Below are 56,196 nucleotides of genomic sequence, written 5' to 3'. Positions count from 1 at the left end.
GATCGCGCCGGTGGCGTTTTCAATGCTGCGGCTGGCGCGGACAGAGCTGTTCGCGCCAGCGCGTCTGCAACCCTCTCAGCCCTCTCGGCCCCAACCGCCCTTGCCGGCCGGCCCGGCTTCGATTCCCTCTTCTTCCGAAACCGCGCTGGCTGACGCGGTTCAGGCGCCGGCAGCGGACGATGCCGAGTTGGCGCTTGTGGACGCCTTGCTGAAGCTGATGTCCGACGAACGCGCATACCGGCGGGAGAACCTTTCCGTCGCAAGCCTGGCTAGCCAGCTTGCCGTGCCGGAGTACCGGCTGCGGCGCGTGATCAACCAGCGGCTCGGCCATCGCAATTTCAACGCGTTCGTTAACGGATTCCGGGTGGAAGAGGCGCGCGCGGTGCTCGGCGATCCAGCAAGCCGCACGCTCCCGGTATTGACGATTGCACTGGAGACCGGCTTCCAGTCGATCGGCCCGTTCAACCGTGCGTTCAAGGCCGCCACGGGCTTCACACCAACCGAATATCGCCGCTTCAAGCTGGCCGATTCCTGAAATCGGCTAGCCGGCAGCCATCGCCTTCCAATTTCGGCGAGACAAGCACCCCACCGCCACCGATGCTTCCGACATTGGGAGATCGTCTCCCGTCACGAAGGAGGGTTCGATGGCAACGTTTCGTTGGGTTGGTTTGGCGCTGGCTGCGGCGCTGATGCTGCTGTGCGGTGTCGCGCGCGCGTCTATGGGCTTGAGCGAGTTGCCAGCCACGGCCGAGGATGGGCCGGTTACCGTCTACTACCCCTCAAGCGACGCGAGCCAGCCTGTGCCGCGCGGACGATTCGTGCTGGACGTTGCACCGGATGGCCGTGTGGTGCCTGGCAACGGCAGGCTGGTCGTCATCTCGCACGGATCGGGCGGCTCGCCATGGGTCCATGCCGACCTGGCGCGTGACCTCGTGGAAGCCGGCTTTATCGTTGCCATGCCGCAGCACCGGGCCGACAATTATCGCGACGGCAGTGACCCCGGCCCCGACAGCTGGACCATCCGGCCCGCCGAGGTATCGCGCGCCATCGATGCCATGGGGCGCGACCCGCGATTTGCGCCGTTGCTTCACCTGGACAAGGTAGGCGTGTTCGGCATGTCCGCAGGCGGCCACACGGTGCTGAGTCTGGCAGGCGGCCGCTGGTCGCCGGCGCGCTTCATGCGGCATTGCGAGCAGCATATTACCGAGGATTTCCAGTCTTGCGTCGGCACGATCACGAGCCTGACGGGAGGCCCGCTGGACGGGCTCAAGAAATGGCTGGCGCTGCAGGTAATCCGTCACCGGTTCGATGACGACACGCAGCGCGTGGCAGCGGATCCACGCATCGCTGCCGCAGTGGCCGGTGTGCCCGCTGCCGCTGACTTCGACATGAGTTCGCTGGCCACGCCGACCGTGCCGCTTGGTCTTGTCACAGCCGAACAGGACCGCTGGCTGACCCCGCGCTTCCACGCAGACCTTGTGCTTGCGGCCTGCAAGACCTGCGTGCGCATTGCGGACTTGCCCACTGGCGGACATGGCGCGCTGCTGTCACCACACCCGCCAGGACTGAATGGGTTGCTGGGCGACCTGCTGAACGACCCTCCCGGCTTCGATCGTGCAGAGGTTCCCGAAGTCAACCGGAAGATCGCCGCATTCTTCGAGCGATACCTGGAGCCATGAGCGCGTGGTGGCCTACTATTTCCTGACCTTGGACAGGTTCAGGGCAACGGCGGCGCGAATCAGCGATTTCAATGCGGCTTCGTTGATCGCTTCGCCTTCGTGAAAATCGATTGCCCGTCTTGTATTCCCATCAAGACTGGAATTGAACAGGCGCGAAGGGTCATCCAGTGACGCACCTTTTGCGAATGTCATTTTCACGACGTTCTTATAGGTCTCGCCGGTGCAGATTATTCCGCCATGCGACCACACCGGAACGCCTCTCCATTTCCATTCCTCCACGACTTCCGGGTCCGCTTGCTTTACCAGGTCCCGGAGCCGGCCCAGCATTTCGCCACGCCAGTCGGCCAGTTCCCGGATTCTCCCGTCGATCAGCGCAGAGGGTGATTCGCCTTTCGGCAACTCATTCGTCTTCATGCCAGATTCTCCTCAGGAATACCCACGGATTTCACTGCAGATTTGGACGCATCAGATTGCCGAATGGAATAACCGGATACGAAAGATATTCGGCAGCGGACAGTGTCGGCGAGTATAGCTTTCCCATCGCCGGTTGCGCTTTCATTTCGCATCACTTTTTTGTGTGCATATTGGCCCAAAGCACAATAAACCGTAGAGGGACTCCCTCCTATACTCGTTGGAAGCCGCGCGGCCCGAGGTGCATCGACCCGAGCCACGGCCCTGCAGCCAGCGCCTGCCCGTCCCTCCCGCGCTTTCAGCATCGGATCGATCTCCCTCCTATCGGTGCCACCGCGCCACGGTTGGATGTCTTGCCGCTGGTTCTCGCCATGTCAACATTACAAGGGGTATCCATGAGCGACATGCAAGAGCAAAAGGTCACACCGTACGACCAGTTCAATTACGAGGTGCCTGAAGATGTCTTCCCGCGCGAAGGCATATCGGCCAACGCAGCAGCAGCGATCGTAATCAGTGATGAATGGACCGACACCAACCCAATGCTCAATATGTCGTCCTTCGTCACCACCTTTGCAGAACCTGAGGCAAAGGAAGTGGCCGCGCGCAATATCTTCAAGAACTATATCGACCATGACATGTATCCACGGCTGTTTGCCATGGAAGGCCGCATGGTGCGCTGGCTCCACGAACTGTGGAACGGCCCGAAGGATGTCGAGCCGTATGGCACGTGCACGGTAGGTTCGTCCGAGGCATGCATGCTGGGGGGGCTGGCGCACAAGTGGAACTGGCGCCAGCGTCGGCAGGCCGAAGGCAAGGACGCCACGCGGCCCAATATGGTGACGGGCGGCAACGTGCAGATCGTGTGGAAGAAGTTCCTGCGGTACTTCGACGTGGAGCCGCGCATCGTGCCGCTCAAGCCGGGCAACTACTGCCTGACCGCCGAGGACCTGGACAAGTATGTCGACGAGAACACGATCTGCGTCGTGGCCATTGCAGGCCAGACCTTCACCGGCGAGGATGACGACATCCAGGGCATCCATGACTGGCTGGACGCGTACGAGAAGCGCACCGGTATCTCGATCCCCATGCATATCGATGGCGCCTCCGGCGGCTTCGTCAATCCGTTCCTCTACCCCGACTACAAGTGGGACTTCCGCCTGCCGCGCGTGCAGTCGATCAACGCCTCGGGCCACAAGTACGGTCTGACGCCCCCGGGGCTCGGCTGGGTGGTGTTCCGCGAGCGGAAGATCTTCAACGAGGAACTGGTGTTCTATGTGAACTACCTCGGCGGTGAAATGCCCACGGCCACGTTGAACTTCAGCCGCAATGCGTTCCAGGTGGCGGTGCAGTACTACCAGTTCCTGCGGCTAGGGTTCGATGGGTACAAGCGCATCATGCAACACACGCTGGATAACGCGATCTTCCTGCGCCAGAAACTGGTGGACAGCGGGTACTTCGAAATCATGAACACCACGCAGCGCATCCCGGTGGTGGCCGTGACGCTCAACAAGAAATTCAAGAATTTCAACGAGTTCGACGTCTCCAACAAGGTTCGCGAAAAAGGCTGGGTGCTCTCCGCATATACGATGCCTCCCAATGCCGAGTCGGTCACCAGCCTGCGCGTGGTGGTACGGCCGCACGTCAATCACAACGTGGCAAACCTGCTGGCCAACGACATCATCAGTGCGTGCAAATTCCTGGAGGAAAACGGCGGCAATGCCAAGCCGCCGGCACTGCACAAGCACGCCGAGGCGCAGTCCACACCGGTGAAGTGCTGACGGCGCAAGCCGGGGCCTGAACCGCAGCCCAGGCCGGCCGGGTGGCGCATGTCGCCTCCGGCCGGCTTTTTCGTTCATGCACGGTAAAGCATCGTTCTGAGCGCTTTACCACGCTTCTACCGCCACCGCACCTTGCGTTTCCTTGTGCCCCACAATCGACACGCCTAAGCTTGTGTAGCCGAAGGCTTATCCGCCTGTGCCGGCACCGGACGGGCATGTCCCGCATCCGGCACACCCGGCACCTTGGGCGGTTCCACCTGCAGATCGGAGGGGGCACCGTGACAACCTCGCATCGCATTCAACCGGGCCGGCGTACGCTGCTCAAGGGCGCCGCCGCCGTCACCGCATTGCAGCTCGCGCCGCCGTTCATCATCAGCGCACGGGGCGAATCGCCGCTGCGGATCGGCATGGTCGATCCGCTGACGGGCGCCTATGCCGCCGTCGCACAGAATGAAGTCACCGGGGCCCGGCTCGCAGTCCAGCAGATCAATGCCAAGGGGGGCATACTCGGCCGGCCAATCGAGCTGCTGGTGGAGGATTCCGCGAACGATGTCGGGACCGGCGTGCAGAAGGCGCGCAAGCTGATTGAGCGGGACCAGGTCACCTTCCTGATCGGCGATGTGAATTCGGGCATCGCGCAGGCCATCTCCCAGGTCAGCAACGAGAAGAAGGTGCTCCATATCGTCTCGGGCGGCCACACCGATACGATCACCGGCAGCGACTGCAAGTGGAACGTCTTCCGCGTCTGCAACACCACCACGATGGAGGCCAACGCGGTAGCCGGCCTGCTGTTCAGCAAGTACGGCAAGAAATGGCACTTCATTACACCGGACTATGCGTTTGGCCACACGCTGCAGAAGGCCGCGCTCGCGGATCTGCAGAAACTGGGCGGCACGATGACCGGCAATGAGCTGGCCCCGCTGGGCACCACCGATTTCTCCGCCTACCTGATCAAGGCGCGCGCGGCGAAGCCGGACGTGCTGCTGGTGTTGTCGCAGGGCTCGGACATGGTCAACTGCCTCAAGCAGATCGCGCAGTTCGGCATCAACAAGCAGATTCACGTTGCCGGGCTTCAGCAGGAACTCGAATCAGTTGAGGCGATGCCGCCAGAGGCGCGCGTCGGTGCCTGGATGTTCGAGTGGTACTGGAAGCAGCCTGGCGTTGCCGGTGTCGACAAGTTCGTCGCCGACATCCGCAAGGTGAACGGCGGCAAGGTGCCCACCGCACGCCACTGGTTCGGCTATACGTCGGTGCATACGCTGGCTGCCATCGCCAACCGTGAAAAGAGTCTGGACGCGAAGAAGCTGGCCGAGGCGCTCGGCGGCTTCGAACTGCCCGACGATATCCGGCTGCAGCCTTACAAGTCCTACTATCGCAAGGGAGACCACCAGTTGATGACGACGGCCTTCGTGGGCGAGGTGATCTCCACCCCGAAGGGCGACCCCGAGGACCTGTTCCGCGTGGACAGCCTGGTGCCCGGCGACAAGACCGCGCCGCCGGAGAACGCCACGGGCTGCACGCTGAAATGGCCGGCCTGAAGTCCGGGACATTGCCCCGGACAACGCCCCGTGACCTGCGGCGATGACGCAGCTTCTCCTGTTCAACATTACCAACGGCCTGATCATCGGCGCGTTCTACGTGCTGATGGCGCTCGGCCTCTCGCTGATTCTCAACCTTAGCAACGTCATCAACTTCGCGCATGGCGGATTCCTGGTCATTGGCGGGTATATCGCCTACACGATCACGCCCTATGTCGGATTCTGGGGCGCATTGCTGATTGCCCCGCCGCTGACCGCGCTGATTGGCCTGATTCTGGAACGCACGCTGATCCGCCGCGTCTACGGACGCGACCCGCTGTACAGCCTGCTGCTGACGTTCGGCCTGGCGTTTGTCTTCGAGGACGGCACGCGCTACATCTGGGGCGCGCAGGGCAAGCCGGTCACGATTCCGGAGGTACTTGCGCAGCCGCTGAGCAACGATCTTTTCTTCATCACGGGCTATCGGCTGTTCATGGTCGGCACCGTGGCGGTAACAGTCACCCTGCTCTTCGTGCTGCTGCGCTATACGCGCCTTGGCATTCGCATACGGGCTGGCACGCTTGACCTTGAAACGGTGTCGGCGCTTGGCATCAACGTGGGCAGGCTGCGCACGCTGAACTTCGCCGTGGGGATATTCCTGGCCGGCCTGAGCGGCGTGCTTGCCGCGGGCCAGCTTGGCCTGGAGCCGACCATGGGCACCGGCCTGCTGATGCCGAGTTTCATCGCCATCATCGTAGGAGGTGTCGGCAGCCTGACGGGCACACTGCTGGGCGGATTGCTGATCGGTGTCGCGTCCGGCATCACCGCCGTATTCCTGCCGGCTGCCAGCGAGGCCGTCATGTACGTGCTGATGGCCGTGGTACTGCTCTTGCGCCCACGTGGCCTGCTGGGCGAGGAAGGCATGCTGACATGAGCAACCATGCGCTGCCACGCGGATGGGCCGGCGCCCTTGCAATCTGGGTGGCGCTGCTGCTTGCGCCCTACTGGATGCCGCCGCTGGGCGGCTATACCGCGCTGGGCACGCGCGTGCTCGTACTCGGACTGGCTGCCATGTCGGTCAACTTCCTGCTGGGTTTCACCGGCGTGCTTTCGTTCGGCCACGCGGCCTACTTCGGGCTGGGCGCCTATGGCGCGGGCTTCGCGTTGAAGTTCCTGGCCGCGAGCACACCGCTTGCGCTGCTGTGCGGCACGTTGCTCGGCGGCATTGCCGGTGCCTTGCTCGGTGCGCTGATTGCGCGGCGCCGTGGTGTCTACTTCGCCATGGTCACGATTGCCTTCGGGCAGGTGTTCTACTACATCGCATTCCAGTGGAGTTCCGTGACCGGCGGCGACGATGGCCTGCGCGGATTTTCGCGCCAGCCGCTGCATCTGGGCGTGGCCACAATCGATATCCTGTCCGACGCGAACGCGTTCTATTACTTCGTCCTGCTGTGCCTTGCGCTGGCGGCCGGGCTGATGGCCTTTATCCTGCGCTCGCCATTCGGCCGCACGATGATCGCCATCCGCGAGAACGAGCGCCGCGCGCGCTTTCTTGGCATTCCGGTGGACCGGCATATCTGGATCGCATTTACGCTGTCCTGCTTCTTCATGGGTTTCGCCGGGGCACTCTACGCGTTGCTGAACAACTTTGCCGATCCGCGCGGCCTGCACTACAGCCAGTCCGGCGATTTCGTGATGATGGCGGTCATGGGCGGCATGCGCAATTTCTGGGGGCCGCTGCTCGGGGCCGCAGTGTTCGTCGTGCTGCAGGACTACCTGTCGAGCATCACCATCAACTGGATGTCGTTCGTCGGCATGCTGTTCGTGGCGATCGTGCTGTTCTTCCCGCGCGGGCTGCTCGGCTTTATCCGCAACCGGGGCGAGTCATGAGCCTGCTGGAAGTCAGGAACGTGAGCAAGCGTTTCGGCAGCCTGGCCGCGGTGCGCGAGGTTTCGCTGGCCGTGGAGCCGGGCGAGCTGCGCGCGATCATCGGGCCGAACGGCGCCGGCAAGACCACGTTCTTCAATCTCATCAGCGGCATGTTCGCGCCAACGGCGGGATCGATCCTGTTCGAAGGCCGCGACATCACGGGGCTGCCCGCATACCGGCGCGTCGCAGCGGGCATTGCACGCACGTTCCAGATCACGGAGATCTTTCCGGAACTCACGGTGTTTGAAAACGTGCGCATCAGCACGGAAGTCATGGAGGGCTATCGCCTGCGCCCGTGGCTCAGCCGCGCGGAAAGGGCCACCATTCGCAAGCTTGCCGAGCAGACGCTGGAACTGACCGCGCTGGACGCGCGCGCGGGCCGGCTGGTCGGCGAACTTTCGCACGGCGAGCAGCGCTCGGTCGAAATTGCGATGGCGCTGGCGCTGCGGCCGCGCCTGCTGTTGCTCGATGAACCCACTGCCGGAATGGGCGACCAGGAGACCGATGAGGTCATGCAGTTGATCGCCCGTCTGCATCGCGAAGGCAGTTTTGCGATCGTACTGATCGAGCACGACATGCGCGTGGTGTTCCACCTTGCCGATCGCATCACCGTGCTTGACCAGGGCAGGCTGCTGGCCGAAGGCAACGCCGAAGCGATTGCCGCCAACGAGGCCGTGCAGGCCGCCTATCTCGGCAGCGCCGCATGACTAACGCCCTCAGCGCCAATGGCCTGCAAACCTACTATGGCAAGAGCCATATCCTGCACGGTGTCAGCCTTGACGTGGCCGAAGGCCGCATTACGGCATTGCTGGGGCGCAATGGCGCCGGCAAGACCACCACGCTGCGCACGCTGATGGGCCTGACACAGGCGCGGCAGGGACAGGTGACGATCTTTGGCGCAGAGACCACGCGATGGCCGGCCTATCGCATTGCATCGCTCGGCGTTGGCTATGTGCCCGAGGGGCGCCGCATCTTCGCCAACCTGAGCGTCGAGGAAAACCTGAAGGTGCCGCTGGAGCGCGGCGGACCCTGGACGATTGCCCGCATCTACGAACTGTTTCCGCGTCTGGCCGAACGCAAGGCCAGCCGCGGGCGCCAGCTTTCCGGCGGCGAGCAGGAGATGCTGTCGATCGGTCGCGCGCTGCTGCTCAACCCCCGCCTGCTGATTCTCGATGAGCCGTCGCAGGGGCTGGCGCCGCTGATCGTCCGGGAGGTATTCCGCGTGGTGTCGAAGATGCGCGACGAAGGCATCTCGGTACTGCTGGTGGAGCAGAACGCGCGCATGAGCCTTGAAATTGCCGATGACGCGTACGTGCTGGACGACGGCGCCATCGTCTACTCAGGCAGCTCCCACGAACTTGCCGCCGACGAGGACCGCGTCCGACAGCTCACTGGCGCCAGCGCGGGAGCGTGATGGGAGCCTGAGCGGTTCCTGCGCGCCGCTCAGTCCTCCGCCACGAAGCCGGTGGACTCGACAATCGGCTTCCATGCCGCGCGTTCCGTCTGGATGCGCTTGCGGGCTGCGTCGCCGGGCTGTGCGTTCACCTCCAGGCCCAGCGCTTCAAGCTTGGCCGCACTGGACGTATTGGCCGAGGCGTGGAGGAATGCCTTTTCAAGCTTCGCCTGTTCGGCGGTGGGCGTGCCAGCCGGCACGAAGGCGCCGTACCAGCTTGTGGCGAACTCATACTGGTTGATGCCCTGTTCCTTCATCGTCGGCACTTCCGGCAACGCCTTGGCGCGGCGCGTGCCGCTGACACCCAGCAGTTGCAGCTTGCCGCCCTTGTAGAGCGACATCATGCTGGCCACGGCGTCCCAGCCAATCGACACATTGCCGCTAATCACGTCCACCAGCATCGGCGATGCGCCACGGTAAGGCGTCGGGGTGATGGAGACCCCCGAGGCCTTGCCCAGCGCTACCGTGCCCAGGTGCCCGGCGCTGCCGATCGTGGCCAGCCCCACGCTGGCCTTGCCGGGATGCTGTTTGGCCCAGGCCAGGTACTCCTTCATGTTCTTGTAGGGCTGCTGCACGCCTGCGGCCACCGCTGTCGGCACGTCGGTCAGCACGGCCACGGGCGTAAGGTCCTTGTCCGCGTCATAGCTGAGCGACTTGTACGTGAGCGGGAAGATCGTGAATAGCGGGGACGGGCCGATGAAGATCGTCTTGCCGTCTGGCTTCGACCGCTTCACGTAGTCCAACGCCAGCCGGGCCGACGCACCGGGGCGGTTCTCCACGATCACCGTGCCCTGCCCGTCCTGGCGTAGTTGCTCGGCATAGATGCGCGCCAGGCTGTCCGCTGCGCCACCCGGCGCGTAGCCGACGATGATGTGCATCGGCGAGTCGTCAGCGGCCAGTGCCGGCGCAACGGCGGTCATCAGGCCGCTGAATGCAGCACCAAGCAGCCACGCAAGGCGAACGGTGCGGCCGGGGTGGCCGGGGCGAAACTTGACGGTCATGAAGAAGATCCTCTGATTGAAGCCGAATAAGCGGAAGCAGAAGCGGCGGAAGCGGACAGGCTCAGAAAGACGGCCAGCGGTCCAGGAAGCCGTGGGCCTGCTCGAACAGCGCGGCGCCGCGCAGCAGGTCTGCGTCGCGGCGGAACCGGCCAACCAGCTGCAGCCCGATCGGCAGGCCGTCGCCGCCGAAGCCGCAAGGCAGGCTGATGGCGGGATGGCCGGTCATGTTGAATGGCATGGTCCACGGGAACCAGTTCGCGCGCACGTTTTCGTAGGCTTGGCCATCGATCTCGATCGTGCCGAAAAGATCCTGTTCGATTGGCAACGCCGTGCGCATGATCGTGGGCGTTGCGAGCATGTCGGCGCGGTCCAGCAGCGATTGCACGCGCTGGAACAGGCGCGAGCGGTCGAACATTGCCTGCTGGTACTCCACGCCGCTGACCTGCGCGGCCGATTCCACCTGACGCACGAACGTCGGGCTCAGCGCGTCGCGGTGGCGTTCGACGATCTCAACGAAGCGCGAGCGCCAGACCGTATGGTTGATGGCCCGCCACATCGGCTCGATATTGTCGAACCCTTCGCCATCGAACAATTCAAGCTCCGCGCCGAGCGTGGCGAGCGCGGCGAGGCCCTGCTCAAACGCACGCGCCACGTCCGCCGCAATGGGGCGGCCCGGGGGCGCCAGGCAGTAGAGAATGCGCTTGCCGCGAAGATCGCCATGCGCGCGTGCGGCATCGACATAGTCGGCCTTCGGCACGCCGATGGACCACGGATCGCACGCGTGCTCGCCTGCCATCGCTGCCATCATCAGTCCGGTATCGGCCACGGTGCGCGTGGTGGGCGTGACGTAGGTCTGGTTGCCGAACAGGTCCTGCGCCTGGCTGTGCGGAATCACGCCATTACTTTGCTTGATGCCGACCACGCCGTTGCAAGCCGCCGGGATGCGCGTGGACCCGCCGCCGTCTGTGGCCACCGCAAGCGGCGCGATACCGCTTGCCACTGCCACCGCCGCGCCGCCGCTGGAACCGCCACTGGTCCGCTGCGCGCTCCAGGCATTGCGCGTGCGCCCGAACAATGGCGAATCGGTCAGGCACTTGGAGCCAAACTCTGGCGTGGTGGTCTTGCCAATCAGGATGGCGCCCTGCTCTCGCAACCGGGCGACGGAGACCGCATCGTGTTGCGGCACGTTGTCACGCATCGGCACCGCGCCGAATGTTGTGCGCAGGCCCTGCGTATTGACGATGTCCTTCACCGTGTACGGAATGCCATGCAGCAGGCCAAGCGGCCCGCCTGCCATGACTTCGCGTTCTGCCTGTCGGGCCGCATCCATCGCGCGGTCGCCGTCAAGCGTGATGAAGCAGTTCAGTTCCGTTTGCAGCCGCTCCGCTCGCGCCAGGACTGCAGTGGTGATGTCTACGGGGGACAGGCGCTTGCGCCTGATTTCGTCGGCCAGCTCCGTGGCGGACAGGAAGCAGAGGGACTCGCTCATGGATTCGCGTCAGACAATGTTCGCGTCAGGCAGCGCCGGAAACAGGCGCAACCGTCGCAGTCTGCCACGGCGACTCGATTGCGAGAAGGTCGGGAAACCCCGCTGGCGCCGCTCAGCGATGCATGCCTCCGCCCTGCGATCCACCATGGACCCCGCCGCCGTGGAAACCGCCATGCACGAAGCCGCCATGAACAATCACGCCACGGTGGGGAAAGAACACGTGGTGCATGACATGGGGGCGATGAAAGCGATCGTAGATGATCACGCCGTAGCCGTAATACGGCGTCCAGTACCACTGATCGTTGTAGTAGGAGGGGTCGACATAGCCGCCGTTGCTGTCAACCAGTGCCCAGGTGCCATCGGGCTGCAGGCAGGCCACGCCGGTGATGGTCTGCATCACGCCGCCAATCTCGGCCTGCCCGATCACTTGCTGGCAAGGCACGTCCTGGGCCCATGCCCCACGGCCAGGGCCAAGGCAGGCAAGGCCGGCAATTGCCGCTGCCACGGCCGCCAATCTCTTGCCCATGATTGTCACCTCGCCATCAACGTCCCGACGTCACGACGCGCTCAGTCCATCGTCCATCTGCGCATCTCACGGCACATCGGTTTGCCAGCCGGGCCGCATCTGGCTGTTGCAGCCAAGGCTGCGGTCCCGCATCGAGTAAACCGCTCGTAGCTTCAATTTATTCCATGCGGGAGTTGTTTGCATGGCTTCCCGCGTGCGGCGGGCTTATCAGTAGCTGCTGCTGCCGCGATACGACTTGGGGTTCTGGGTGTTGTCGCCCTGTGAGCCTTGGGAAGTCATGCCGCCGCTGGTGCTGCACGCTGCCGTTGCCAGTATCGCGAGCAGCAGGCCGGGAATCAGATAGCGCACTTTCATGAGTGTCTCCAGAAAGCAGGCCAGCCGCCTGCCAATGATTGTGTTAACCGCCGATGGAGCCCGTTTATTCCACTGCAGCACAAGTTGCGGCAATCAAGTCAGATGCTGTTTTCGCCAGATTTGGCTTCCCGGCAGCGCTTGCCTACCATGATTGAGTCCAACGGGAGCCGAATTGATCGCCATGCAAGCCACCGCACCAACGCTACCCACCTGCGTGACCCTGCGTAACGGAAAACATGCATTGATCCGCGAGATCCGGCCGCAGGACAAGTCGGGCGTAGTGGCGGCATTCCATCGCCTCTCGGAAGATTCGCGCTATACGCGGTTCATGGCATCGATGAACGAACTGCCCGATGCGCTGCTCGAATCAGCCGTGCATCCGATTCCCGCACGCGAATGTGCGCTGGTTGCCGTGGCCGGGACGGAAGACGGGGGCGATCTGATTGGGGGCGCGCGCTACAACGTGGACCCCGAGACCGGCTGCTGCGAATTTGCGGTGACGGTGATCGATGGCTGGCATGGACTTGGGCTGGCACGCGTGCTGATGCAGACTTTGATTCCTTTGGCGCGGGCCGATGGATACCGGTCGATGATCGGCTACGTGCTTGCCTCCAACACCGCGATGCGCGGACTGGCGCATCGGCTCGGCTTCAAGGACAAGATGTGCCCGGACGACGCCACGTTGCGCGTGGTGGACCTTGATCTGGCCGAATCCATCGAACATGAAACCTCGCATCACGATCCTCACGCTGGGTGTCACTGACCTGCAGCGCTCGCTGGCGTTCTATCGCGACGGGCTGGGCTGGCCCACCAAGGGCATTGTCGGCACGGAGTTCGAGCACGGCGCCGTGGTGTTCTTCGATCTCGAATCGGGATTGCGGCTGGCGCTCTATCCGCGCGAGTACCTGGCCAAGGACGCCACAGTCAGTGCGCCGCTGGGCATACCGTCGATCTCGCTGGGCCATAACGTCCGGTCGAGATCGGAAGTGGATGACGTCATCGGGCAGGCCCGCAGCGCCGGTGCCGCTATCGTCAAGGCACCGACCGACACGTTCTGGGGCGGCTATGCGGGCTATTTTCAGGACCCCGACGGCTATATGTGGGAAGTAGCCTGGAACCCGGACCTGATGCCGGCCAGCTAGTTGCCTGCCGCGTCCCGCGCGGCAGTCAGCAACCAGGCCGCGAATGTCTCGACCGCCGCCGATGCCCCGTGAGCGGCGTCGTGCGCCACGTAGAAGCTGAAGCCAGGCAGCCCTGTCTCGTGCGCCCTGCACAGGGCGCCGCTGCGCAGCAGGCCATCCACAACGACGTCACTGCATAGCGCCACCCCCTGCCCCGCAACGACGGCGTCAATCGCGTGCAGTTCCTCGCGAAAGCCGAGATCACGATGGCCGCGCCGTGTGGACGCATCGCGCTTGCCCGGCGCCGCCACGGCAAACCACTGTGTCCAGCTTGGCGCCGATGGGTCGCCGCTGGTCCATTCATAGTGAATCAGCGGAAGCCGCAACAGGTCGTCAATCTCGAGCATCGCCTGGCCTTCCCGCGTCAGCAGCGCCGGACTTGCCACAGGGATAAACGTATCCCGGGCGATCTCCGTGCATACCAGCCCCAACGGCGCCGATCGCGCATAGCGGATGGCAATGTCGGCCTCTCCGGCAGCCAGGTCCAGCACCCGGTCCGTGCCGATGATGTCCAGCGGCCACTCGGGGTGAGTCGCCTGCCACGCCGGGAGCCTTGGAACCAGCCAGCGGCTTGCGAACGCATTCGGGCTGGTCACGCGCAGTGGGCGTGGCGCACCGGACTGGGCAACGCTCTCGACCGCTTCCGCGAACAGCGCAAAGCCGCTACGCAGCGCCGGATAGAGCCGCTCTCCCGCGGCTGTCAGGCGCAGCGGGCGCGGCCGGCGCCGGAACAGCGGCTGGCCGCAGATCTGTTCAAGCATCTGGATCTGGTGGCTGATGGCGGTAGGCGTCACGTTCAACTCGGCCGCGGCGGCCTTGAAGCTGCGGTGACGCGCAACTGCCTCGAATGCCTGCAACGCGCGCAGTGGCGGCAGTTTTTGCGGCGGCTTTTGCATGCGTCCAGTCTAGGTGAGGTTTTCTCATCCACAAGCTGAGTTCTTTGCCTTTGCCCCTGCCCGCCGCAGGCACCACCATGGTTTCGGAGCGATCGGCGCGATACCAGGTAAGAGGGGGGACGGGATGAGCGCAGAACAACCGGGGGTCAACGCGTTGCGGGGAGCACTGCACGGCCAGGTCGTGCTGCGCGGCGACCCCGGCTACGACACGGCGCGCAAGGTCTGGAACGGGGCGATCGACAGTCATCCGGCAATGATTGTCTACTGCGCCGATGCGGAAGACGTGGCGGCCGCAGTCCGGTACGCCCGATCGACCACGCTGGCGCTTGCGGTCCGCAGCGGGGGGCACAACCTGGCCGGGCTGTCCACATGCGATGACGGTATCGTCATCGACCTGTCACGCATGAAGCGGATCGACGTGGATGCCGACCGGCGCATCGCCCGCGCGGAGGCCGGGCTCAATCTCGGGGAATTCGATCAGGCGACGCTGCGCCACGGCCTGGCCACGACGATGGGGATCAATGGCGATACCGGTATCGCAGGCCTGACGCTCGGGGGCGGCTTCGGGAAACTTGGCCGCAAGTTTGGCCTGAGCTGCGACAACGTGGAGGCGGTGGAAATCGTCACCGCCGACGGGCTGCGGCTGGTGGCCAGCGAGCACGAGCATCCGGATCTGTTCTGGGGCGTGCGCGGCGGTGGCGGCAATTTCGGGATCGTTACCGCGTTCCGTTTCCGCCTGCACCCGGTGCCAGCCCGGCTGCCGGTCTGCTCCGTGCTGTACGCGTGGGACCAGGCCGATGAGGCGATGCGGCACTACGATACATTCGCCCGCAGCGCCCCGGACGAGATCGCGGCCGATGCCGCGCTGGTCACCCAGCCGTCGGGGGAACGCTTCTTCAGTGTTTCGGCGTGCTATGTCGGGGCGGCCGATGCCGGACAGGCCAGCCTGCGGCCCCTGCTGGAATTAGGCCATCCGGTCGACGCCCAGCTCGATTTCATCCCGTACCTGCAGATGCAATCGGCCAGTGACGCGCTGTTCCCGCGCGGGCGGCGCTACTACTGGAAAGCCCAGTTCATGAAGGAGATCGAGCCGCGCGCCGTTGAGGCCATTCTCGACGCGTACGCGCATGCGCCCTCGGCAGGCTGCCTGCTCGTGTTCCAGCATGTAGGCGGCGCCATCGCCCGCGTGCCCGAGGATGCCACGCCGTACGTGAACCGCTCCGCCAACTTCGACTGCTTCCCGCTGGCCATCTGGGATGACCCCGCCGACGACGTGAAACATCGCGAATGGGCCCGCGCGGCATGGGAATCGATCCACCCCTACTCGACGGGCGGCGTGTACGCCAACAATCTCGGCATCGAAGGAAACAGCCGCGTACGGGCCGCCTATGGCGCCAACTATCAGCGTCTGGTCGCGGTGAAACGCCAGTACGACCCCGACAACGTCTTCAGGCTGAACCAGAACATCGACCCGCGGTAGTACGGCGCACCTGTCTAGCGTGCCCCCTGCGCCCCTTGTGCCGCTTGTGTCCCTTGTGCCTCCAGCGCGGTCAGGATCCGGTACGCGGCCCGCACGCGGTCCGGGATCGGCAGGTTCCGGTTGGCCAGCATCACCACGCCGATCTGCCGCGCGGGCACGAACACCACGTATGCGCCGAAGCCGTTGGTCGACCCCGTCTTGTTGATCAGGACATCCGCGCGGGGCGGCTGCGGTGGCGCAAGCCGGGTAGCTTCCTTCGGCTCCAGCATCCCATCAGCATTGCCCGCCAGCAGGTCGTCAAGGCGGGTTGGCCATGCGTAGATCTCCCAGCCCAGACCCTGCGTCATCGGGCCCACCCGGAAGTAGCCGGTATGCGTACCGGCAATCGCCCGCTGCAACGACGGGTCAAGCCGCGAGCCGTCGATGTTGGCTTCGACAAAGCGAATCATGTCGGCGGCCGTCGTCTTCACACCGTAGGCCTCCGAATCCAGGATGCCGGGATTCACCCGGATCGCGCGGTCGTCTCTGGTGTAGCCGTAGGCATAGTCGGCCATGCGTGCCTGGGGCACCCGGACATAGGTGTGCTTCAGCCCCAGCCCCGGAAAGATCTGGCGTTCCATCAGGGTATCGAACGGCTCCTTCATGCTTTGCGCCGCCAGGTAGCCGAACAGGCCGATGCTTGGGTTGGAGTAGCGCCGGTGGGTGCCGGGCGCATATTCGGGCTTCCAGCCCCTGAAGTACTCGACCATCTGGGCCGGGCTGGAGACCGCATCGGGAAACTGCAGCGGCAGGCCGCCGGCCGTATAGGTGCCAAGCTCCAGCAGGCTGATGGCGTCGAAGCTGCTGCCCGCCAGACCCGGCAGATACTGGCTGGCCTTGTCCGCCAGCGACAGCGTCCCGCGCTCTGCGGCGTACGAAGCCAGCGTCGCCGTAAATGTCTTGCTGACGGACCCGATCTCGAACAGCGTCTGTCCTGTGACGGGCTTCGCGTCTGCCTTCGAAGCCAGGCCGTAGTTGAAGACATAGGACCTGCCTTGCACGGTGACGGCCACGGCCATGCCCGGCACCTGGTGCTGGGCCATGATGGGGCGGATGGTCTCGTCCACCACGCGCGCCAGCCGGTCGTGCTCGGTTGTCTGGGAAGTGTCTGCAGCGGAGGCGCCAGTCGCGCAAAGAAACAGGGCGGCGATGATGCCGAATCGGTTGGCCAAGGTGCTGGTCATGGTTAAAACAAGGGCTTGGAGTGCGTGAGGAAAGCCGTACAATGACACGCCCACAGGCTTGAGTCGACCCATTGCCCATGCAGACCGGCGCCAACCTGAACCTGATCGAAATCTCCGGCCTGCTAGTCGGCGGCCTGGCCCTGTTCCTGTTCGGGCTGGACCTGATGACTGGCGGACTCAAGGCCATTGCCGGCGCCCGGCTCCAGTCACTGCTGGGCACGCTGACCGCCAATCGCTTCCGCGGCGTGCTGGCCGGCGCAGGCATCACGGCACTGCTGAACTCGTCGACGATTACCACTGTGCTGCTGGTCGGCTTCGTCTCGGCGGGGCTGATGACGCTGCAGCAGTCGATCCCGGTGATCATGGGCGCCAATATCGGCTCCACGCTGACCGCGCAGATCATCGCGTTCAATATCTCGGCCATCACGCCGTTCATGCTGGCCGGCGGCTTCCTGCTCAAGGGTTTTGCCAAGCGCGAGCTGCTGCGGCAGCTCGGCGGCGTACTGCTCGGCCTGGGCCTGCTGTTCCTCGGCATCGAATTCATGGGCGATGCGACGCGCCCGCTGCGCAACTACGAGCCGTTCATCGTCGCGATGCAGGACATGCGCAACCCCTGGGTCGGCATCCTGATCGGCGCGGTGTTCACGGCCATCGTCCAGAGTTCGGCGGCTACGCTGGCCATCGTCATTGCACTGGGCAGCCAGGGGCTGATTCCGCTCGAATCTGGCATCGCGCTGATCCTTGGCGCCAACGTGGGCACCTGCGGCACCGCACTGCTCGCGTCGATCGGCAAGTCGGCACAGGCCGCGCAGGTGGGCATCGTCCACTTGCTGTTCAATGTGCTCGGCGTGCTGTTTATCGCCTTCGTGATCCCGCAATTCGCCGATTTCATCCGCCAGATCTCGCCGTCCGCGCCCGAGCTGACAGGCGCCGCCCGGCTGGCCGCCGAGACCCCACGGCAGGCCGCAAATGCCCATACGGTGTTCAGCGTGTTCAGCACGGCCGTGCTGATCTGGTTCACAGGCCCGATCGGCAAGCTGGCCGAACGCCTTGCCCCGCCTTCCCGCAAGGGGTGGCAGGACCCGGGCGAACCACGTTATCTCGATGACACGCTGGCCGGGATGCCGGCGCTGGCCATCCCCCGGGTGCAACTGGAGCTGGTTGCACTGGGCAAACAGGTCCGGGGTCTCGTGGAGCACAGCGCGGCGCTGGTCGTGGAAGGCAGCCCGGAGGAACTCGTCACGCTGACCGATCAGGACAAGGCAGCCGATTCCCTGAGCACGGCCATCCTGACCTATGTCGGGCATCTTTCGGATGCCGTCCACACGGACGACGAAGGCCACCAGCTTGTGGAGCTGGCAAGGATCGCCACCTGCCTTGATGCGATCCGCGAGGTTGCCACCACCAGCATGCTGGCATTGAGCCAGCGTCGGATTTCGCATGGCGCGGATGCGGCTTCGCTGCGTAACCCCGAGGCGGCGACATTCGCATTGGGCGTGATCGAGCATCTGGCGCTCGCAGTGGATACGATCGCGCATCCGGCAGCCGAGGTCGCCACGCGCATCGTCAACGCCAAGCCCGGGATCGAGGCCCAGGCCAGCGTTGCGCGGCAGAGCATCATGGCTGGCCTGCCGCTGCGCAGCGCGGTGGACGCCGTCAATTTCCGCCTGGCCAACGACATGATCGAGCAGTTCAACGAGGTGGCACGGCTGTCCCGGGCCATTGCCAAGGCCTCCGGCTCCTTGCACGACGTGAAGGTGCCCGATGCTTCCGCGGACCCTGCCCCGGCCGGTGCCAGGGCGTCCGAGTCGTAGGCCTAGCCGTGCTTCCTGGGGAGTTCGCAGAACCGAACGCAGGTTGCCGAACGGATCGCCCGTGCATTTCCCGTCCAATGGATGGCAACGCTAAAAGTGCCGTAACGGACTCTTATACCCCTGCCAGCAAGCCGGAATGATCCCTTTTACGTCGTTTTATGGATTTCGTATAATTATTCCGTTTCAATAATTCGTACTAAGCGGCCAATGAGCAACATCTACCAGCGTCCGGAACTTGCCCGCCAGATGGCCAGGCAACTGCTGCAACCTGGAGTCCTCGACGAGGGCCTGCGGTCCGGTCTGTTCCTTTCCGGTCTGCGCCGCACCGGCAAGACCACGTTTTTACTCAACGATCTGATTCCCGCGCTGGAGGATCTTGGTGCGATCGTGATCTATGTGGACCTGTGGAGCGACACGCAGCGGAGCCCGGCCAGACTGATCCTGGAGGCCGTCAGGGAAACGCTGGGCGAACTCGAATCGCCATCGTCTGCGGCGATCCGCAAGCTCAAGCGGCTGGCCGGGGCCGACATTGGCGCGTTCGGCTTCAAATTCAGCTTCAAACTGGAAGATCTAGGTGAGGCGGGCGGCGCGACGCTCGCGCAGGCGTTGCGAGAAGTCGTCGATCAGGCTGGCGCCGATGTCGTGCTGATCGTCGATGAAGTACAGCAAGCGATCACCTCCGACGAAGGCAACCAAATGCTGCTGGCGCTGAAGGCCGCGCGCGATGCCATCAATCCTCGCCCCGATACGCCGGGCCACTTTCTGTTTGTCGGAACCGGATCGCACCGCGCACTGGTTGGCGAACTGACCGCGCGGCGTAACCAGGCCTTTGCGGGCGCCACTTCGGTTGCCTACCCGGTTCTCGACAAGGAGTACATCGACAACCTGCTGGCGCGCCTGTCCGCCGAGGGCTTTACCTCCCTGCCCTCGCCTGCTGTCGCGATGCAAGCATTCCAGGCACTCGGCAATCGCCCCGAGGAAATGATCAGGGCGCTGCGGCAGTTGCACTTCCACCTGCCCGCGGGCAGCAATCCCGACGAACACCTGCCGGTCATCGCCAACACCTTGCGCTCGGCCGCGGCCGACGTTGAACTGATGAAGGTCGAACAACTCGGCGGCCTGGCAACGGCGATCTTCGACCGCATCGCCTCCACGCAAGGCGATGCACGGGGTTTGTTCTCGGCGGAGGCCGCGACGGCCTACTCCAGGGCGATCGGCCGGGAGGTCAAGGTCGAGGAGGCGCAGCCGGTGGTCAACGAGTTGATGGCCACCAACCTGATCATGCGCAAGGGGCACGGCCTGTACGGCATCACCGATCCGTTCGTGCAGGAGATGTGGCGCGAGCGGAAAGCGATTGAAGGGAAGCTGTGATCATGGGGACGACAAGTACGGCCGGCTATGGCGAACAGGCAGAAGCACTCGTCATCCAGTACGAAAGCATCACGTTCGAAGATGTCCACCACGACGTACTACACCTGCTGCCGGCCGAGCCAGCGCGCATTGCCGATATCGGCGCCGGCACCGGGCGCGATGCTGCGGCACTGGCACGGCGTGGACATCATGTGGTCGCCATCGAACCAACCGCCGAATTGCGCGAGGCCGGTCGTCAGCTTCACGCGGACGTGCCGATCGAGTGGCTCGACGACAGCCTGCCCGCGCTGGCAAAGCTGCGCGAACAATCGGTGCGCTTCGACGCGATCATGCTGACCGCCGTCTGGATGCACCTGGATGCCGAAGAGCGTGCACAGGCGATGGCGGCTGTGGATGCCCTGCTGGCCGACCACGGCCTGGTATTCCTGTCGCTGCGACACGGCCCGGTGCCAGCCGGCCGGCGCATGTTCGATGTCTCGGCCGAGGAAACCATCGCGCTGGCCGCGCCCTTCGGCATGCGCGCTGCGCACTGCAGCCAGCGCAGCGGCCTGATGGATCGCACCGACGTCCACTGGACCAATCTGGTCCTGCAGCGCTGATTGCGGCCGGCGCCCCTCGCAACCTGTGCGAGCCCTGGCCCGCGGGCGTGAAGATGCATCCAGCCCGAAGACCTCCCGAATTTAGGCGTTTACCCCAAGTTTTCATATAACCAGAAAAGCGTAAGGTGTCGGCCATGCAGACCCGACCCATTACCCTGACCGAGCGCGTGATCCAGCAGCTTCGTGGCGAGATCGCCGACGGCACATTTCCCGTCGGCACACGGCTGCCCACCGGCAAGCAGCTTTCCGAGCGCTATGGCGTCAGCGCGGCCGTGATTCGCGAGGTGACCGAGCATCTGCGCTCGCTGGGGATGATCGAAAGCCGTCAGGGGCTGGGCAGCACGGTGCGTTCGCGCGTCAGCGACAGTGGCTTCCGCCTGGCGGGCAACGCCGACATGGCCGATCTGGCCGACATCTTCGAGTTGCGTCTTGACCTGGAAAGTGCCGCCGCGGCGATGGCTGCGCAGCATCGCACCGAGCAGGACATATCGCGCATGGGCGCCCTGCTCGACGCGCTGGCTTCGCAGCTTGATGATGCCGATCACGGCGTGGAGCCCGATATCCAGTTTCATATCGCCATCGCCATGGCCACGCACAACAAGTACTACCTGCAGTTGCTGCAATACATGACGCTGCAGTTGCATCAGGCCGTGCGCACCGCACGCGTGAACTCCAGCAAACAGCCGGGCCTGCCCACGCAGGTCCATGGCGAGCACGTGGCGATCTTCGACGCGATTCGCGCCCGGGACGCCGATCGGGCCCGCCTGAGTGCCGCCGTACACCTGCGCAACGCTGCCGCCCGGCTTGGCCTGCCGATGCGCGAGCCACGCTGAGCCTCTCGAAAAAACCGCACTCCCCCAACCGCAGATCATGTCCGATACGAACTTCGCGCAACGCCTGACCGAAACCCTGGGCCCCGACGTGGTGGCCACCGCGCCGGACGATGTGGCGCCCTGGCTTGCCGACTGGCGCGGCCTGTACAAGGGCCAGGCGCAGGCCGTAATCCGTCCGCGTACCAGCGAACAGGTGGCCCAGGCGCTGGCGCTATGCCAGCAGGCCGGCGTGCCCGTGGTGCCGCGCGGCGGCAACACCGGGCTGTGCGGCGGCGCGGCACCGGACGGCAATCGCGCCAACGTCGTGCTCAGCCTCGACCGCATGGACAAGATCCGCTCGATCGACACGATCGCCAACACGATGGTTGCCGAGGCCGGTTGCATCCTCGGCAACCTGCGCCGCGCCGCCGAGGAGGCAGACCGTTTGTTCCCGCTGTCGCTGGCGGCCGAGGATTCCTGCCAGATCGGCGGCAATCTGGCGACCAACGCCGGCGGCGTCAACGTGGTGCGATACGGCATGACGCGCGAACTGGTGCTCGGCGTGGAAGCGGTGCTGCCAAATGGCGAGATCTTTCACGGGCTGCGCACGCTGCGCAAGGACAACACCGGCTACGACCTCAAGCAGTTGCTGATCGGATCGGAAGGCACGCTCGGCATCATCACAGCCGCCGCGCTGCGCCTGCTGCCGCGTGCGGATTCCCGGGCCGTCGTGCTGGCGGCCGTCGAATCGCCCCAGCAGGCGTTGCAACTGTTTTCGCTGTTGTTCGCGCGTTGCGGCGCGCGGCTGCAGGCCTACGAGTTCTTTACCGGCGCGTGCCTGGACCTTGTGCTGACCCACGTCGAAGGCGTGCACGCGCCATTCGCCGACCGCCACCCGGCTTATGTGTTGGTGGAGATCGCCGACACGGCGCCCGAAGACGTCCTCAATGCGCTACTCGAATCGGTGATTGGCGACGCGCTCGATCAGGGGCTGTGCCTGGACGCGGCCGTTTCGGCATCGCTGGCCCAGCTGCAGGGCCTGTGGCGCCTGCGCGAGGAAATTTCGGAAGCCCAGCGCGCGGACGGCCTGCACCTGAAGCACGATGTGTCGCTGCCAATCGAGGCCATTCCGGCCTTCATGGCGTCGATGGAAGCTCGCCTGGCGGCGCGCCATCCGGGTGTTCGCCCGTTCATCTTCGGCCACTTCGGCGACGGCAACCTGCACTACAACCTGTCGCGTCCGCTCGGCGCCGAGCCGAAATGGGCGCTGGGCGAAGGCAAGGCCGTCAGCGATGACGTGCTTGAAGAAGTGGCGCGCTACAACGGCAGCATCAGCGCCGAGCACGGCATCGGCCAGCTCAAGCGCGACGCCTTCCTGGCGCTCAAGGACCCGCTCGAACTGCGCCTGATGCGCGCCATCAAGCAGGTGTTTGACCCGAGCGGCATCATGAATCCCGGCAAACTGCTCTAGCCCCTGCCGCACCGCCTGCACGCCATCTGCCTCGCACCTGCCTCGCACCTGCCTCGCATCTGCCAGGCGGTACGGCCAGTGGCTATACTGGGGGCCTTTCTCGGCATTCGTCCACAACGGGACGCCTCCCAAATTGGCTGATCAAGACCTGAGCAAGCTGAAGATCGAACGCAGTGCCATGGCGCCCGCGACGCGTCGGCGCCGTCACTGGCTGCGTTACGCGATCGTTGCCGTCGTTGTTCTCGTGCTGGCCGGTATCGGCGTGAAGCTGGCCGGCCCGCAGCCGGTGGAAACGGTCACGGTCACGGCGGCCTACCCATCGCAGAACTACACGCTGCTGAACGCCACCGGCTACGTGGTGCCGCAGCGCAAGGCGGCGGTGGCGTCGAAGGCGCAGGGCCGGCTGGAATGGCTTGGCGTGCTGGAAGGATCGCGCGTCAAGAAGGACGAGATCATCGCCCGGATTGAAAGCCGCGACGTGGAGGCGTCGGCGGCGCAGGCGCGCGCCCAGGTGCAGGTGGCCGAGGCCAACCTGGAACTGCAGCAAGCAGAACTGCGCGATGCCGACGTCAACCTGCGCCGCTCGAAGGAACTGCTCGCCCCCGCCGCCATCTCGAAGCAGCAATACGATTCGGACCTGGCCCGCTACAACAAGGCGCGCGCATCGATCAGCAACTCGCAGGCGTCCATTGCCTCGGCCAAGGCCAATGCCCGCGCGGCCGAAGTGGCCGTGGAACAGACCGTGGTCCGCGCGCCGTTCGACGGTGTGGTGCTGATCAAGCACGCGAACGTTGGCGACAACATCACGCCTTTCTCGGCCGCGGCCGACACCAAGGGCGCGATCGTGACCATCGCGGACATGTCCACGCTGGAAGTGGAAGCTGACGTTGCTGAATCCAACATCGCCAAGATCACGGTCGAACAGCCGTGCGAGATCCTGCTGGACGCGCTGCCCAACCTGCGCATGGAAGGACGCGTATCGCGCATCGTGCCCACCGTCGACCGATCCAAGGCCACCGTGCTGGTCAAGATCCGCTTCGTCGATCGTGACCCGCGCGTGCTGCCTGACATGAGCGCCAAGATCGCATTTCTGTCCAAGCCTGTGCCGCCTGGAGAGAACAAGCCGGTGACGGCCGTGCAGCCGACTGCCGTGGTCGAGCGCGACGGCAAGCCGACCGTTTTCGTGGTTCAGGATGGCAAGGTCAGGCAGGTAACCGTGACGCGCGGCGAAAAGATCGGCGAACTGGTCGCCGTCCAGGGCGTCAAGCCCGGGGACGTGGTGGTGCTGGCGCCGACCGACAAGCTGACCGACGGCGGCAAGGTCTCGGTGACCAAGAAGTAATCATGGCCGCCGCCCCTCTCGTTTCGATCCGTCATCTGGCCAAGTCGTACCAGCGCGGCGCGCAGACCGTGCCGGTGCTGTCCGATATCTCACTCGATATCGCCGCGGGCGACTTTATCGCGCTGATGGGGCCGTCGGGCTCCGGCAAGAGCACGCTGCTGAACCTGATCGCCGGCATCGATCGGCCGGACAGCGGCGAACTGATCGTCGGCGGTGTCGATATTTCCGACCTGCCAGAATCCGCGCTGGCCGACTGGCGCGCCGCCCATGTCGGCTTCATCTTCCAGTTCTACAATCTGATGCCGGTACTGACCGCGTTTGAGAATGTGGAGCTGCCGCTGATGCTGACCCGGCTATCGCGCACCGAACGGCGCGAGCGTGTGGAACTGGTGCTGCGCATGGTCAACCTGGCCGAGCGGATGGATCACTACCCGTCCGAACTCTCCGGGGGGCAGCAGCAGCGCGTGGCGATTGCGCGTGCGTTGATCACCGACCCGACGCTGATCGTCGCGGACGAACCCACCGGCGACCTTGACCGTACATCGGCCACGGAGATCCTATCGATGCTCCAGCGCCTGAACGCCGATCTCGGCAAGACCATCATCATGGTGACGCACGACGCCCACGCGGCCGAGGCCGCGAAATCGCTCGTCCATCTGGAAAAGGGCGAGCTGACGGATGGTGGCGTTGGCGGCGCCGGCAAGGTGTTTCGCTAATCATGTACCTGGCCAAGCTGATCGCCCGCAACGCGATGCGCCACAAGCTGCGCACGGCACTGACCGTGCTCGGGCTGGTGATCGCCGTGCTGGCGTACGGCCTGCTGCAGACCGTGGTGGATGCGTGGTACGCAGGCGCCTCGGCCGCATCGAACGCGCGGCTGGTGACGCGCAATGCGATCTCGCTGACGTTTACGCTGCCGCTCAGTTATGAGAGCCGCATCAAGGGCGTGGACGGCGTGACGCTGGTGGCGCGTTCGAACTGGTTTGGCGGCGTCTATCGCGATCCGAAGAACTTTTTCGCCCAGTTCGCCGTTTCTGACAACTATCTGGACCTTTATCCCGAATTCATCGTGCCGCCCGCGCAGCGCGCTGATTACGAACGCGACCGGCGCGGCGCACTGGTCGGGCGACAGCTTGCGGACCTGTACGGGTTCAAGGTGGGCGACGTCATCCCGATCAAGGGCACGATTTATCCGGGCACTTGGGACTTTGTCGTGCGCGGCATCATGGAGGGACGCGACGAAAGCACGATCACGCGCCAGATGATCTTCCACTGGGATTACCTGAACGAGACCGTGCGCAAGAAAACCGCCCGGCAGGCCGATCAGGTGGGCGTGTACGTGCTTGGCATCGACAATCCGGACAACGCCGCCGCCATCTCGCGCGCCGTGGACAACGTATTCCGCAATTCGCTGGCAGAGACGCTGACGGAGACCGAGCAGGCATTCCAGCTTGGCTTTGTGGCGATGTCCAACCAGATCATCGCGGCCATCCGCCTGGTGTCGTATGTCGTGATCGTCATCGTGATGGCCGTCATGGCCAACGCCATGGCCATGAGCGCGCGCGAGCGGGTCACCGAATACGCCACGCTCAAGGCGCTGGGTTTTGGCTCAGGCTTCCTGTCGCTGCTGGTGTTTGGCGAATCGATGGTCATCAGCACCTTCGGCGGCGCGCTTGGCATGCTGCTGACGCCACCGGCCGCGCGGTTCTTCAAGCAGGCGGTTGGCGGCGTGTTCCCCGTCTTCACGGTATCGCATGACACGATGGCCATGCAGGCCGTCTGCGCGCTGGTGGTTGGCATGGCGGCCGCCATCGTCCCCGCCGTACAGGCCGCGCGCGTGCGGATTGTCGAAGGCCTGCGGGCAATCGGGTGACACAGGTATCGCCCATGGTCATCCCGATCCACTACATCGCACGAAATGTCTGGGCCCGGCGCCTGACCACCTCGCTGACAGCGGGCGGCCTGGCGCTGGTTGTATTTGTGTTCGCGGCCATGCTGATGCTCGATGCGGGCCTCAAGAAGACGCTGGTGACAACTGGCGAGCGCGACAACGTGGTGCTGATCCGCAAGGGCGCGGAGACCGAGATCCAGAGCGCGATCTCGCGCGACCAGGCGGCCGCCATGGAGATGCACCCGGCCGTCGCGCTGACCCCAGAGGGACGCCCGATGTCCTCGCGCGAGGCCGTGGTGCTGATCTCGCTGACCAAGACCGGCTACACCACGCCGTCGAACGTGGTGATTCGCGGCATCTCGCCGCTGGGCGTAGAGATGCGGCCGCAGGTCAGGCTGACCGAAGGCCGCATGTTCAAGCCCGGCTCGGCGGAAATCGTCGTCGGCAGCAGCATCGCCAAGGGATACGGCAACGTCCGAATCGGCGACCATCTACGCTTTGCCCAGCGCGACTGGACCGTCGTCGGCCACTTCGACGCTGGCGGCAGCGGTTTCGATTCGGAGATCTGGGGCGATGTCGACCAGTTGATGCAGTCGTTCCGGCGTACGAGCTATTCGTCGATGGTGGTCAGGCTCGGCCAGTCAGACGCATTCGACCGCTTCCGGGCCGACATCGACGTCGACCCGCGCCTGGCCAACGAGGCCAAGCGCGAGCAGCAGTTCTACAGCGACCAGTCGAAGGCGCTGTCGACGTTCATCAATATCCTCGGGCTGACGCTGACGACGATCTTCTCCATCGCGGCCATGATCGGCGCAATGATCACGATGTACGCATCCGTCGCCAATCGCGTCGGCGAAATCGGCACGCTGCGCGCGCTGGGATTCCGGCGCATCAACGTGCTCGCGGCATTCCTGATCGAAGCGGTGTTGCTCGGGCTGATTGGCGGCCTGGCCGGCCTGCTTTGCGCATCGCTGATGCAGTTTGCGTCGTTCTCGACCACCAATTTCCAGACGTTCGCGGACCTGTCGTTCCGCTTCGTGCTGACACCACCCATCGTCATCAAGACCCTGCTGTTCGCCATGGCGATGGGCCTGATCGGCGGCTTCCTGCCTGCGCTCAGGGCGTCGCGATTGAATATTGTGGATGCGCTGCGGGCGCGGTAGTACTGACTGGTGGTGGTCTCCCCTCTCCCACAAAGTGGGAGAGGGGTCGGGGGAGAGGGCATGGCGGCGCTGCTTGCCGCCTTGTCGCAATTTGAACCGCTAGGCCCTCTCCCCCTGCCCCTCTCCCGCGTGCGGGAGAGGGGAGAAAATCTACCCCATTACCTCCTCACACACATCCAGCCACGCCCGCGCAGCGTGGGACAAGTAGCGACCCGGCGACCAGATGTGGGCCAGCGACCAGTCCACGGTGGGTTCGGTCAGGCGGGCGACGGCCAGTTTGTCGCGCGTTTCCAGGCGCGCCAGCAGCGGTTCGGGAAGGAACGTGGTGCCAAGGCCGGCGGCGGCCATTGATGCGAGGAAGTCCCAGTGGCCGCTTTGCGCCACCACATGTGGTTCGATGCGGGCATCCAGAAAGGCCTGGCGCAGCTTGCGCGTCAGCGAGAATTCGTCGGTCAGCATCACCAGTGGCTCATCGCGCAGCGCGGACAGCGTGACAGTGCGCCCGCTGGCCCATGCCGCGCGATGTGGGCCCACCGCCCAGATCGGGTACTTGGCGAACTGGCGCGTCTCCAGTTGCAGGCCGCTGTCGCCGGGCAGCACCGTCGCCCCCACTTCCAGTTCGCCATTGGCCACCTGCTGCTCGACAATCTGCCCGCCATGCTCGGACAGCGTCAGCTGCAGATTGGGATAGCGATGCCGGAATGTGCTGACTGCCGGTGAAAAGAACAGGTTGACCATCGGCGGGATGCCAACCGTCAGTTGCCCCCTGCCAAGCGACGACAGGTCCGCCACCTCCAGCGTCAGCCGGTGCACCACGCCGAGCGCCTCCTGCCCACGGTCATAGACGACCCTGCCGACGTCGGTAAGCCGGACGGCCTTGCCTTCACGGATCAGCAGTGGCTGTCCAACCTCGTCCTCAAGCTGCTTGACCATCTTGCTGATCGTCGACTGCGTGACGAAAAGTGACGAGGCAGCCTGCGTAAAACTCTTAAGACGTGCCGTTTCCACGAAGTAGCGCAGCGCGCGGATGTCGATCGGCATGATCTGGTTCCTATGAAAATTCCGACTGAGTGGCGGAATTTTAAATCATGCAGAGAATGTTCGCAGCACCGTTACACTTGCGATCCTACGCCCCATAACGCCCCCACCGGTCAGACCGGTGCATCAAAAATCATGGCTAGCTGGCCGCATGCCCGACAGTGGCTGTTTTCGCTGAAGGCATTCGCTGCCGCGATGCTGGCGCTCTACATCGCACTGTATTTCGGCCTGCCGCGCCCCTACTGGGCCATGGCCACGGTCTATTTCGTCTCCCATCCGCTCACGGGCGCCACACGCTCGAAGGCGGCCTATCGGGTGGCAGGGACCGTTCTGGGCGCCACCGCCGCCGTGGTCACCGTGCCGCAACTGGTCAATATGCCGATCGTGCTGCTGGGCGCCATCTCGCTGTGGATCGTGGTGCTGGTCTACCTGTCGCTGCTGCAGCGCTCGCCGCGCAGCTACGTGTTTCTGCTGGCGGCCTATACGTTGCCGATTGTCGCGTTGCCGGCGGTGATGCAGCCGGGCCAGATCTTCGACATTGCCGTGGCCCGCATCGAGGAGATCGTGATCGGCATCGTCTGCGCGGCCATGGTCGGGTCGATCGTATTCCCCGCGAAGGTCGCACCGGCGCTGCGTGATCGCATACGGATCTGGCTGGACGATGCAGCAGCCTGGGCCAACGATATCGTCAGCGCCAATCCGCGCGCCAACGCCGGCCGCCATCGGCTGGCCGCGGACATGCTGGCGCTCGATCAACTGATCGTGCAGCTTTCGTTCGACACCGAAAGCGAACTGACGCTGCAGCATGCGCGCGCATTGCGTGCCCGCATGTCGGGGCTGATGCCGATCCTCTCGGCGCTGGAAAACGTGCTGCAAGCGCAGCGCGCCGCCGACGACGACAGCGCGCACGTCGCGCTCACGCGAACTGCCGCCCACCTGCATGGGCAGTTCAGCAAGCTCATGCAGACCTGCGAGACGCTGCAGCATGGCATCGGGGACCGCCCTGCGGGGCCGCTGCCCGACGACGCCGTATCCGATGACCAGGCCGAGCAAGCCGCTGCCTATCACGATCACGCCATGTTGCTGTTCGGCGCGGTTTCAGCCGGCCTGGCGGTGTTCTGCGCCGGCTTGCTGTGGATCTTCTCGGGCTGGGAGGACGGCGGCGGGCCGGTGGCCGTGGCGTCGATCGCCAGCTGCTTCTTCGCGACCATCGACGAGCCGCGCCCCGTGGCGCGCACGTTCCTGCGCTGGAGCGCCGCCTGCCTGCTGATTGCGTCGTTCTACCTGTTCCTGGTGATTCCGCATGCCCAGACGTTCGAGACGCTGGCGGCCATGCTGTCCGTGCCGTACCTCGGTATCGGCATGCTGATCCAGCGGCCCGGTTTCAACCTGATCGCAATGCTGCTGTCAGTCAACACCGCCTCGTTCTCCAACGTGCAGAGCGTCTACGACACCAACTTCCTTGGCATCTTCAACACAAGCCTGGCCAACGCAGCGGCCATGCTGTTCGCACCGGTATGGGCGGTGCTGGCGCGTCCGTTCGGCGCCCATGTGGCCGCGCACCGCCTGTTGCGTGCAAGCTGGCAGGACCTGGCGCACGCGGCCACCTGGCGCGCGGCGGACATCCATTCGCGACTGGGCGCACGGATGCTCGACCGGCTCGGCCAGTTGATGCCGCGCCTTGGCGCCACGCGCGGGCGGCTGGCATCCGACGGGTTCACGGAGTTGCAGATCGGCTACTGCACGCTGGCGCTGCAGCGCGCGCTGCCATCACTGCCGCCGTCAGCGCGCAAGCCGATCCGGCGCGTGCTGAGCATCGTGGCAAGGCACTTCCGTGCGCGAGTGAAGGCCGGGCACGTGGTGCCCGTGCCGTTGCCGCTGCATCAGTGGCTCGATACATCGATCGATCAGGTCATGGCACTGCGTACCGATAGCCAGCAGATGGCTGACGTACTAAGCGCGCTCGTGGTGCTTCGGCTCACGATGCAGTCGCATGAAAAAAACGACTGATGTTTAGATTTATTAATCATCACGGGAATGGATTGGGATGGCTACACTTCATCTCGTGCTGCACCCCCCCCCGATGCAGCATCGCCCACAAGGCGCCCCCGGACGGCGCGTCCTGACAAACACCTCCATCCATCCTGCCCGACGCGCCGTCCAACCCAGTTGAAGTTCACACGCACAACAACATGTTCAAAGCTCTGATTGCCACGACTATCACCACGACGCTGCTTGGCGCCAGCGCGCTGGCCGTGGCGCAACCCCAGCAAGACCGCGGCGTATCCGCCGACCGTTATGGCTATGAAATGCGCGTCGGCACACGTGACCCGTACACCGATGGCGCTCACGGTATCCGCCAACGCGACGTGTACACCGACGGCGCGAATGGCATCCGTCAACGCGACGTGTACACCGACGGTGCCCGCGGCGCAGCCAGCCTGAACCTGGCCGGCATGGACCGTACCGGCGTTTCCGCTCCTCCGGAGCAGCGCGCCTGAAGTAGCAGTAGGTAGTTGCAGTACGCAGTAGAAGTAGAAGTACGCAGTAGAAGTAGAAGCAAGTAGTAGAAGTAGAAGCAAGTAGTAGAAGTAGAAGCAAGTAGTAGAAGTAAAAGTTTGTGGTCAGCCTTTTCCGGCGTCGGGTCTCCTCGTTCGACGCCGGATCCTCCTCTCAGCCGGCCCTCAACGTTTCACCATCCCCTTCAGCCACTCCCCAATAGCGTCGAGCAGCAAACCCGATCCGTGCTCGCGCGAACCCGCGTCGTCGTAGCCGTCGAGAAACGCGCCATGCTCGGTCATTGTGAGGCGCGTGCCCTGCTCGGCCGGTTTCAGTTCAAACGTAGCCAGCGAGACCGAGATCTTGCGCTCGCCCATGTGCATCTCGTAGCTGTAGACAAGCCGCTCGTTCGGAATGACGTCGAAGTACACCGCATCGAACGTCGACACCAGGCCGTTCTCCCAGCGCCCCTGCAAATGCTCGCGGCCGCCGGGGCGTACATCCATCGAACGGCTCACCTCGGTATAGCCCTTGCCGCCGTTGAACCACTGCGCCTTGGCAACGGGGTCGCTGAGCGCGCGGAATACCAGTTCGGGTGGTGCGTCGTAGGTGCGTTCGATCGTGAACATGCCGTGGGCGACCGAGCGCGCCGGGGCGGCCGCGGCGATGCGCGCCACCTCCTTTTCCAGCCGGTCCAGCGTCTGGGCCCAGCCCTCTTCCGCGCCGCGCGTGAAATTGCCGGCCGACGGGTCCAGCGCCGTGTAGCGCTGGGTCACGGTCATTTCGGTGCCGCCGCATACGGTATCGAAGCCGACCGTCGTGTGGGCATTGAACAGTGCGGTGCCGGTTTCGGACACCACGGTCAGGTCCAGCACCAGCCTTGAATGGGGCATGATCTCGACGTAGTGCCCGCGAATCCAGTGCGAGTACTTTCCATCCAGCGAGCGCATCCAGAGATCGAACTTGCCGCCCGGGCGGAATTCGACTTCGCACTCGGGAATCGTGAATCCTTGCGGACAGAACCAGTGCTTCAGGTGCTCGGCGGCGCTCCACGCCTTGAACACGAGATCACGCGGCGCATTGAACGCACGTGAGACGGTCAGGGACTGGCGGTCTGCCACCGGAGCTGTTTCAGTTGCCGTTGCCATCAGATGCTGCCTCCTTCTTCATGGTTTCGAGGTATTCGCCCAGCCGGTCGAAATGCCCTTCCCATTCGGCGCGGCGGGCGCTGATCCACTGCTCTGCCTCACTGAGCGCGTTCGGCGCCATGCGGCAGGTGCGTACTCGCCCAACCTTTTCGGTCCGCACCAGGCCCGCCTGTTCCAGCACGGAAAGGTGCTGCATGACCGCCGGCAGCGACATCGCCAGCGGCCGCGCCAGTTCCGTGACCGATAACGGGCCGCGCGCCAGCTTTCCAAGCATCGTGCGCCGTGTGGAATCGGCCAGTGCCTGGAAAGTGGCGTCGAGGGGGTCTGGATCGATATAGTTAAGCATGTCCTTTAGTATAGAGACCCCGAATAGTTAAGCAAGGACTTTAGTGAATCGGAAACAAAAAGGGCAGGACGCCATGTCCTGCCCCTCTCCCTACGCTGACAGGGAACAAAATCAGTTTGCCTTGATGACGGGCGGCGGCGCCCACGTGTTCTGGAGGATCTCAGCCTTGGGCCAGTACGCGCGGACGAACAACTCGAAGTCGCCGGTGGGCGCAGGCAGCCAGTTGGCCAACTTGTCGGCGGCCGGCTTCTTGTTCTGCACGTAGAGGGTCAGCGAGCCATCGGCGTTGTAGACCAGGTCCTTGTTCTTGGTGCCGAGCGAGTAGCGGTTGATCTCATTCGGTGCGAAGAAATGTGCGGCGTCATAGAGCGTGAGCGACCAGAACCCGTTCACAGGCGGCAGCGCCCCCTTCGGGAACGTAAGTGTGTAGGCGCTGGCGCCATTCAGGCGCGCCTTGTTCGAATCGTATTCCTGGCCAAAGTAGGCCGCCTCGCGGCGCGGATTCACGAAAATATTGGCCTTGGCCGCCGCGGCGCGGCTGTAGTAATCGGTGCCGAACTCCGCGCCGTTCATCGACGCCACCCAGCCATTGCCCACGGGAACCCCGGCGTAGGAGTACTGATGCATCGGCGTCATCATCTCCTTATCGGCATCCAGGGCGGCCTGCGTCAGCGTATCGGCGATGGCCGGGTCCTTGGCGGCCGCGTCAAGAATTGACTGGAACCACGCGTACAGCGCCTCTTCGCCACGCTGCGGCGGCACTTCCTTCAGGATGATCGGCAGTTCCTTGAAAAACGCCTCGGGCTTGACCCACTGCGTTTCGCCACCGCTACCCTGCTTGCCCCCGGCCGGATCGGAAAGACTCGGGATTTTCGACCAGTCCCTGGTCTTCACCTTGCCGTCGTACTCACTGAGCGGATAGGCCATGACCTGGCTGATCACCGGCTGGATCGCCTGGCGGTCCTGCGCGGTGTCGTCCAGGAATGCGCGCGGAATGATATAGGCGATATTGGTCGGCGAGCGATATACACCCTGGATGCCCTTGGGTGTCTTGCCCTTCCAGTTCGGCCCCACCACCATATAGAAGCCCGGCTTGGTGCCATACATCCTGCCGGCGCCGCCGAGCGTGTCAGTACGCTGGTCGCCAAGCTGATAGACCCAGAAGCGGTTGCCGAAGTCAGGCACCTGGAACACCACAGGCTCCTTTTCCAGCGAGAGAAGGCCGAAGCCATAGACCACGTCCTGATTTGGCGTGGCCACCGCGCGTTCCTCGGGCTTGATGTAGTCGGTCAGCATCGTCAGCCGGTTCAGCGGCGCCACCGGCAGCACGCCATCACCGAGTCCGTTCTCCGGCACCTTGGAAAACACCATGTACCGGTTGCGCATGTTGACCATCGGCCAACCCCAGATATAGGCCATCTTGCCGACATTGAGCACATAGCTTTTGGGCAGGTTCGTGCCCGCCACGGGGCCGGGCGGCAGCTTGGCGGCGGGTGCGGCGGCCGGCGCTGCGTGGTCTGCCGCGATGGCGACGGGTATGGACGCGGACAACGCAACCGCCACGGCAGTGGCGGAAATCAGCGTCCGGGGAAACGTCAGGCGAGACAGGCGCATGCGAGCCATGGATCGAGTTCCATCTGGTTGGGATGGCCCATATGCTCGCGCGCGGCCTTCATTGCGGGAATTCAATTTTTTCGCCCAGCGAGTTAAGTGATTCTTGCGCGCTACCGCTGGCGCAAGCCGTCCACCGACGCGATGCGCGCAAACAGGCCGGATTGGTCCTGGACATGTGGTGACTCAGCCTCCCGGCACAGCCCAAAAAAAGACCCTGCGCCGTGCAACGGCTTGCAAATCGGCGTATTCTGGCAGGCTTGTCAATCGCGTGTGGTAGGCGTAGTGTTTCGCATCCCCGCGCGCCAAAGTGTGGCGCCCCCGCCCCATCTGATACCTGACGGATGAATCAAAAGACTCAAAAATACCCGGATGAACCGCCCTTGCCGTCCACCTGGGACGCGCGCCTTGCCCGCCACCTGGTGCGGCCACTCAAGAACACCCGCGTTACCCCGAATCATCTGACCACGCTGCGCCTGATCATCGGCCTGGCTGGTGTCGCCTGCATCGCGCAAAGCGGCTACGGCTGGACCAACTTCGGCGCGCTGCTCATCGTCATCTCGAACTTCGTCGACCATACAGACGGGGAATTGGCGCGAATTAGCGGTAAATCAAGCAAGATTGGACACTTTTACGATCTAGCCAGCGATGCGCTGATCACGGTGCTGCTGTTCGTCAGCTTTGGCATGGCCGTGGCGGCCATGAACGTGGGCGACGGGTACGGGCCGATCTTCCGTGGAACCGTGGCCGGCCTTGCCGTGGCGCTGATCTTCTTCCTGCGCATGCGTATAGAATCGCGGGTTGGCAAAAGTGGAACGAAGCAGGCTTCGGCCGCCGGTTTCGAAACCGAGGACGTGCTGTATCTGCTGCCGCTGGTCACACTCGCGAGCGGCATCGAACCGTTCCTGACCGCGGCGTTTATCGGCGCTCCGCTGTTTGCCATCCTTGTCATCATCGATTACTGGCGAGTCATGCGGCGCCCCCAGCCAGTGGCGACAACCACGGAACAACGAGCACGCCCATGAGTGAGCACGCCTCCAGCGACATTGGCCTTGCCGCGCCGCAAACTAGGCAGACCCCAACCCAGAAAGCCGGAGCCGCAAGCCAGCCCCGCGTGGCTGACACCGCTAACGCCGCTAACGCGGCAGTTGCGCACGTGACCGGCCAGCTCGATACCTCCGCCCTGCACGCCGATTTCGACCGCCAGGGTGCATTCCTGTATCTGGACAAGTTCCTGGCGCCCGAGGAGACCGCACAACTCGTGGCGCTCGCGCGTGCGATGCAGCCCGGCCTGAACCGCAACTACCTGCCCGGCCACAAGCAGGGCGGCAGCGTCAGCCGCCATACGATCGACGAGCAGGCACCGTTCATCGCCGAGCTGTACCGCTCGAAGGCGCTGATGAGCTGGCTCGAACAGATCACCGGCGACAAGCTCCAGGTCTGCCCGGACACCGATCCGCACGCCTACGCGCTCTATTACTACACGCGCCAGGGCGATCACATCGGCTGGCACTACGACACCTCGTACTACGACGGCCGCCGCTACACGCTGCTGATCGGCGTGCTGGACGAATCGTCATGCCGGCTCGAGTACGAACTGCACACGCGCAACCCAGATATCGCGGATGAACCCGGTTCGGTACAGATCCCGCCTGGCGGCATCGTGCTGTTCGACGGCGACAAGCTGCGCCACCGCATCACGCCTGCCGGCCCGAACGAGATCCGCGTTTCGCTGACGTTCGAGTACGTGACCGATCCGGGCATGCGGCCGTGGCTGCGCTTTATCTCGAACATGAAGGACGCCGTGGCGTACTTCGGTTTCCGGCAGGTATTCCGGCGCCTGCTCGGTGGCGCGAAGCCGGGTGGAAAGTAATTCGCGTGAGTCGTGCAGCTTTCCTCCTTTTATCGCTCGGCGCGGCGCTGTTCGTCGGACTGCTCGCCTGGCAGGGCTTTGACGCAGTCACAACCACGCTGATTTCGGCCGGTTGGGGCCTGGCCGTCGTTTCCGCATTCCATCTTGTGCCGCTGGTGCTGGATGCCGGCGCAATCGCCGTGCTGCTGGACCGCAAGGCGCGTCATGGGTCGTTCTGCAGCGCGCTGCGCGCGCGCTGGACTGGCGAATCGGTCAACAGCCTGCTGCCGGCCGGCCAGATTGGCGGGCCGGTCCTGATGGTGCGCTACCTGTCCCATCACGGTGCACGGATGAGCGACGCAGCGGCGGCCATCACCGTCAGCACCACCACGCAGGCGCTATCCCAGATGCTGTTTGCGTTGCTGGGCATCCTGCTGTTTGGCGCACAGGGCAGCCTGTCCGACCAGCGCGCCCCGATCATCGCCGTCACCGTGATCCTGGCCATCGGCGTGGTGGCATTCTGCGTGCTGCAACGGCGCGGCATGTTCGGCCGTGTGCTGCGCGTGCTGGCCAAGGTACTCGGCAAGCAGAACTGGGACGGCCTGGCCTTGCGTGCCGATGCCGTGGACCGTGCGATTCGCGACCTCTATCGCAACCGCCGCAAGGTGGCGGCCAGTTTCTTGCTTAACCTGGCTGGCTGGATCGTCGGCACCGGCGAGGTCTGGCTGATCCTGTATTTCCTGGGGCACCCGGTCAACTGGCACGAAGCCCTGCTGCTGGAAAGCGTGGGCCAGGCCATCCGTGGTGCCGCTTTTGCAATTCCGGGCTCACTCGGCGCGCAGGAAGGCGGCTATCTGCTGCTGGCGCCGCTGGTGGGACTGCCGCCCGATGCCGCGCTGGCGCTATCGCTGGCCAAGCGTGTGCGCGAGCTGGTGCTCGGCATTCCCGGGTTGCTGTACCTGCATTTCAGCGAACGAAAGTTCCAGCGCCGTCGTGCCGCCAAGGCCGTGCTGCAAGGCACCGACTGAGCCATCGCCATTTTTTGCATGTGAGAACAACTTAATGCGAGCAATCATTCTTGCCGCGGGCCTTGGCCTGCGACTTCAGCAACAGGCGGGCAATCAGTTCCCGAAATGCCTGCTGCGCTTTGACGGCATGACGCTGCTCGAGCGCCACCTGCGCATGCTTGACGCCGCTGGCGTGACGGAAGTCGTGCTGGCGCTCGGCTTCGAGCCGCAGCAGGTGCAGGACGAACTGGCCCGCCTGAAGCGGTCCGCCGAGATCGTGATCAATCCGCGCTATGACCTTGGCAGCGTGCTGACCGTGCACACCGTGGCCGACGCCATGACGCGCGGCGGCGACGTGCTGCTGATGGACGCCGACGTGCTCTATGACGAGCGCATCATGAGCAAGCTCGTGGCCGGCGAGACCGTGAACCGCCTGCTGATCGACCGTGACTTCGAAGCCGGCGACGAGCCCGTCAAGCTGTGCCTCAAGGACGGCGTGCCCGTGGAACTGCGCAAGCAGCTGATGGCCGACCTGTCCTACGACACGATCGGCGAATCGGTGGGCTTCTTCCGCTTCAAGGAAGACTGCGCGCGCCGCCTGGCCGAGATCGTCAAGGGCTACGTCGATGGCGGCCGCGCCAACATGCCGCACGAAGAAGCCGTGCGCGACCTGCTGCTGGAACGCTCCCATACGTTCGATACCGCCGACGTGACCGGCGCGCCATGGATCGAGATCGATTTCCCGGGCGATGTGGCCCGTGCCGCCGAGGAAGTCCTGCCCCAACTGCTGCCCGTAGGAGTCGCCCAATGAACGCCATCGACCCAAACCTGCTCGCTACCTCCCGCAGCGCCCGGCTGCGCCAGATGCTGCTGTCGAACGACCTCGAATTCATCATGGAAGCCCATAACGGCCTGTCCGCGCGCATCGTGCGCGAGGCCGGCTTCAAGGGCATCTGGGCCTCGGGCCTGGCGATTTCCGCCCAGTTCGGCGTGCGTGACAACAACGAGGCAAGCTGGACCCAGGTGGTCGACAACCTCGAGTTCATGGCCGATGCCAGCGACCTGCCGATCCTGCTCGATGGCGACACCGGCTACGGCAACTTCAACAACGTGCGCCGCCTGGTGCGCAAGCTCGAGCAACGCGGCATTGCCGGCGTCTGCATCGAAGACAAGATCTTCCCGAAGACGAACAGCTTTATCGGCGGCGAGCAGCAGCCGCTGGCCGATATCGACGAGTTCTGCGGCAAGATCAAGGCCGGCAAGGATTCGCAGGCCGACGACAACTTCTCCATCGTCGCGCGCGTGGAAGCGCTGATCGCCGGCTGGGGCATGGAAGAGGCGCTGCGCCGCGCCGAGGCGTACCGCCAGGCCGGCGCCGACGCCATCCTGATCCACAGCAAGCTGTCCAAGGCCGACGAAATCGTAACCTTCGCGCGCGAATGGGCGGGCCGCGCGCCGCTGGTGATCGTGCCGACCAAGTACTACAGCACGCCGACCGACGTGTTCCGCAAGGCCGGTATCAGCCTGGTGATCTGGGCCAACCACCTGATCCGCGTGGCCGCATCGTCAATGCAGGCCGTGGCCCGCGAAATCCACGACAGCCAGACGCTGGTCAACGTGGAAGACCGCATCGCCACCGTCAACGAGATCTTCCGCCTGCAGGATGCCGACGAGTACTCGGCTGCCGAGAAGATCTACCTGACCGGCGGCCAGGCGCCGAGCTCGGCCGTGGTGCTGGCGGCCGGACGCGGCAAGGGCCTGGAGGCGCTGACCGAGGACAAGCCCAAGATCATGCTGCCGGTGGCCGGCAAGCCGCTGCTGCGCTGGCTGGTCGATGGCTTCAAGAACCAGGGCATCAACGACATCACCGTGGTGGGTGGCTACAAGGCCGATGCGATCGACGCGGCTGGCATCAGGCTCGTGCGCAACGAACGCCACGCCATGACTGGCGAACTGGCTTCGCTGGCCTGCGCGGCCGATTCGCTCGAAACCGATACGGTCGTCTCCTATGGCGACCTGATGTTCCGCAGCTACATCCTGCGCGATCTGCTGGAGACCGACGCGCTGTTCAGCGTGGTGATCGATTCCTCGGAGTCGGCCCCGTCGAACCAGAGCGTGCGCGATTTCGCGTGGTGCTCCGCCGCCGACGACCGTGACCTGTTCGGCCAGAAGGTGCTGCTGCGCAGGGTCTCGGACGAACCGGCCGCTGCCGACGGACAGCCGCACGGCCGCTGGATCGGCCTGCTCAACGTGCGCGGCGAAGGCCGGGTGCGCCTGCAGAAGCTGCTGGCCGAACTGCGTCAGCGCCCCGATTTCGATTCGCTCGACATGCCGGACCTGCTCAACGCGCTGGTCGAGGCCGGCGAGAACATCGAGGTCAAGTACGTGCACGGCCACTGGCGCGGCGTGAATGACCTCGAGGATTTCCGCCGCGCGGGCGACTTTGCCCACACGCAGACGCCGTACGCGCTTGGCAACAACGATGGCGAGGCCGCCCGATGATCGAGGCGGTCCAGTTCGTGGAGGCCGCGCGCGAGCGCGGTTTCGAGTGGTATGCGGGCGTGCCGTGCTCGTACCTGACGCCGTTCATCAACTACGTGGTGCAGGACCCGTCGCTGCACTATGTGTCGGCCGCCAATGAAGGCGACGCCGTGGCGTTTATCGCCGGCGTCACGCAAGGCGCCCGCAATGGCGTGCGCGGCATCACGATGATGCAGAACTCGGGGCTTGGCAACGCCGTGAGCCCGCTCACGTCGCTGACGTGGACGTTCCGCCTGCCGCAGCTGCTGATCGTTACGTGGCGCGGCCAGCCTGGCGGCGCAGCGGACGAACCGCAGCACGCGCTGATGGGCCCGGTCACGCCGGCCATGCTCGACACGATGGAAATCCCGTGGGAGCTGTTCCCGACCGAGCCCGACGCCGTAGGCCCGGCGCTGGACCGTGCCATCGCCCATATGGACGCCACTGGCCGTCCGTACGCGCTGATCATGCAGAAGGGCAGCGTGGCGCCCTACCCGCTCAAGTCGCAAACGCCGCCCGTGGCACGCGCAAAGGCTACGCCGCAGGTGTCGCGCACGGGCGTTGCCACACTGCCGAGCCGCCAGCAGGCACTGCAATGCGTGATTGCCCATACGCCTGTGGACTCTACCGTGGTGCTGGCATCCACCGGCTTTTGCGGCCGCGAACTGTATGCGCTCGACGATCGCCCGAACCAGCTTTACATGGTCGGTTCGATGGGCTGCCTGACGCCGTTCGCACTGGGGCTGGCGCTGGCCCGCCCTGACCTGAAGGTGGTGGCCGTCGATGGTGACGGCGCCGCGCTGATGCGCATGGGCGTGTTCGCCACGCTCGGCGCGTACGGCCCGGCCAACCTGACGCATGTGCTGCTGGACAACAACGCGCACGATTCGACCGGTGGGCAGGCCACGGTGTCGCATAACGTGTCGTTCGCGGGCGTTGCGGCAGCGTGCGGCTATGCCTCGGCCATCGAAGGCGACAACCTCGACATGCTCGACCATGTGCTCGCGCAGGCCGCCACGGCCACGTCCGGCCCGAATTTCGTCTGCCTGCAGACCCGCCCCGGCTCGCCCGACGGGCTGCCGCGTCCGTCGGTGACGCCGGTTCAAGTCAAGACGCGCCTTGGCCGCCAGATCGGCGCGGACCAGGGCAACGCTGGAGAATTGCATGCTGCTGCTTAACCCGGGCCCCGTTACGCTGACCGAACGCGTACGCAAGAGCCTGCTGCAAACGGACCTGTGCCATCGCGAAAGCGAGTTCTTCGACTTGCAGGACGAAGCACGCGAGCGTCTGCTCGACATCTACGCGCTGGACCCCGCAGTCTGGTCGGCCGTGCTGATGACAGGCTCCGGAACGGCCGCGCTGGAAAGCATGATCGCCGCGCTGGTGCCCGCGCAGGGCAAGTTGCTGATCGTGCAGAACGGCGTCTACGGCGAGCGCATCGCCCAGATCGCCACGCAATACCAGATCCCGCATACGCTCGTGAAGCACGACTGGATGGAGGCGCCCGACCTGGCCCGCATCGACGCCGTGCTGGCCGAGGATCGCGCGATTACCCACGTGGCCGTGATCCATCACGAGACCACCACGGGCCGCCTGAACGACCTGCCCGCCATCGACCGCCTGTGCCAGGCGCGCGGCGTGCGACTGCTGGTCGACGCGGTGAGCAGCTTCGGCGCCGAAGCGATCGACTTCAGCGGCAGCATTGATGCGGTAGCCTCCACGGCCAACAAGTGCCTGCACGGCGTGCCCGGCGCGGCCTTCGTGATTGCGCGCCGCGACGCGCTGGCCAACGCGGCCAGCCGCACGTACTACCTGGACCTCGGGCGCCTTGCAAAACTGCAGGATCAGCGCAACACGCCTTTCACACCGTCCGTTCACGCGTACTACGCGCTGGTGGAAGCCCTGCGCGAGCACAAGGACGAAGGCGGCTGGCAGGCGCGGCACCAGCGGTATGCCGCACTGGCCGAACAGGCGCGCGCCGGCCTGGCCGCGCTGGGCATCGAAGCCCTGTGGCCCGCATCGCAATCGTCAGTGGTGCTGCGCGCGTACAAGTTGCCCAACGGGGTCACGTACGAACAGCTTCACGACGGCCTCAAGGCGCGTGGCTTCGTGATCTACGCCGGTCAGGGCGGCCTGTCGTCGCAACTGTTCCGCATCTCGACAATGGGCGCGATTTCGGCGGGCGATATTGAGCGGTTGATTGACGGATTCAGGGCGCTGGTTTCGCGTTGAGATTCAGACAGGTGTGCTCCCCTCTCCCGCACGCGGGAGAGGGGAGCAAGCCAGCAGCAATCCCTCTACAACTGCGATTCCACCGGCAGCATCCGCAACACCCCCTGCTTGAAATGGTCCCAGCCATTCATGTCCGGCTCGCTGCGGTACGTGCGCAGGAGGCCGTTCTCCTGCGTCACCCACACCATCTCCTGCTTTCCCGTGGCCGGATCGGTCTCCAGCACCACCTGATAAGCCGCATCGAGCAGCACGCCATCTATCGCCTTGCCAAGCATCTCGCACAGCGGCGCGCTGTCCACCACGATTCCCATCTCGGTATTGAGGCGGGCTGAACGCGGGTCCAGGTTCAGTGAGCCGATAAACAGCAGGTGCCGATCGACCATATAGGTCTTGGCGTGCAGGCTTGCGCGGCTGCTGCCGCCAGGACCATGGGATTTCTTCTTCTTGGCCAGTTCGGCATAGGCCGAAGGCTTCAGCTCGTACAGGATCACGCCTGCCTTGAGCAGCGCCTCGCGCCGGGGCGCGTACCCGGCGTGCACGGCCGACACGTCCGTCGCGCCGTACGAGTTGGTCAGGATGCGCACCTGGACACCGCGCTTCTGCAGGCCGGTCAGCCATTCCATCGCGCTATCGGGCGGTACGAAGTATGGAGAAACCAGCGTCAAGTCGTGCTGGGCGCTGCCCAGGATCTTGATCAGCTTGGGGATCGCGTGCGTGGAGTCGTCTTCGGGCGGAGTCAGAACCTTGGCGGCCTTGTCCGCAATGACAGTTGCGCGGCCCCAGAAAGCCGGCAGCGTGCCCTGGTGGATCGCATGCAGCACCCCTGATTCGAGCACGGATTTGCCGTAGTCACTGGCGCTCATGGCGATGGCGTGCTCGTTCAGTGACTGGCGCAGCTTCTGCTGCAGCGCGATGGCTTCTTCGCCGGCAAGCGGCTTGTCCAGCGCCGAAATCGGATAGGCCGATTCGCTGTTCCAGTAGTCGTCGAACACGGCGGATACCTCGGGCACCACCGGCCCGCCAGCCAGCAGATCAAGGTCACTGAAGTCGGTATGCGCGGCACCGTAGTATTCGTCGCCGACATTGCGGCCGCCGACGATGGTCAGCTGGTTGTCGGCGGTCATCGACTTGTTGTGCATGCGCCGATTGATCCGGCTGAAGTCGGTGATGTACTCGAACAGGCGCAGATTGCGGCTGGCAAATGGATTGAACACGCGCACCTCGATATTCGGATGCGCGTCGATGGCCTGCAGCACTTTGTCCTGGCGAGCCAGGTGGATGTCGTCGAGCAGCAGCCGCACGTGCACGCCACGATCGGCCGCGGCCATGATGGCGGACAGCAGCGTCTGGCCGGTATCGTCGGCCTCGAAGATGTAGTACTGAACATCAAGCGAGCGCTGCGCCACCCGGGCCAGTGCAATACGCATGGCAAACGCGTCAGTGCCGGCGGCCAGCGGATAGAACACCGATTCGCCCGGATGCATGGCCAGCTTCGGTGCAAGTTCCTGGGCCAGCTCCGTATCGCTGGTGTCCTTCAGCGCCATCTCCGGCTGCAAGGCCGGGCGCTGCGGCAGTCCGGCACAAGCCGATAGAAGCGCTGCGATCACGATGGCCAGGAAGCGGGCGAGAAGGCCTGCCGATCGATGCGTGTCGCGGATGTCCAGCATGTCGCCCATGTCGCCGTTCTCCCCGTGACTGTTACGAGTATGTCGCGCGCCCCCGCGCGCCTCGTGTCCGACGACTCTCGCAAAATCCTATGCCTCCGCGCCCACGCGCCGGATCGGAATCACGGTGCGGCCGCCGCATTCGCGCAGCAGATCACGCAATTCCAGGATCACGGGAAACACCTCGTGATTGCAGTCCTCGCCCTGCCGGTCGTGAGCTTTCTGCTCGTTCTCGACGATCCAGCGGTCCTCCTTGAAGATCCGCTCGGTAAACCACACCAGCAGCGGCCAGGCCAGATCCAGTGCAAAGGGAATGCCGGGGCGGCGGATGGACAGCATGCCGAACGTCCGGTTGGTGCGCTGATCCGCGTCCAGCGGCACGTACGCGATCCACAGATCCATCACCATCGTGCCGCCCGCCGTGCGGATCTTCAGGGTCTGGTACGGGTAGCCCGTGCGCACGGTCATCACGTCCTTGTTGTCCTCACCGCCCTCCTTGCTGAACACGAGCGCCTCGCCCATCGGCTGCTTGCCGCCCTCACGCGAGAAGGTGTAGTCCACTTCGACGAAGTCCGCGCCGCGCCGGCGCCCCAGCGAGCGCGCGCGCATCATGCCCATCTGGCGTCGATGCAGGAACTGATGGTTCATATCCATCAGGTTTTCATGCATGAACGAGTAATGGCACTTGACCTCGCGGCCGAAGCGGCGGGTCTTGTAGTGCTTGTCCGATACCGAGGCGAAGTCGGGTAGCGGCTTCTGTCCGGCCAACGCGGGATCGCCCGGAAATACGAAGATCAGGCCGGCTCGCTCCTCGCATGGATAGGCCCGCACGCCGTTTGGCAGGCGCTCCTTGCCCAGGTACGGCACGTCGATGCAACGGCCGGAGCAATCGTAAGTCCAGCCGTGATAGCAGCAACGAATCGACTCGCCATCCACCACGCCGGCGTGCAGCGGCACCTGGCGGTGCGCGCAGCGGTCTTCCAGTGCGAATACCTTGCCCGATGCCGTGCGCACCAGCACGATCGGATCGCCCGCGAAACGCACGCCATGGGCGCTGCCGGCCTTGACCTCGCGGGACCAGGCCAGTGGATACCAGTGATCGGGGTGAATCGGCACGCGGCGCAGGTCGCGCACGGGCGCTGCGCTCGAGGTGCCTGCCTGGGAGCCCGCTTGGTTGTCTGTAGGCGTGGGGACGGGCTGGGAGGGGTCGATGGGGTGGCGGTCAAGCGCAGACTCTGCATACATGCGTTGCATCTCCTTGCGTCCTGGAACCCCAGCCATCGGGATTCGGGCATCGAATCTGGCGAGTCTAACCGATTGCGGGCAACCGGTCTGTCGGCTTTTCTCCGACTGGGCGCGGTCGTGGCACTGAACTTGGCAGCCCCCACTTTTGCGCTGCCGCAGTAAAGGTGGTCGGCGGACAGGGCGACGCGCTACCGGCCGTACTACAGAGCGTCATCGAGCGCTTGACCGTGGTCAGTTCGTCTGCCGGAGGCGTTCTTCACAATGGCTGGCTGCTCCAGATGCCAACCGTTCCGGGGGGGGCGCCAACCCTACCAATGAGGACTGATATGCCGGCTCAAACACCATCGAGAACAGGTTTCGAGAAATGGCTGGACGGCATCGACAAGGCCTTAGGCGATGCCAAATGGAATATCTGGGATTGCGAGATCCAGATGGCTGTCAACGAATACAACCGTCATCTTTCTGGTAAAGCGGGATACAGGCCGCTCGATTGGCGGCTCATCAAGGCGATGCTTTGGGTCGAATCCGGCGCCGCCAACTCGGAATGGAACAGCAGACCAATGCGTATTGGTGTGCCCGGCGACCCGGGACTAACATCGTTTCTTTCGGGCAAAGAAGGCAGCGAACTAATACTTCCGCCTGCATGGAAGGGGCGGCTGACGGTTGGATCCGTTAGAACCATACCAGCCCACAATATCCGCGCGGGAATTGGATATCTGCTGATGAAAATGGCCAACTACGAATATCGCAGCATAATCGGCAACCCTAAGGTCCATACAATTTCTGTCAATCCAGGTGATAGCCTCGACAAGATTGCGAGGACACAAGGAAGCACCGTCGAGACGCTGAAGAAGCTGAATCCGACAGCCGTCATTCTGAGGCCCGGGCAGATTTTAAAGTTCCAGAAAGCATCGATTCAACGTGTCATCACAAGCTGGAGACACGTATCCACGGCAATGGTTGCGCAGCGCTACAACGGAGGCGGCGACCCTAACTACACTTCGAAGCTCGATTACGTGTTGTCAGCGATTCGCGAAGATAAGGGACTGGCATGCGAAAGGTAACCCTCCTGGCGCTTGTCATATCGGCGCCCCTGCCTCTGAATTCCTTCGCCATGTCAAACGGTGACATTTTGAGCGAGCGAGCGTTACGCGCTGAATGCTCATATGAAATTACTGGCGTAAGAGAATGCCTGCAAGAAAAACAACGAGCCAGTGAGGCGAATTTGAAGCATGCCGAGAAACAGGCGGGAGCATCACTCGATAAGTGGGATGAAGACCCCCGGTACGTCAAAGCCGCAAAGGCAAGGCTTGTCGCGTCAAGAAAGCCATTTATCGAATACCGGGAAGCACAATGCGCGTTTGCTTCATCTTTGGGTGGCGGAGCCATTGGCAACGCTCTTGAAGAGCAGCGTTTGGCCTGCGTCGCGGAACTCAACAACACGCGTGCCGAACAGCTACGTGAAGCGGTGTCTGATTTGCCAGTAAAGTAGCTCGCCCGTGTAGTCCAAAAGACGAATTTCTGCCCGGGAACGCCGGATGCCTGCGCCCCTAAATCACCCCTGCCTCCCGCAGAACAGCCATCTCGTCCGATGTCAGTCCCAGTGCGCCGTAGATCTCGCCGTTGTGCTCGCCCACGTCGGGTCCGCTTCTGGCAGGCGTGGGCGCATGTCCGGCAAAGCGCGGGACCACGCACGGTGCCGGGATCGAGCCCAGATCGGGGTCGGGCAGCCTGACGATGGCCTGGCGGGCCTGGAAGTGTGGATCGTCGACGATATCGGCGATCGAGAAGATCTTGCTGAATGGAATCTCGTGCGCCTCCAGCATGCGCGCGATATCGGTATAGGCATGAGCGGCGAACCAGCCGGCGATCAGGCCATCGAGCGCATCCAGATGGCGCACGCGCGAGGGATTGGTGGCGAAGCGCGGGTCGTCGGCCAGTTCCGGCTGCCCCAGCGCCCGGCACAGGCGGCGGAAGATCGGGCCCGACGATGCCACCAGCGAGACCCACTGGCCGTCGGCCGTGGCATACATGTTCGACGGCGCGGTGTAGGTGGCGCGATTGCCGGCGCGCTCGCGTACCTGGCCAAGCTGCTCGTATTCGACGGCGAGCGGTTCCAGCAGACGGAACAGCGCCTCGGTGGCCGCCAGATCGATCTCCTGCCCCGGCATCTCCTCGTTGCCGGGCCTGCGCCGCTCGGCGATGGCGCTGGCGATGGCAAACGCACCGAACAGGCCCGCCACCATGTCGCCCATCGGATAGTTCATGTGCAGCGGCGCGCCCGACGGCTCGCCCGTCAGGTTAGTGAAGCCGCTCATCGCCTCGAACACGCGCGCAAACCCGGCACGCTGCGCGTAGGGGCCGGTCTGGCCGAAGCCGGTCAGGCGCAGCACCGTCAGGTGCGGATTGGCGCGGCGCAGCGTTTCGATATCGAGCCCCCAGCGGTCCAGCGTGCCGGTGCGGAAGTTCTCCACCAGCACGTCGAATTCCGGCAGCATGCGCAGGAACAGTTCGCGGCCAGCCGGCTTGCGTACGTCCAGCGAGATGCCGCGCTTGCCGCGATTGGTTACCTTCCAGTACAGCGCCAGGTCACCCTTGACCGGCGCCAGCCCGCGCAGCGGATCGCTGCCATCGGGCAGTTCCAGCTTGACGACGTCGGCCCCCATATCGGCGCACAGCGTGCTGGAGAACGGCGCGGCGATCACCGTCGCCATGTCTAGAATGCGTACCCCGGCCAGCGGGCCGAGGCTTTGGTCTTGTTCGAAAGTCATGAATTTGCTCGTGGTGGTGCTACGGCCGCAACCCGTATTGGAAGATGCGCCGTGCCAGCGTGGCGCGATGCAGTTCTGACGCGCCGTCGTAAATGCGGAACGGGCGCAGTTCGCGCTGGATCATCGACACTGGCGTGTCGTCGGATATCCCGAGCGCGCCCATGATCTGCACCGCGCGGTCGGCCACGCGCCAGACCGCTTCGGAGACGAAGATCTTGGTCATCGCCGAGTCGTGCTTGACCGATTCCCCAGCGTCCATCTTGCGCGCGCAATCACGCACCATCAGGCGGCTGGCATGCAGGTCGATATGCGAATCGGCCACCATCGCCTGCACTTGCTGCAGATCGGCCAGCCGCTGGCCGAACGATTCGCGCTGCGCCGCGTACTGCTGGGCAATCTCCATCGCGCGGGACGCCCGGCCGATAAAACGCATGCAGTGCGAAAGCCGCGCGGGCTCCAGCCGTGCCTGCGCATAGGCAAAGCCCTGCCCTACCTCGCCGAGCACGGCGTCGTCATCGACCACGCAGTTCTCGAACACGATTTCCCCATGGCCGCCGACCTGATAGCCGTCCATGCCCGCGATATTGCGCACGAGCCGGTACCCCGGGTTACTGGTATCGACGATAAACATCGTGGCACCGGTATCGGTACGCGCCAGTACGATGGCAAACGCCGCATCCACGGCTCCGCTGATAAACCACTTGTGCCCGTTGATGATCCATTTGCCGTGCTGGCGTTCGGCGGTCGTGCGCAGCATCGACGGATCGGAGCCCGCGCCCGGCGCTGGCTCGGTCATCGCGAAGCACGACCGGATCTCGCCACGCACCAGCGGCAGCAGGTAGCGTTCGCGCTGCGCCGCATTGCCGTGGCGCAGCAGATTGATCATGTTCGGCTGGTCGGGCGGCGCGCAATTCAGCGCCGGAGCACCGAGGAAGCTGCGCCCAGCTTCTTCCAGGATCTCCGCGCGGGCCTGCCAGTCGAGCCCCAGTCCGCCGTACTCGGGCGGCAGGTGCGGTGCGTAGATGCCGGCCTCGCGCGCCACGCCCTGCAGTCTGCGGACCACGGCATCGAGCCGCTGCACGTCATGCGCCAGTGATGGCTCTTCGCTCGGGATCGCGTGCTGTTCAACGAATTGGCGCACCCGGGCGCGCAGTTGGGCTATCGAATCTTGCATGGCCGTCAATCGATCGTGGTGCCCGTGGACTTGACCAGCGCGGCCCACCACGCTGCATCGGCATGAATCTGCTGCCCGAACTGTTCGGGCGTGTCGCCCACCGGCTCGGCGCCCAGTTCGACCAGCTTCTTGCGGATATCGGGCCGCGCCAGGATCTTGACCATCGCCTGGTTAAGCTTGTCGATAACCGGTCGCGGCGTGCGGGCCGGCACCATCAACCCCTTCCAGGCCGTCACCACGTAACCCTTGAGTCCGGCTTCCTGCGCAGTTGGCACCCCGGGCGCGGCCGTGGCGCGCTTCTCGCTGGTCACGGCCAGCGCGCGCAGCTTGCCCGACTGCACGTGCGGCCACAGCGCCGGCATGTTGTCGATCAGCAGCGTGATATGCCCGGCTATCAGGTCGGCCACGGCCGGGCCGCTACCCTTGTAAGGCACGTGCTGGAGCTTGATTCCCGCCGTCTGGTTCAACAGCTCGCCGGCAAGCTGCGCGGGGCTGCCGTTGCCCGGCGATCCGAACGAAAGCTGGTTCGGGTGTGCCTTAGCGTAGGCGACGAACTCCTGCACGTTCTTGACCGGCAGCGATGCATTGATCGCCATCAGGTTGTGCTCGCGCGCGATCATCGTCACCGGCGCCAGGTCGCGCAGCGGATCGTAGGACATCTTCGGGTAGAGGCTCGGGTTGATGACCGTTGGCCCCGCTGCGGCCATCAGCAGCGTGTAGCCGTCCGGCGCGGCCTTGGCGACGATATCGCCACCAATATTGCCGCCCGCACCCGGCCGGTTGTCGACGATCACGGTCTGGCCCAGTTCCGCGCGCAGCGGCTCGGAGATCAGACGCGCAACGATATCGGTCGACCCACCCGGTGCGAACGGCACCACCAGCCGGATCACCTTGTTCGGATAGGGAGCTTCGGCGTGCGCCGGTGTCAGGGCCATGCCGAGCAACATCCCGGCCGCAGCAAATAGTGGCTTGATCATGGTTGTCTCCGTGGGTCTTGGTTTTTCAGCGCTGGCCGCCGGCCAGCGCAAAGGTGCGCTTGGCGATATTGAGTTGATGAATCTGGCTGGTGCCTTCATAGAGGCGGAACAGCCGCACGTCGCGGTAGAAGCGCTCGATGCCGTAGTCGGCGATATAGCCGTAACCGCCAAACAGTTGCACGCAGCGGTCGGCCACCCGGCCGCACATTTCGGACGCGAAGTACTTGCAGATCGATGCCTGCATCGTCACGTCCTCGCCAAGGTCGCGCTTGCGCGCCGTTTCCAGGATCAGCGCGCGTGCCGCGTGGATGTCGGTCTGGCAGTCGGCGATCATCGCCTGCACAAGCTGGAAATCGGCCAGCAACTGCCCGAACTGCTTGCGCTCGGTGACGAAGCGCACGGCGTCGTCGAGCATGCGGATGGCCGGTCCGGTGCACAGGGCGGCCAGGTGGATACGCTGCTTGTTGAGCACCTTCATCGCGGTACGGAAACCCTTGCCTTCCTCGCCGCCGATCAGGTTGGCCGCCGGCACGCGGCAGTTGTCGAAATGCACCTCGGACACCGGCGAGCCGGCCTGCCCCATCTTCTGGTACGGGCGGCCCGTGGTCAGGCCCGGCGTATCGCGCGGAACGAAGAATGCCGAGATGCCGCCAGCGCTAGGATTGGCGGGATCGGTACGGGCCATCACCGTAAACAGTCCGGCAATCGGCGCATTGGTGATAAAGCACTTGGTGCCGTTGAGGATGTAGTCGTCGCCATCGCGTACGGCCGAGGTGGTCAGCGCGGTGGCGTCGGACCCGGCGTCCGGTTCGGTCAGCGCGAACGACCCGGTCACCTCGCCGCTGGCCAGCAGCGGCAGGTAGCGCTGCTTCTGCTCGGGCGTGCCGTCGGCCACCAGCGCCTCGGAGCCAATGCCGGTATTGGTGCCAACACGCGCCCGGAACGCTACCGAGCATTGCGACAGCTCCATCGCCGCCAGAACGAGTTCCTCGGTGGTCATGCCGGCGCCGCCGTACTGCTCGGGAATCGAGTATCCGAACATGCCCTGCGCAGCCATGGCGTCGACGATGTCCTGTGGCACCTCGTCGCGCTCCGCCACTTCGGCCTCGCGCGGCACAAGCTTTTCGCGCACAAAGCGCCTCAGGGCCTGCAGAAAGGGATCGAAGGCTTCAGGGTCCCGGATCATCGTCTCGCTCCACCATGTTTTCGGATGGAAACGAGCGTACGCGCGGCTCCCGAATATCGGCACCTATGTTTCGCTATCTTGAACAACTGATGCACCACGAAGACGGCGCTTCGGTAAGATGAACGGCAAATGCCCTCGCACCCTCATCACCCCGATCCCGCCTTTGCAACCACGCTGGCCCACGGTCTGGCGTTGCTGCAGTGCTTCCGCGTTGGCGAGACGATCCTCAGCAACAAGGATCTGGCCGACCGCACCGGGCTATCGAAAGCGACCATCAGCCGCCTGACCTATACGCTGGCGGCGCGCGGACTGCTGCTTTACGACACCCATCTGCGCCGCTACCGGCTGGGCTCCACGGCGCTGTCACTGGGCTATCCGCTGCTGGCCAGCCTGCGCGTGCGGCAACTGGCGCGTCCGCTGATGAAAGCGCTGGCGGACCGCGTCGGCGGATCGGTGTCGCTGGGGCTGCGCGACAGGCTGCGCATGGTCTATGTCGAAACCAGCCGAGGGCACGACGCAATTGCGTTCCGCCCTGACATTGGCGCCTCCGTGCCGATGCTGGCCACGGCGATGGGTCGAGCCTGGCTTGCCCAGGCGCCGGCAGACGTGCGGCGCACGCTGCTCGATGCGCTGCGCGACGCAGAACCCGATGACTGGCAGCGCCTGGCGGGCGCCGTGGATACGGCCGTCGAGGAACTGGCCACGCTCGGCTTCACCCGCTCGTACGGCGACTGGCAGCGCGATGTCCATGCGGTGGCCGTGCCAATGCGCACGCCCATCGACGGCGAGATCCTGGTCTTCAACTGCGGCGTGCCGGCGGTACGCATGACACCGCGCAAAATGGAGCGCGAAATGGGCCCGCGCCTGCTGAAGCTGGTGGCGCAGGTGGAAACGCAGGTGGCCTGGGAGTGACGATGGATACCGCCGACGCTCCTCGGGACGACGCGAAGGATCGCCAGTTCGCCAACACACTGGCCAACGGGCTGGACATCCTGCTGGCCTACCGGGCTGGCGAATCGCTGCTCGGCAACAAGGATTTCGTGCAGCGCACCGGGCTTTCCAAGTCGACCGTGGCACGGCTCACGCACACGCTCAGCGAACTTGGCTATCTGCGCCACGACGTGGCGCTTGGCAAGTATCGGCTGGGCGCGCCGGTGCTGGCACCGGGCTATCCGCTGCTGGCCAGCATGCCGATCCGCCAGCTTGCCCGGCCGCTGATGAAGGCGCTGGCGGACGAGGTTGGCGGCGCGGTGTCGCTTGGCATCCGCGACCGGACACAGATGGTCTACGTGGAAACTGCGCGCTCCACCGACAACCTCGTGGTCACGCCCGACATCGGCGCCGCGCTGCCGATGCTGACCACCGCCATCGGCAAGGCGTGGCTGTGCCGCGCGCCCGCTGACCTGCGCGACCCGGTGCTGAACCGCCTTCGGCTGCAAGACCCCGACGCGTTTGCGCGCGGGGTCCCGGGGCTGGCGCAGGCACGCAAGGATCTGGAACGGCTCGGCTATTGCACCAACCGCGCGGAATGGCGCCACGACGTGTTCGGCTTTGCGGTGCCGCTTTGCACGCCCGTGGACTCCCAGTGGTTCGTGGTCAACAGCGGTGTGCGGGCGCGCCCCGGCAGCTTCCACAGCGTCGAGAAATTCGTCGGCCCACGACTGGTGACGCTGGCCCATAACCTCGAAGTGCTGCTGGGTCTGCGCTGATCCGCCCTGCGCCCGCCCCCCGCCTGATCGCCGAAAAACGACAAATGCCGCCCCGGCATCAAGGACTTGCTTGACGACTCAATGGCTCGATGGGCATCATTCGGCCTTTCTTGATGTAAATACGAATCGTTCGTATTTATGTTTTCAATAAGAACCGACCGAGCCAGCAGCATGTCATCCCGCCAGTCTTCCGCGATCCGCCCACCCCGCCAGCAGCCCGTACCTTCCCGCCCGCGCATCATCGCCTTTGTCGCCCGCACCGCCGTCATTGCGGGCCTGCCTCTCGGAGCGATTGCCCAGACAGCCCCGGAACAGGCCCTGCCGGCCGTGACCGTCAGCGCGGCGCAGGAAATCGACATCGGCCCGCAACTGAACAAGCCGATGACGAGCGGCGCGCTGGGTAGCCGGAAACAGCTCGATACCCCGTTCTCCACCACCATCGTCACCGGCGAAGATCTGGCGGACCGCCAGGTCACCAAGCTCGGCGACGTGTTTTTCACCGACGCCTCGGTCTCCGACAACAGCAATGCCAACAACGCGTGGGCGGCGTACACCACCGTACGTGGCCTGCAGCTTGACTGGCGCAACGCGTACAAGATCAACGGCATGCCGTTCATCAGCTACGGCCTGACGCTGCCTTACGAGCAACTCGATCAGGTGGAACTGCTCAAGGGCGCGTCCGGCTTCATGTACGGCTTTGGCAACCCCGGTGGCACGATCAACTACGTCACGAAGAAGCCGACCGACCAGTTCACGGCCAGCGTGGAACTGGGCTACCGGACCTCGCACGTCTGGGCCGAGAACGTTGACGTGGGCGGCCGCGCCGGTCCGGACGACATGTTCGGCTATCGCCTGAACCTGACGCACGAGGAAGGCAAGCCCGCCAATGCCGTGGGCCTGAACCGCAATTCGGTGTCGCTGGGCCTGGATGCCCGCATCACGCGCGACCTGACCTGGACGTTCGACGGCATCTATCAGGACCGCAACACGTGGGGCGGCACACCATCGTTTTACACGGGCGGCATCCCCGCCAACGGCCAGATCCCGGGCGTGATCAGCGGCCGTGGCGGGTTGCTGGCGAATAACGACTCGCACTTCTTTTCCAACCTGCAGGTGTACCAGACCGGCCTGCGCTACAACCTCAACCAGGACTGGACCGTCAGCACGATCTACAGCTTCAGCAAGCAATCGCGCAGCCGCAATGAATCCACGCTGAACCTGTCCAATGCGGCGGGCGACTACGCCGACTGGCGCTACGACGGCGCCGAAAGCCAGCAGTTCAGCAACTGGACGACGATGGCCGAGGGCAAGTTCCGCACTGGCCCATTCCGGCACGAACTGGTAGCCGGGCTGAGCTGGCAGAAGCAGATTGACCGCTTCAGCAGCAACATCGTCTATACACGGCTGGCCGACGGCAACATCTATGCGCCGTACACCAATGTCTACTGGAGCCAGACCGCGTTCGATAAATACCGCGCCGGTGACACCACCCAGAAGGCGGCATTCGTCAGCGATACCGTTTACCTGACCGATCAATGGTCCGTACTGGCCGGCCTGCGCGTCACGAACTACGAGCAGAACAGCTACACGGTGACTGGCATCGGCAACACGAGCTTCACCAAAAATGGCCTGCTGACGCCCACCGCCGCGATCATGTACAAGCCGCTGGCCAGCACGACGTTCTACGGCAGCTACGTGGAATCGTTCGACGGCGGCGGCATTGTCGGTACCTCGTATGCCAACGCGGGCCAGGGGCTGACACCGGCCAAGAGCCGCCAGTACGAACTGGGCGTCAAGACTGACCAGGGCGCCTGGAATGCCACGGCCGCCCTGTTCCGCATCGAGCGCCGTAGCGAATTCAACCAGTTCAACGGCGCCAACACACTGCCCACGTTCGTGCAGGACGGCCAGTCGATCTATCAGGGCCTGGAGCTTGCCGGATCAACGCGCCTCGGATCGCAATGGGAAGTGGGCGGCAGCGCGATGTACCTGGACAGCTACTACAGCAAGGGGCAGGACAACATTGGCAACCGAGTGGCCGGAGCGCCCAATTTCATCCTGACGGGCCGCCTGGCCTACCGCGTGCCATACGTGCCGGGCCTGAAAGTCGGCGTGGACGGCAAGTACACCGGCACCACCAAGGCGCGCGCCGCCGGAGACCTGACGCTGGGCGGATACACGGTGTTCAACCTCGGCGCCACATACGACACGCGCGTGGCCGGCAAGGCGCTGACGCTGCGCGCGGCGGTGACCAACCTGACCAACAAGCGCTACTGGGGCTTCCAGTACGAAAACTACATCCAGCCGGCCGACCCGCGCGCGATCAGCGTGAGCGCGAAGATTTCGTATTGAGTGGTTGAAGTACCGCCGACTGACTCCCCTCTCCCACCTGTGGGAGAGGGGTTGGGGGAGAGGGTAAGACGACTCTGCTTGCCGACTTGTGCCAATTTGAACCGCTGCGCCCTCTCCCCCTGCCCCTCTCCGGCGCGCGGGAGAGGGGAGAAAACCACGGGAGAAAACCGGGGAGAAAACCATCTGCTCCTTGCTACAATCGCGTCTTTTCTCCCTGCCGCGAGCCCCCGCCATGACGACCCTTGGAACCCCTCTTTCCCCGTCTGCCACCAAAGTCATGCTGCTTGGCTCCGGCGAGCTAGGCAAGGAAGTGCTGATCGCGTTGCAGCGTCTGGGTGTGGAAACGATCGCCGTTGATCGCTACGAGAACGCGCCGGGCCAGCAGGTGGCCCATCATTCGCGCACGATCACGATGAGCGACGGCGAGCAGCTCAAGGCGCTGATCGAGGCCGAGCGCCCGGACCTGGTGGTGCCCGAGATCGAAGCCATCGCCACGCCGATGCTCGAAGAGCTGGAAGCCTCCGGTGTGGTGCGCGTGATCCCCACCGCCCGCGCCGCCCGCCTGACGATGGACCGCGAGGGCATTCGCCGTCTGGCCGCCGAAACGCTCGGCCTGCCCACCAGCCCGTACAAGTTCTGCGATTCGCTCGAAGAGCTGCAGGCCGCCATCGACGGCGGCATCGGCTACCCGTGTGTGGTCAAGCCCGTGATGAGCAGCTCTGGCAAGGGTCAGAGCAAGATCGACAGCCCCGAGGGCGTGAAGGCCGCGTGGGACTACGCAATGGCCGGTGGCCGCGTGAGCCATGGCCGTGTGATCGTGGAAGGCTTTATCGATTTCGACTACGAGATCACGCTGCTGACGGTGCGCGCGCTGGGTGCCAACGGCGTCGTGGAAGCGCATTTCTGCGAGCCGATCGGCCATGTGCAAGTTGCCGGTGACTACGTGGAAAGCTGGCAACCGCACCCGATGCACCCGAAGGCGCTGGAAACCGCGCAGCATATCGCCCGCACCGTCACGGCCGACCTGGGCGGCCAGGGCCTGTTCGGCGTCGAACTGTTCGTCAAGGGCGAGCAGGTCTGGTTCAGCGAAGTCAGCCCGCGCCCGCACGACACCGGCATGGTGACGATGATCACCCAGTGGCAAAACGAGTTCGAACTGCACGCACGGGCGATCCTGGGGCTGCCGGTCAGCACCGCGATGCGCGCACCCGGCGCAAGCGCCGTGATCTATGGCGGCGTGGAAGCCGAAGGCATCGTGTTCGACGGGGTGGACGACGCGCTGCGCGTGCCGCAGACCGAACTGCGCCTGTTCGGCAAGCCCGAATCGTTTGAAAAACGCCGCATGGGCGTGGCGCTGGCCTATGCCGAAGACGTGGAAACCGCACGCGAGCGCGCCAAGGAAGCCGCAGGCAAGGTCAAGCCGCGCAAGGCTTGAAGCTGCTGAGGCATTCTCCCCTCTCCCGCACGGCGGGAGAGGGGTTGGGG

The 56,196-nt window shown here is 64.5% G+C and carries 52 protein-coding genes (1 of these 52 only partly in view); 35 read left to right on the top strand and 17 right to left on the bottom strand.

Features of this window, described 5'->3' with window-relative positions; genetic code table 11:
* Both B552_RS0123765 and B552_RS0123760 read left to right on the top strand, forming a co-directional pair.
* Positions 1–535, top strand: the end of a protein-coding gene (locus B552_RS0123765) for an AraC family transcriptional regulator (RefSeq protein ID WP_019451561.1). It extends 620 nt beyond the left edge of the window; the window shows 535 of its 1,155 coding nt (coding positions 621–1,155); its start codon lies off the left edge, out of view; it ends in the stop codon at positions 533–535.
* 109 nt (positions 536–644) lie between these two features.
* A complete protein-coding gene (locus tag B552_RS0123760; RefSeq protein WP_019451560.1) occupies positions 645–1,679 on the top strand; it encodes an alpha/beta hydrolase in 1,035 nt (344 codons plus the stop codon).
* A gap of 15 nt (positions 1,680–1,694) precedes the next feature.
* Here B552_RS0123760 and B552_RS0123755 read toward each other — a convergent pair whose 3' ends face one another.
* Positions 1,695–2,093 carry a DUF1801 domain-containing protein gene (locus tag B552_RS0123755; protein WP_019451559.1) on the bottom strand — a complete coding sequence of 133 codons (399 nt, stop codon included), beginning with the start codon at positions 2,091–2,093 and terminating at the stop codon, positions 1,695–1,697.
* Between the two features lie 392 nt (positions 2,094–2,485).
* Here B552_RS0123755 and B552_RS0123750 point away from each other — a divergent pair, with 392 nt between their 5' ends.
* The 6 genes from B552_RS0123750 (at position 2,486) to B552_RS0123725 (ending at position 8,728) form a co-directional block, all read left to right on the top strand.
* Complete coding sequence (locus B552_RS0123750; protein ID WP_019451558.1) at positions 2,486–3,868, top strand: glutamate decarboxylase; 1,383 nt, start codon at positions 2,486–2,488, stop codon at positions 3,866–3,868.
* A gap of 278 nt (positions 3,869–4,146) precedes the next feature.
* Positions 4,147–5,406, top strand: a complete 1,260-nt coding sequence (locus tag B552_RS0123745; protein WP_026035994.1) for an ABC transporter substrate-binding protein — start codon at positions 4,147–4,149, stop codon at positions 5,404–5,406.
* Between the two features lie 43 nt (positions 5,407–5,449).
* Positions 5,450–6,319, top strand: a complete 870-nt coding sequence (locus B552_RS0123740) for a branched-chain amino acid ABC transporter permease (RefSeq protein ID WP_019451556.1) — start codon at positions 5,450–5,452, stop codon at positions 6,317–6,319.
* Entirely contained in the window at positions 6,316–7,275 is a 960-nt protein-coding gene (locus B552_RS0123735) for a branched-chain amino acid ABC transporter permease (protein WP_019451555.1), read from the top strand. Before B552_RS0123740 ends, B552_RS0123735 begins: the two co-directional genes overlap by 4 nt.
* On the top strand, positions 7,272–8,021 hold the full coding sequence (locus B552_RS0123730; RefSeq protein WP_019451554.1) for an ABC transporter ATP-binding protein: 750 nt from the start codon (positions 7,272–7,274) through the stop codon (positions 8,019–8,021). Before B552_RS0123735 ends, B552_RS0123730 begins: the two co-directional genes overlap by 4 nt.
* Positions 8,018–8,728, top strand: coding sequence for an ABC transporter ATP-binding protein (locus B552_RS0123725; protein WP_019451553.1), 711 nt, complete (start codon positions 8,018–8,020; stop codon positions 8,726–8,728). Before B552_RS0123730 ends, B552_RS0123725 begins: the two co-directional genes overlap by 4 nt.
* A gap of 29 nt (positions 8,729–8,757) precedes the next feature.
* Here B552_RS0123725 and B552_RS0123720 read toward each other — a convergent pair whose 3' ends face one another.
* The 4 genes from B552_RS0123720 to B552_RS28975 all read right to left on the bottom strand — a co-directional run bounded on the left by B552_RS0123720 (position 8,758) and on the right by B552_RS28975 (position 12,137).
* Positions 8,758–9,768: a tripartite tricarboxylate transporter substrate-binding protein gene (locus tag B552_RS0123720; protein WP_019451552.1), complete on the bottom strand. Its 1,011-nt coding sequence runs from the start codon at positions 9,766–9,768 to the stop codon at positions 8,758–8,760.
* 61 nt (positions 9,769–9,829) lie between these two features.
* Complete coding sequence (locus B552_RS0123715) at positions 9,830–11,257, bottom strand: amidase (RefSeq protein WP_019451551.1); 1,428 nt, start codon at positions 11,255–11,257, stop codon at positions 9,830–9,832.
* A gap of 112 nt (positions 11,258–11,369) precedes the next feature.
* A complete protein-coding gene (locus B552_RS0123710) occupies positions 11,370–11,783 on the bottom strand; it encodes a hypothetical protein (protein ID WP_019451550.1) in 414 nt (137 codons plus the stop codon).
* 207 nt (positions 11,784–11,990) lie between these two features.
* A complete protein-coding gene (locus B552_RS28975) occupies positions 11,991–12,137 on the bottom strand; it encodes a hypothetical protein (RefSeq protein WP_019451549.1) in 147 nt (48 codons plus the stop codon).
* A 181-nt stretch (positions 12,138–12,318) separates the two neighbouring features.
* On the opposite strand from B552_RS28975, the gene B552_RS0123700 reads away from it, so the two are divergent.
* Together B552_RS0123700 and B552_RS0123695 are read left to right on the top strand one after the other, a co-directional pair.
* Complete coding sequence (locus B552_RS0123700; RefSeq protein ID WP_051003611.1) at positions 12,319–12,900, top strand: GNAT family N-acetyltransferase; 582 nt, start codon at positions 12,319–12,321, stop codon at positions 12,898–12,900.
* Positions 12,860–13,279 (top strand): VOC family protein, encoded by a 420-nt coding sequence (locus tag B552_RS0123695; RefSeq protein ID WP_019451547.1) that lies wholly within the window; start codon positions 12,860–12,862, stop codon positions 13,277–13,279. Before B552_RS0123700 ends, B552_RS0123695 begins: the two co-directional genes overlap by 41 nt.
* Here the strand turns inward: B552_RS0123695 and B552_RS0123690 are convergent.
* Positions 13,276–14,214, bottom strand: a complete 939-nt coding sequence (locus B552_RS0123690) for a LysR substrate-binding domain-containing protein (RefSeq protein ID WP_019451546.1) — start codon at positions 14,212–14,214, stop codon at positions 13,276–13,278. The two genes, B552_RS0123695 and B552_RS0123690, sit on opposite strands and share 4 nt — an antisense overlap.
* Before the next feature lie 124 nt (positions 14,215–14,338).
* Here B552_RS0123690 and B552_RS0123685 point away from each other — a divergent pair, with 124 nt between their 5' ends.
* Complete coding sequence (locus B552_RS0123685) at positions 14,339–15,694, top strand: FAD-binding oxidoreductase (protein ID WP_019451545.1); 1,356 nt, start codon at positions 14,339–14,341, stop codon at positions 15,692–15,694.
* A 14-nt stretch (positions 15,695–15,708) separates the two neighbouring features.
* Here the strand turns inward: B552_RS0123685 and ampC are convergent, their stop codons facing one another.
* Positions 15,709–16,917 carry a class C beta-lactamase gene (ampC, locus tag B552_RS0123680; protein ID WP_019451544.1) on the bottom strand — a complete coding sequence of 403 codons (1,209 nt, stop codon included), beginning with the start codon at positions 16,915–16,917 and terminating at the stop codon, positions 15,709–15,711.
* Positions 16,918–16,994: 77 nt separating this feature from the next.
* Here ampC and B552_RS0123675 point away from each other — a divergent pair, with 77 nt between their 5' ends.
* The 9 genes from B552_RS0123675 to B552_RS0123635 all read left to right on the top strand — a co-directional run bounded on the left by B552_RS0123675 (position 16,995) and on the right by B552_RS0123635 (position 27,380).
* Positions 16,995–18,731 carry a Na/Pi cotransporter family protein gene (locus B552_RS0123675; protein ID WP_019451543.1) on the top strand — a complete coding sequence of 579 codons (1,737 nt, stop codon included), beginning with the start codon at positions 16,995–16,997 and terminating at the stop codon, positions 18,729–18,731.
* 207 nt (positions 18,732–18,938) lie between these two features.
* The gene (locus tag B552_RS0123670) at positions 18,939–20,102 is read left to right on the top strand and encodes an ATP-binding protein (RefSeq protein ID WP_019451542.1); all 1,164 of its coding nucleotides are present in this window, start codon (positions 18,939–18,941) and stop codon (positions 20,100–20,102) included.
* A 2-nt stretch (positions 20,103–20,104) separates the two neighbouring features.
* Complete coding sequence (locus tag B552_RS0123665) at positions 20,105–20,701, top strand: class I SAM-dependent methyltransferase (protein ID WP_026035992.1); 597 nt, start codon at positions 20,105–20,107, stop codon at positions 20,699–20,701.
* Positions 20,702–20,835: 134 nt separating this feature from the next.
* Positions 20,836–21,534 carry a FadR/GntR family transcriptional regulator gene (locus B552_RS0123660; RefSeq protein WP_019451540.1) on the top strand — a complete coding sequence of 233 codons (699 nt, stop codon included), beginning with the start codon at positions 20,836–20,838 and terminating at the stop codon, positions 21,532–21,534.
* A gap of 37 nt (positions 21,535–21,571) precedes the next feature.
* Entirely contained in the window at positions 21,572–22,984 is a 1,413-nt protein-coding gene (locus B552_RS0123655) for an FAD-binding oxidoreductase (protein WP_019451539.1), read from the top strand.
* Between the two features lie 133 nt (positions 22,985–23,117).
* On the top strand, positions 23,118–24,326 hold the full coding sequence (locus tag B552_RS0123650; protein ID WP_019451538.1) for an efflux RND transporter periplasmic adaptor subunit: 1,209 nt from the start codon (positions 23,118–23,120) through the stop codon (positions 24,324–24,326).
* Between the two features lie 2 nt (positions 24,327–24,328).
* Entirely contained in the window at positions 24,329–25,042 is a 714-nt protein-coding gene (locus B552_RS0123645) for an ABC transporter ATP-binding protein (protein WP_019451537.1), read from the top strand.
* Between the two features lie 2 nt (positions 25,043–25,044).
* Complete coding sequence (locus tag B552_RS0123640; protein ID WP_019451536.1) at positions 25,045–26,199, top strand: ABC transporter permease; 1,155 nt, start codon at positions 25,045–25,047, stop codon at positions 26,197–26,199.
* A gap of 14 nt (positions 26,200–26,213) precedes the next feature.
* On the top strand, positions 26,214–27,380 hold the full coding sequence (locus tag B552_RS0123635; RefSeq protein WP_019451535.1) for an ABC transporter permease: 1,167 nt from the start codon (positions 26,214–26,216) through the stop codon (positions 27,378–27,380).
* 150 nt (positions 27,381–27,530) lie between these two features.
* Here B552_RS0123635 and B552_RS0123630 read toward each other — a convergent pair whose 3' ends face one another.
* Complete coding sequence (locus B552_RS0123630) at positions 27,531–28,421, bottom strand: LysR family transcriptional regulator (protein WP_019451534.1); 891 nt, start codon at positions 28,419–28,421, stop codon at positions 27,531–27,533.
* A gap of 132 nt (positions 28,422–28,553) precedes the next feature.
* Here B552_RS0123630 and B552_RS0123625 point away from each other — a divergent pair, with 132 nt between their 5' ends.
* Both B552_RS0123625 and B552_RS0123620 read left to right on the top strand, forming a co-directional pair.
* Complete coding sequence (locus B552_RS0123625) at positions 28,554–30,428, top strand: FUSC family protein (RefSeq protein ID WP_019451533.1); 1,875 nt, start codon at positions 28,554–28,556, stop codon at positions 30,426–30,428.
* 182 nt (positions 30,429–30,610) lie between these two features.
* Positions 30,611–30,919 (top strand): hypothetical protein, encoded by a 309-nt coding sequence (locus tag B552_RS0123620; RefSeq protein ID WP_019451532.1) that lies wholly within the window; start codon positions 30,611–30,613, stop codon positions 30,917–30,919.
* A 183-nt stretch (positions 30,920–31,102) separates the two neighbouring features.
* Here B552_RS0123620 and B552_RS0123615 read toward each other — a convergent pair whose 3' ends face one another.
* The 3 genes from B552_RS0123615 to B552_RS0123605 form a co-directional block, all read right to left on the bottom strand.
* The gene (locus tag B552_RS0123615) at positions 31,103–32,065 is read right to left on the bottom strand and encodes an SRPBCC family protein (RefSeq protein WP_026035991.1); all 963 of its coding nucleotides are present in this window, start codon (positions 32,063–32,065) and stop codon (positions 31,103–31,105) included.
* Positions 32,049–32,411, bottom strand: a complete 363-nt coding sequence (locus tag B552_RS0123610) for a metalloregulator ArsR/SmtB family transcription factor (RefSeq protein ID WP_019451530.1) — start codon at positions 32,409–32,411, stop codon at positions 32,049–32,051. Before B552_RS0123610 ends, B552_RS0123615 begins: the two co-directional genes overlap by 17 nt.
* Positions 32,412–32,522: 111 nt before the next feature.
* The gene (locus B552_RS0123605; protein ID WP_019451529.1) at positions 32,523–34,034 is read right to left on the bottom strand and encodes a DUF1254 domain-containing protein; all 1,512 of its coding nucleotides are present in this window, start codon (positions 34,032–34,034) and stop codon (positions 32,523–32,525) included.
* Between the two features lie 332 nt (positions 34,035–34,366).
* Between B552_RS0123605 and B552_RS0123600 the strand changes: the two genes are divergently transcribed.
* The 7 genes from B552_RS0123600 to B552_RS0123570 are packed head-to-tail and all read left to right on the top strand — an operon-like array spanning position 34,367 to position 41,633.
* On the top strand, positions 34,367–35,047 hold the full coding sequence (locus tag B552_RS0123600; protein ID WP_026035989.1) for a CDP-alcohol phosphatidyltransferase family protein: 681 nt from the start codon (positions 34,367–34,369) through the stop codon (positions 35,045–35,047).
* Positions 35,044–35,895, top strand: coding sequence for a 2OG-Fe(II) oxygenase (locus B552_RS0123595; RefSeq protein ID WP_157160331.1), 852 nt, complete (start codon positions 35,044–35,046; stop codon positions 35,893–35,895). The genes B552_RS0123600 and B552_RS0123595 overlap by 4 nt, the downstream gene beginning before the upstream one ends.
* 5 nt (positions 35,896–35,900) lie before the next feature.
* Positions 35,901–36,902 (top strand): flippase-like domain-containing protein, encoded by a 1,002-nt coding sequence (locus tag B552_RS0123590; RefSeq protein ID WP_019451526.1) that lies wholly within the window; start codon positions 35,901–35,903, stop codon positions 36,900–36,902.
* A 34-nt stretch (positions 36,903–36,936) separates the two neighbouring features.
* The gene (locus B552_RS0123585; RefSeq protein ID WP_019451525.1) at positions 36,937–37,692 is read left to right on the top strand and encodes a phosphocholine cytidylyltransferase family protein; all 756 of its coding nucleotides are present in this window, start codon (positions 36,937–36,939) and stop codon (positions 37,690–37,692) included.
* The gene (gene aepX, locus B552_RS0123580; protein ID WP_019451524.1) at positions 37,689–39,383 is read left to right on the top strand and encodes a phosphoenolpyruvate mutase; all 1,695 of its coding nucleotides are present in this window, start codon (positions 37,689–37,691) and stop codon (positions 39,381–39,383) included. The genes B552_RS0123585 and aepX overlap by 4 nt, the downstream gene beginning before the upstream one ends.
* The gene (gene aepY, locus B552_RS0123575) at positions 39,380–40,579 is read left to right on the top strand and encodes a phosphonopyruvate decarboxylase (RefSeq protein ID WP_019451523.1); all 1,200 of its coding nucleotides are present in this window, start codon (positions 39,380–39,382) and stop codon (positions 40,577–40,579) included. The genes aepX and aepY overlap by 4 nt, the downstream gene beginning before the upstream one ends.
* The gene (locus B552_RS0123570; RefSeq protein ID WP_019451522.1) at positions 40,566–41,633 is read left to right on the top strand and encodes a 2-aminoethylphosphonate aminotransferase; all 1,068 of its coding nucleotides are present in this window, start codon (positions 40,566–40,568) and stop codon (positions 41,631–41,633) included. The genes aepY and B552_RS0123570 overlap by 14 nt, the downstream gene beginning before the upstream one ends.
* Positions 41,634–41,698: 65 nt before the next feature.
* On the opposite strand, the gene B552_RS0123565 is transcribed toward B552_RS0123570, so the two are convergent.
* Positions 41,699–43,309 carry a phospholipase D family protein gene (locus B552_RS0123565; protein WP_019451521.1) on the bottom strand — a complete coding sequence of 537 codons (1,611 nt, stop codon included), beginning with the start codon at positions 43,307–43,309 and terminating at the stop codon, positions 41,699–41,701.
* Positions 43,310–43,387: 78 nt separating this feature from the next.
* Positions 43,388–44,542: an aromatic ring-hydroxylating dioxygenase subunit alpha gene (locus B552_RS0123560; protein WP_019451520.1), complete on the bottom strand. Its 1,155-nt coding sequence runs from the start codon at positions 44,540–44,542 to the stop codon at positions 43,388–43,390.
* Positions 44,543–44,868: 326 nt separating this feature from the next.
* Between B552_RS0123560 and B552_RS0123555 the strand changes: the two genes are divergently transcribed.
* Positions 44,869–45,606 (top strand): LysM domain-containing protein, encoded by a 738-nt coding sequence (locus B552_RS0123555; protein WP_035880251.1) that lies wholly within the window; start codon positions 44,869–44,871, stop codon positions 45,604–45,606.
* A 50-nt stretch (positions 45,607–45,656) separates the two neighbouring features.
* Positions 45,657–46,034: a lysozyme inhibitor LprI family protein gene (locus B552_RS28615; RefSeq protein ID WP_237718339.1), complete on the top strand. Its 378-nt coding sequence runs from the start codon at positions 45,657–45,659 to the stop codon at positions 46,032–46,034.
* Positions 46,035–46,092: 58 nt separating this feature from the next.
* On the opposite strand, the gene B552_RS0123550 is transcribed toward B552_RS28615, so the two are convergent.
* Genes B552_RS0123550 through B552_RS0123535 form a run of 4 tightly spaced genes read right to left on the bottom strand, consistent with a single transcriptional unit; the run spans position 46,093 to position 50,650 of the window.
* Complete coding sequence (locus B552_RS0123550; RefSeq protein ID WP_019451518.1) at positions 46,093–47,313, bottom strand: CoA transferase; 1,221 nt, start codon at positions 47,311–47,313, stop codon at positions 46,093–46,095.
* A 19-nt stretch (positions 47,314–47,332) separates the two neighbouring features.
* Positions 47,333–48,487, bottom strand: coding sequence for an acyl-CoA dehydrogenase family protein (locus B552_RS0123545; protein WP_019451517.1), 1,155 nt, complete (start codon positions 48,485–48,487; stop codon positions 47,333–47,335).
* A gap of 5 nt (positions 48,488–48,492) precedes the next feature.
* Positions 48,493–49,464, bottom strand: coding sequence for a tripartite tricarboxylate transporter substrate binding protein (locus B552_RS0123540; protein ID WP_019451516.1), 972 nt, complete (start codon positions 49,462–49,464; stop codon positions 48,493–48,495).
* Between the two features lie 25 nt (positions 49,465–49,489).
* On the bottom strand, positions 49,490–50,650 hold the full coding sequence (locus B552_RS0123535; RefSeq protein WP_019451515.1) for an acyl-CoA dehydrogenase family protein: 1,161 nt from the start codon (positions 50,648–50,650) through the stop codon (positions 49,490–49,492).
* A 129-nt stretch (positions 50,651–50,779) separates the two neighbouring features.
* On the opposite strand from B552_RS0123535, the gene B552_RS0123530 reads away from it, so the two are divergent.
* The 4 genes from B552_RS0123530 (at position 50,780) to purT (ending at position 56,146) form a co-directional block, all read left to right on the top strand.
* Positions 50,780–51,562 carry an IclR family transcriptional regulator gene (locus tag B552_RS0123530; protein ID WP_019451514.1) on the top strand — a complete coding sequence of 261 codons (783 nt, stop codon included), beginning with the start codon at positions 50,780–50,782 and terminating at the stop codon, positions 51,560–51,562.
* Between the two features lie 2 nt (positions 51,563–51,564).
* The gene (locus B552_RS0123525; RefSeq protein WP_019451513.1) at positions 51,565–52,359 is read left to right on the top strand and encodes an IclR family transcriptional regulator; all 795 of its coding nucleotides are present in this window, start codon (positions 51,565–51,567) and stop codon (positions 52,357–52,359) included.
* A 171-nt stretch (positions 52,360–52,530) separates the two neighbouring features.
* Positions 52,531–54,711 (top strand): TonB-dependent receptor, encoded by a 2,181-nt coding sequence (locus tag B552_RS0123520; RefSeq protein ID WP_019451512.1) that lies wholly within the window; start codon positions 52,531–52,533, stop codon positions 54,709–54,711.
* Between the two features lie 232 nt (positions 54,712–54,943).
* A complete protein-coding gene (gene purT / locus B552_RS0123515; RefSeq protein WP_026035984.1) occupies positions 54,944–56,146 on the top strand; it encodes a formate-dependent phosphoribosylglycinamide formyltransferase in 1,203 nt (400 codons plus the stop codon).
* Positions 56,147–56,196 lie beyond the last annotated feature (50 nt).

This window comes from Cupriavidus sp. BIS7, assembly GCF_000292345.1.
Lineage (GTDB): Bacteria > Pseudomonadota > Gammaproteobacteria > Burkholderiales > Burkholderiaceae > Cupriavidus.
This window is presented reverse-complemented; position numbering and strand designations above follow the sequence as displayed.

What these genes read in the sequence shown, in the direction of transcription:
- B552_RS0123760 (WP_019451560.1), top strand. Translation starts at nt 645, where the DNA reads ATGGCAACGTTTCGTTGGGTTGGTTTGGCGCTGGCTGCGGCGCTGATG.
- B552_RS0123755 (WP_019451559.1), bottom strand. Translation starts at nt 2,093, where the DNA reads ATGAAGACGAATGAGTTGCCGAAAGGCGAATCACCCTCTGCGCTGATC.
- B552_RS0123750 (WP_019451558.1), top strand. Translation starts at nt 2,486, where the DNA reads ATGAGCGACATGCAAGAGCAAAAGGTCACACCGTACGACCAGTTCAAT.
- B552_RS0123740 (WP_019451556.1), top strand. Translation starts at nt 5,450, where the DNA reads ATGACGCAGCTTCTCCTGTTCAACATTACCAACGGCCTGATCATCGGC.
- B552_RS0123735 (WP_019451555.1), top strand. Translation starts at nt 6,316, where the DNA reads ATGAGCAACCATGCGCTGCCACGCGGATGGGCCGGCGCCCTTGCAATC.
- B552_RS0123730 (WP_019451554.1), top strand. Translation starts at nt 7,272, where the DNA reads ATGAGCCTGCTGGAAGTCAGGAACGTGAGCAAGCGTTTCGGCAGCCTG.
- B552_RS0123725 (WP_019451553.1), top strand. Translation starts at nt 8,018, where the DNA reads ATGACTAACGCCCTCAGCGCCAATGGCCTGCAAACCTACTATGGCAAG.
- B552_RS0123720 (WP_019451552.1), bottom strand. Translation starts at nt 9,768, where the DNA reads ATGACCGTCAAGTTTCGCCCCGGCCACCCCGGCCGCACCGTTCGCCTT.
- B552_RS0123715 (WP_019451551.1), bottom strand. Translation starts at nt 11,257, where the DNA reads ATGAGCGAGTCCCTCTGCTTCCTGTCCGCCACGGAGCTGGCCGACGAA.
- B552_RS0123710 (WP_019451550.1), bottom strand. Translation starts at nt 11,783, where the DNA reads ATGGGCAAGAGATTGGCGGCCGTGGCAGCGGCAATTGCCGGCCTTGCC.
- B552_RS28975 (WP_019451549.1), bottom strand. Translation starts at nt 12,137, where the DNA reads ATGAAAGTGCGCTATCTGATTCCCGGCCTGCTGCTCGCGATACTGGCA.
- B552_RS0123700 (WP_051003611.1), top strand. Translation starts at nt 12,319, where the DNA reads ATGCAAGCCACCGCACCAACGCTACCCACCTGCGTGACCCTGCGTAAC.
- B552_RS0123695 (WP_019451547.1), top strand. Translation starts at nt 12,860, where the DNA reads ATGAAACCTCGCATCACGATCCTCACGCTGGGTGTCACTGACCTGCAG.
- B552_RS0123690 (WP_019451546.1), bottom strand. Translation starts at nt 14,214, where the DNA reads ATGCAAAAGCCGCCGCAAAAACTGCCGCCACTGCGCGCGTTGCAGGCA.
- B552_RS0123685 (WP_019451545.1), top strand. Translation starts at nt 14,339, where the DNA reads ATGAGCGCAGAACAACCGGGGGTCAACGCGTTGCGGGGAGCACTGCAC.
- ampC (WP_019451544.1), bottom strand. Translation starts at nt 16,917, where the DNA reads ATGACCAGCACCTTGGCCAACCGATTCGGCATCATCGCCGCCCTGTTT.
- B552_RS0123675 (WP_019451543.1), top strand. Translation starts at nt 16,995, where the DNA reads ATGCAGACCGGCGCCAACCTGAACCTGATCGAAATCTCCGGCCTGCTA.
- B552_RS0123670 (WP_019451542.1), top strand. Translation starts at nt 18,939, where the DNA reads ATGAGCAACATCTACCAGCGTCCGGAACTTGCCCGCCAGATGGCCAGG.
- B552_RS0123665 (WP_026035992.1), top strand. Translation starts at nt 20,105, where the DNA reads ATGGGGACGACAAGTACGGCCGGCTATGGCGAACAGGCAGAAGCACTC.
- B552_RS0123660 (WP_019451540.1), top strand. Translation starts at nt 20,836, where the DNA reads ATGCAGACCCGACCCATTACCCTGACCGAGCGCGTGATCCAGCAGCTT.
- B552_RS0123655 (WP_019451539.1), top strand. Translation starts at nt 21,572, where the DNA reads ATGTCCGATACGAACTTCGCGCAACGCCTGACCGAAACCCTGGGCCCC.
- B552_RS0123645 (WP_019451537.1), top strand. Translation starts at nt 24,329, where the DNA reads ATGGCCGCCGCCCCTCTCGTTTCGATCCGTCATCTGGCCAAGTCGTAC.
- B552_RS0123640 (WP_019451536.1), top strand. Translation starts at nt 25,045, where the DNA reads ATGTACCTGGCCAAGCTGATCGCCCGCAACGCGATGCGCCACAAGCTG.
- B552_RS0123635 (WP_019451535.1), top strand. Translation starts at nt 26,214, where the DNA reads ATGGTCATCCCGATCCACTACATCGCACGAAATGTCTGGGCCCGGCGC.
- B552_RS0123630 (WP_019451534.1), bottom strand. Translation starts at nt 28,421, where the DNA reads ATGCCGATCGACATCCGCGCGCTGCGCTACTTCGTGGAAACGGCACGT.
- B552_RS0123625 (WP_019451533.1), top strand. Translation starts at nt 28,554, where the DNA reads ATGGCTAGCTGGCCGCATGCCCGACAGTGGCTGTTTTCGCTGAAGGCA.
- B552_RS0123620 (WP_019451532.1), top strand. Translation starts at nt 30,611, where the DNA reads ATGTTCAAAGCTCTGATTGCCACGACTATCACCACGACGCTGCTTGGC.
- B552_RS0123615 (WP_026035991.1), bottom strand. Translation starts at nt 32,065, where the DNA reads ATGGCAACGGCAACTGAAACAGCTCCGGTGGCAGACCGCCAGTCCCTG.
- B552_RS0123610 (WP_019451530.1), bottom strand. Translation starts at nt 32,411, where the DNA reads ATGCTTAACTATATCGATCCAGACCCCCTCGACGCCACTTTCCAGGCA.
- B552_RS0123605 (WP_019451529.1), bottom strand. Translation starts at nt 34,034, where the DNA reads ATGGCTCGCATGCGCCTGTCTCGCCTGACGTTTCCCCGGACGCTGATT.
- B552_RS0123600 (WP_026035989.1), top strand. Translation starts at nt 34,367, where the DNA reads ATGAATCAAAAGACTCAAAAATACCCGGATGAACCGCCCTTGCCGTCC.
- B552_RS0123595 (WP_157160331.1), top strand. Translation starts at nt 35,044, where the DNA reads ATGAGTGAGCACGCCTCCAGCGACATTGGCCTTGCCGCGCCGCAAACT.
- B552_RS0123585 (WP_019451525.1), top strand. Translation starts at nt 36,937, where the DNA reads ATGCGAGCAATCATTCTTGCCGCGGGCCTTGGCCTGCGACTTCAGCAA.
- aepX (WP_019451524.1), top strand. Translation starts at nt 37,689, where the DNA reads ATGAACGCCATCGACCCAAACCTGCTCGCTACCTCCCGCAGCGCCCGG.
- aepY (WP_019451523.1), top strand. Translation starts at nt 39,380, where the DNA reads ATGATCGAGGCGGTCCAGTTCGTGGAGGCCGCGCGCGAGCGCGGTTTC.
- B552_RS0123570 (WP_019451522.1), top strand. Translation starts at nt 40,566, where the DNA reads ATGCTGCTGCTTAACCCGGGCCCCGTTACGCTGACCGAACGCGTACGC.
- B552_RS0123565 (WP_019451521.1), bottom strand. Translation starts at nt 43,309, where the DNA reads ATGGGCGACATGCTGGACATCCGCGACACGCATCGATCGGCAGGCCTT.
- B552_RS0123560 (WP_019451520.1), bottom strand. Translation starts at nt 44,542, where the DNA reads ATGTATGCAGAGTCTGCGCTTGACCGCCACCCCATCGACCCCTCCCAG.
- B552_RS0123555 (WP_035880251.1), top strand. Translation starts at nt 44,869, where the DNA reads ATGCCGGCTCAAACACCATCGAGAACAGGTTTCGAGAAATGGCTGGAC.
- B552_RS28615 (WP_237718339.1), top strand. Translation starts at nt 45,657, where the DNA reads ATGTCAAACGGTGACATTTTGAGCGAGCGAGCGTTACGCGCTGAATGC.
- B552_RS0123550 (WP_019451518.1), bottom strand. Translation starts at nt 47,313, where the DNA reads ATGACTTTCGAACAAGACCAAAGCCTCGGCCCGCTGGCCGGGGTACGC.
- B552_RS0123545 (WP_019451517.1), bottom strand. Translation starts at nt 48,487, where the DNA reads ATGCAAGATTCGATAGCCCAACTGCGCGCCCGGGTGCGCCAATTCGTT.
- B552_RS0123540 (WP_019451516.1), bottom strand. Translation starts at nt 49,464, where the DNA reads ATGATCAAGCCACTATTTGCTGCGGCCGGGATGTTGCTCGGCATGGCC.
- B552_RS0123535 (WP_019451515.1), bottom strand. Translation starts at nt 50,650, where the DNA reads ATGATCCGGGACCCTGAAGCCTTCGATCCCTTTCTGCAGGCCCTGAGG.
- B552_RS0123530 (WP_019451514.1), top strand. Translation starts at nt 50,780, where the DNA reads ATGCCCTCGCACCCTCATCACCCCGATCCCGCCTTTGCAACCACGCTG.
- B552_RS0123525 (WP_019451513.1), top strand. Translation starts at nt 51,565, where the DNA reads ATGGATACCGCCGACGCTCCTCGGGACGACGCGAAGGATCGCCAGTTC.
- B552_RS0123520 (WP_019451512.1), top strand. Translation starts at nt 52,531, where the DNA reads ATGTCATCCCGCCAGTCTTCCGCGATCCGCCCACCCCGCCAGCAGCCC.
- purT (WP_026035984.1), top strand. Translation starts at nt 54,944, where the DNA reads ATGACGACCCTTGGAACCCCTCTTTCCCCGTCTGCCACCAAAGTCATG.